Source organism: Hydrogenovibrio sp. 3SP14C1 (genome assembly GCF_029625905.1).
GTDB lineage: Bacteria > Pseudomonadota > Gammaproteobacteria > Thiomicrospirales > Thiomicrospiraceae > Hydrogenovibrio.
The window spans coordinates 1-57671 of record NZ_JARTLM010000013.1 but is presented as its reverse complement, the minus strand read 5'-3'; the positions used below and the strand labels follow the sequence as shown (position 1 = coordinate 57671).

The 57671-nt window shown below is 41.0% G+C and carries 56 protein-coding genes (1 of these 56 running past the window's edge); 11 read left to right on the top strand and 45 right to left on the bottom strand.

All coding sequences use genetic code 11. The annotated features are described in order from the left end of the window. The 12 genes from ybgF to P8629_RS10865 all read right to left on the bottom strand — a co-directional run. Positions 1-66 carry the 5' end (the start) of a tol-pal system protein YbgF gene (gene ybgF, locus P8629_RS10920; protein ID WP_278166166.1) on the bottom strand. Its footprint begins 711 nt before the window's first position, so 66 of the gene's 777 nt are visible here — the first part of the coding sequence; the start codon lies at positions 64-66; its stop codon lies off the left edge, out of view. Between the two features lie 19 nt (positions 67-85). Further along, a complete protein-coding gene (gene pal, locus P8629_RS10915; protein WP_278166165.1) occupies positions 86-703 on the bottom strand; it encodes a peptidoglycan-associated lipoprotein Pal in 618 nt (205 codons plus the stop codon). Positions 704-765: 62 nt separating this feature from the next. Beyond that, positions 766-2064 (bottom strand): Tol-Pal system beta propeller repeat protein TolB, encoded by a 1299-nt coding sequence (gene tolB / locus P8629_RS10910; protein WP_278166164.1) that lies wholly within the window; start codon positions 2062-2064, stop codon positions 766-768. Between the two features lie 33 nt (positions 2065-2097). Further along, entirely contained in the window at positions 2098-3123 is a 1026-nt protein-coding gene (tolA, locus tag P8629_RS10905; protein ID WP_278166163.1) for a cell envelope integrity protein TolA, read from the bottom strand. Between the two features lies 1 nt (position 3124). After that, positions 3125-3580, bottom strand: coding sequence for an ExbD/TolR family protein (locus P8629_RS10900; RefSeq protein WP_278166162.1), 456 nt, complete (start codon positions 3578-3580; stop codon positions 3125-3127). Positions 3581-3590: 10 nt separating this feature from the next. Then, positions 3591-4280 (bottom strand): protein TolQ, encoded by a 690-nt coding sequence (gene tolQ / locus P8629_RS10895; RefSeq protein ID WP_278166161.1) that lies wholly within the window; start codon positions 4278-4280, stop codon positions 3591-3593. Continuing rightward, the gene (gene ruvB / locus P8629_RS10890; RefSeq protein WP_278166160.1) at positions 4273-5295 is read right to left on the bottom strand and encodes a Holliday junction branch migration DNA helicase RuvB; all 1023 of its coding nucleotides are present in this window, start codon (positions 5293-5295) and stop codon (positions 4273-4275) included. The genes tolQ and ruvB overlap by 8 nt, the downstream gene beginning before the upstream one ends. A gap of 219 nt (positions 5296-5514) precedes the next feature. Further along, positions 5515-6117 (bottom strand): Holliday junction branch migration protein RuvA, encoded by a 603-nt coding sequence (ruvA, locus tag P8629_RS10885; RefSeq protein ID WP_278166159.1) that lies wholly within the window; start codon positions 6115-6117, stop codon positions 5515-5517. Positions 6118-6126: 9 nt separating this feature from the next. Next, a complete protein-coding gene (gene ruvC, locus P8629_RS10880) occupies positions 6127-6645 on the bottom strand; it encodes a crossover junction endodeoxyribonuclease RuvC (protein WP_278166158.1) in 519 nt (172 codons plus the stop codon). Positions 6646-6774: 129 nt separating this feature from the next. Next, a complete protein-coding gene (gene nadA, locus P8629_RS10875) occupies positions 6775-7851 on the bottom strand; it encodes a quinolinate synthase NadA (protein ID WP_278166157.1) in 1077 nt (358 codons plus the stop codon). Positions 7852-7881: 30 nt separating this feature from the next. Further along, a complete protein-coding gene (aspS, locus tag P8629_RS10870) occupies positions 7882-9669 on the bottom strand; it encodes an aspartate--tRNA ligase (protein WP_278166170.1) in 1788 nt (595 codons plus the stop codon). 92 nt (positions 9670-9761) lie between these two features. Then, complete coding sequence (locus P8629_RS10865) at positions 9762-10451, bottom strand: DUF502 domain-containing protein (protein ID WP_278166156.1); 690 nt, start codon at positions 10449-10451, stop codon at positions 9762-9764. A 241-nt stretch (positions 10452-10692) separates the two neighbouring features. On the opposite strand from P8629_RS10865, the gene P8629_RS10860 reads away from it, so the two are divergent. After that, complete coding sequence (locus tag P8629_RS10860) at positions 10693-11538, top strand: SDR family NAD(P)-dependent oxidoreductase (protein WP_278166155.1); 846 nt, start codon at positions 10693-10695, stop codon at positions 11536-11538. Continuing rightward, complete coding sequence (locus P8629_RS10855; protein WP_278166154.1) at positions 11525-13759, top strand: patatin-like phospholipase family protein; 2235 nt, start codon at positions 11525-11527, stop codon at positions 13757-13759. The genes P8629_RS10860 and P8629_RS10855 overlap by 14 nt, the downstream gene beginning before the upstream one ends. An 11-nt stretch (positions 13760-13770) precedes the next feature. Here P8629_RS10855 and P8629_RS10850 read toward each other — a convergent pair whose 3' ends face one another. The 9 genes from P8629_RS10850 to carA form a co-directional block, all read right to left on the bottom strand. Beyond that, positions 13771-14103 (bottom strand): thioredoxin family protein, encoded by a 333-nt coding sequence (locus P8629_RS10850; RefSeq protein WP_278166153.1) that lies wholly within the window; start codon positions 14101-14103, stop codon positions 13771-13773. A gap of 58 nt (positions 14104-14161) precedes the next feature. Then, positions 14162-15058 (bottom strand): ROK family protein, encoded by an 897-nt coding sequence (locus P8629_RS10845; RefSeq protein WP_278166152.1) that lies wholly within the window; start codon positions 15056-15058, stop codon positions 14162-14164. A 1-nt stretch (position 15059) separates the two neighbouring features. Continuing rightward, complete coding sequence (locus tag P8629_RS10840) at positions 15060-15716, bottom strand: class I SAM-dependent methyltransferase (RefSeq protein ID WP_278166151.1); 657 nt, start codon at positions 15714-15716, stop codon at positions 15060-15062. A gap of 26 nt (positions 15717-15742) precedes the next feature. Then, positions 15743-16555, bottom strand: a complete 813-nt coding sequence (locus tag P8629_RS10835; RefSeq protein WP_442908699.1) for a ferritin-like domain-containing protein — start codon at positions 16553-16555, stop codon at positions 15743-15745. Between the two features lie 87 nt (positions 16556-16642). Continuing rightward, on the bottom strand, positions 16643-17005 hold the full coding sequence (locus P8629_RS10830) for a hypothetical protein (protein WP_278166150.1): 363 nt from the start codon (positions 17003-17005) through the stop codon (positions 16643-16645). A 129-nt stretch (positions 17006-17134) separates the two neighbouring features. Further along, the gene (locus P8629_RS10825) at positions 17135-17575 is read right to left on the bottom strand and encodes a DUF4149 domain-containing protein (protein ID WP_278166149.1); all 441 of its coding nucleotides are present in this window, start codon (positions 17573-17575) and stop codon (positions 17135-17137) included. Between the two features lie 39 nt (positions 17576-17614). Further along, on the bottom strand, positions 17615-18091 hold the full coding sequence (gene greA / locus P8629_RS10820) for a transcription elongation factor GreA (protein ID WP_278166148.1): 477 nt from the start codon (positions 18089-18091) through the stop codon (positions 17615-17617). A gap of 84 nt (positions 18092-18175) precedes the next feature. Continuing rightward, positions 18176-21388, bottom strand: a complete 3213-nt coding sequence (carB, locus tag P8629_RS10815) for a carbamoyl-phosphate synthase large subunit (protein WP_278166147.1) — start codon at positions 21386-21388, stop codon at positions 18176-18178. 17 nt (positions 21389-21405) lie between these two features. Continuing rightward, a complete protein-coding gene (gene carA / locus P8629_RS10810) occupies positions 21406-22542 on the bottom strand; it encodes a glutamine-hydrolyzing carbamoyl-phosphate synthase small subunit (RefSeq protein ID WP_278166146.1) in 1137 nt (378 codons plus the stop codon). 379 nt (positions 22543-22921) lie between these two features. Here carA and P8629_RS10805 point away from each other — a divergent pair, with 379 nt between their 5' ends. Beyond that, positions 22922-23146 (top strand): DUF2798 domain-containing protein, encoded by a 225-nt coding sequence (locus tag P8629_RS10805; protein ID WP_336618926.1) that lies wholly within the window; start codon positions 22922-22924, stop codon positions 23144-23146. A 6-nt stretch (positions 23147-23152) separates the two neighbouring features. On the opposite strand, the gene P8629_RS10800 is transcribed toward P8629_RS10805, so the two are convergent. The 9 genes from P8629_RS10800 to hrcA form a co-directional block, all read right to left on the bottom strand. After that, positions 23153-24370 (bottom strand): multidrug effflux MFS transporter, encoded by a 1218-nt coding sequence (locus P8629_RS10800; protein ID WP_278166145.1) that lies wholly within the window; start codon positions 24368-24370, stop codon positions 23153-23155. A 153-nt stretch (positions 24371-24523) separates the two neighbouring features. Next, positions 24524-24949 carry an alternative ribosome rescue aminoacyl-tRNA hydrolase ArfB gene (gene arfB / locus P8629_RS10795; RefSeq protein ID WP_278166144.1) on the bottom strand — a complete coding sequence of 142 codons (426 nt, stop codon included), beginning with the start codon at positions 24947-24949 and terminating at the stop codon, positions 24524-24526. A gap of 23 nt (positions 24950-24972) precedes the next feature. Further along, positions 24973-25488, bottom strand: coding sequence for a DsrE family protein (locus P8629_RS10790; RefSeq protein WP_278166143.1), 516 nt, complete (start codon positions 25486-25488; stop codon positions 24973-24975). Positions 25489-25594: 106 nt separating this feature from the next. Beyond that, the gene (locus tag P8629_RS10785) at positions 25595-25750 is read right to left on the bottom strand and encodes a DUF2986 domain-containing protein (RefSeq protein ID WP_278166142.1); all 156 of its coding nucleotides are present in this window, start codon (positions 25748-25750) and stop codon (positions 25595-25597) included. A 148-nt stretch (positions 25751-25898) separates the two neighbouring features. After that, positions 25899-26699: a 4-hydroxy-tetrahydrodipicolinate reductase gene (dapB, locus tag P8629_RS10780; RefSeq protein ID WP_278166141.1), complete on the bottom strand. Its 801-nt coding sequence runs from the start codon at positions 26697-26699 to the stop codon at positions 25899-25901. A gap of 13 nt (positions 26700-26712) precedes the next feature. Further along, positions 26713-27876, bottom strand: coding sequence for a molecular chaperone DnaJ (gene dnaJ / locus P8629_RS10775; protein WP_278166140.1), 1164 nt, complete (start codon positions 27874-27876; stop codon positions 26713-26715). A gap of 237 nt (positions 27877-28113) precedes the next feature. Beyond that, entirely contained in the window at positions 28114-30030 is a 1917-nt protein-coding gene (dnaK, locus tag P8629_RS10770) for a molecular chaperone DnaK (RefSeq protein ID WP_278166139.1), read from the bottom strand. A gap of 140 nt (positions 30031-30170) precedes the next feature. Continuing rightward, positions 30171-30731: a nucleotide exchange factor GrpE gene (grpE, locus tag P8629_RS10765; protein ID WP_278166138.1), complete on the bottom strand. Its 561-nt coding sequence runs from the start codon at positions 30729-30731 to the stop codon at positions 30171-30173. Positions 30732-30872: 141 nt separating this feature from the next. Next, positions 30873-31901: a heat-inducible transcriptional repressor HrcA gene (hrcA, locus tag P8629_RS10760; protein ID WP_278166137.1), complete on the bottom strand. Its 1029-nt coding sequence runs from the start codon at positions 31899-31901 to the stop codon at positions 30873-30875. Positions 31902-32090: 189 nt separating this feature from the next. On the opposite strand from hrcA, the gene P8629_RS10755 reads away from it, so the two are divergent. Together P8629_RS10755 and recN are read left to right on the top strand one after the other, a co-directional pair. Beyond that, the gene (locus tag P8629_RS10755) at positions 32091-32966 is read left to right on the top strand and encodes an NAD(+) kinase (RefSeq protein WP_278166136.1); all 876 of its coding nucleotides are present in this window, start codon (positions 32091-32093) and stop codon (positions 32964-32966) included. A gap of 41 nt (positions 32967-33007) precedes the next feature. Further along, the gene (gene recN, locus P8629_RS10750) at positions 33008-34675 is read left to right on the top strand and encodes a DNA repair protein RecN (protein WP_278166135.1); all 1668 of its coding nucleotides are present in this window, start codon (positions 33008-33010) and stop codon (positions 34673-34675) included. Between the two features lie 14 nt (positions 34676-34689). On the opposite strand, the gene P8629_RS10745 is transcribed toward recN, so the two are convergent. The 3 genes from P8629_RS10745 to P8629_RS10735 form a co-directional block, all read right to left on the bottom strand. Continuing rightward, positions 34690-36399, bottom strand: a complete 1710-nt coding sequence (locus P8629_RS10745) for a hypothetical protein (protein ID WP_278166134.1) — start codon at positions 36397-36399, stop codon at positions 34690-34692. A gap of 117 nt (positions 36400-36516) precedes the next feature. Then, positions 36517-38409, bottom strand: coding sequence for an alkaline phosphatase PhoX (locus P8629_RS10740; protein ID WP_278166133.1), 1893 nt, complete (start codon positions 38407-38409; stop codon positions 36517-36519). A 180-nt stretch (positions 38410-38589) separates the two neighbouring features. After that, positions 38590-39186 carry a tRNA-uridine aminocarboxypropyltransferase gene (locus P8629_RS10735; protein WP_278166132.1) on the bottom strand — a complete coding sequence of 199 codons (597 nt, stop codon included), beginning with the start codon at positions 39184-39186 and terminating at the stop codon, positions 38590-38592. Between the two features lie 43 nt (positions 39187-39229). Here P8629_RS10735 and P8629_RS10730 point away from each other — a divergent pair, with 43 nt between their 5' ends. Then, positions 39230-39694, top strand: coding sequence for a GNAT family N-acetyltransferase (locus P8629_RS10730; protein WP_278166131.1), 465 nt, complete (start codon positions 39230-39232; stop codon positions 39692-39694). Here P8629_RS10730 and P8629_RS10725 read toward each other — a convergent pair. The 3 genes from P8629_RS10725 to P8629_RS10715 all read right to left on the bottom strand — a co-directional run bounded on the left by P8629_RS10725 (position 39681) and on the right by P8629_RS10715 (position 43359). After that, the gene (locus tag P8629_RS10725) at positions 39681-40682 is read right to left on the bottom strand and encodes a diguanylate cyclase (protein ID WP_278166130.1); all 1002 of its coding nucleotides are present in this window, start codon (positions 40680-40682) and stop codon (positions 39681-39683) included. The genes P8629_RS10730 and P8629_RS10725 overlap by 14 nt on opposite strands. Further along, on the bottom strand, positions 40679-41872 hold the full coding sequence (locus P8629_RS10720) for an EAL and HDOD domain-containing protein (protein WP_278166129.1): 1194 nt from the start codon (positions 41870-41872) through the stop codon (positions 40679-40681). The genes P8629_RS10725 and P8629_RS10720 overlap by 4 nt, the downstream gene beginning before the upstream one ends. Positions 41873-42006: 134 nt before the next feature. After that, entirely contained in the window at positions 42007-43359 is a 1353-nt protein-coding gene (locus P8629_RS10715; RefSeq protein ID WP_278166128.1) for a Y-family DNA polymerase, read from the bottom strand. Positions 43360-43456: 97 nt separating this feature from the next. On the opposite strand from P8629_RS10715, the gene P8629_RS10710 reads away from it, so the two are divergent. After that, the gene (locus P8629_RS10710) at positions 43457-44077 is read left to right on the top strand and encodes a LexA family protein (protein WP_278166127.1); all 621 of its coding nucleotides are present in this window, start codon (positions 43457-43459) and stop codon (positions 44075-44077) included. Between the two features lie 51 nt (positions 44078-44128). Here P8629_RS10710 and P8629_RS10705 read toward each other — a convergent pair whose 3' ends face one another. Both P8629_RS10705 and P8629_RS10700 read right to left on the bottom strand, forming a co-directional pair. After that, complete coding sequence (locus P8629_RS10705) at positions 44129-44368, bottom strand: (2Fe-2S)-binding protein (RefSeq protein ID WP_278166126.1); 240 nt, start codon at positions 44366-44368, stop codon at positions 44129-44131. Positions 44369-44395: 27 nt separating this feature from the next. Then, on the bottom strand, positions 44396-45238 hold the full coding sequence (locus tag P8629_RS10700; RefSeq protein ID WP_278166125.1) for an MYG1 family protein: 843 nt from the start codon (positions 45236-45238) through the stop codon (positions 44396-44398). A gap of 180 nt (positions 45239-45418) precedes the next feature. On the opposite strand from P8629_RS10700, the gene P8629_RS10695 reads away from it, so the two are divergent. Next, positions 45419-46339, top strand: a complete 921-nt coding sequence (locus P8629_RS10695; RefSeq protein ID WP_278166124.1) for a histone deacetylase family protein — start codon at positions 45419-45421, stop codon at positions 46337-46339. Between the two features lie 431 nt (positions 46340-46770). Here P8629_RS10695 and P8629_RS10690 read toward each other — a convergent pair whose 3' ends face one another. From P8629_RS10690 to P8629_RS10670, 5 genes are all read right to left on the bottom strand, one after another. After that, on the bottom strand, positions 46771-48123 hold the full coding sequence (locus P8629_RS10690) for a HEPN domain-containing protein (RefSeq protein WP_278166123.1): 1353 nt from the start codon (positions 48121-48123) through the stop codon (positions 46771-46773). A gap of 60 nt (positions 48124-48183) precedes the next feature. Next, on the bottom strand, positions 48184-48999 hold the full coding sequence (locus P8629_RS10685; protein WP_278166122.1) for a S1 family peptidase: 816 nt from the start codon (positions 48997-48999) through the stop codon (positions 48184-48186). Positions 49000-49030: 31 nt separating this feature from the next. After that, a complete protein-coding gene (locus tag P8629_RS10680) occupies positions 49031-49918 on the bottom strand; it encodes a hypothetical protein (protein ID WP_278166121.1) in 888 nt (295 codons plus the stop codon). A gap of 307 nt (positions 49919-50225) precedes the next feature. After that, positions 50226-51083 carry a nucleotidyl transferase AbiEii/AbiGii toxin family protein gene (locus P8629_RS10675; RefSeq protein ID WP_278166120.1) on the bottom strand — a complete coding sequence of 286 codons (858 nt, stop codon included), beginning with the start codon at positions 51081-51083 and terminating at the stop codon, positions 50226-50228. Continuing rightward, on the bottom strand, positions 51064-52083 hold the full coding sequence (locus P8629_RS10670; protein ID WP_278166119.1) for a type IV toxin-antitoxin system AbiEi family antitoxin: 1020 nt from the start codon (positions 52081-52083) through the stop codon (positions 51064-51066). Before P8629_RS10670 ends, P8629_RS10675 begins: the two co-directional genes overlap by 20 nt. A gap of 434 nt (positions 52084-52517) precedes the next feature. On the opposite strand from P8629_RS10670, the gene P8629_RS10665 reads away from it, so the two are divergent. Next, positions 52518-53576 (top strand): lipase family protein, encoded by a 1059-nt coding sequence (locus P8629_RS10665; RefSeq protein ID WP_278166118.1) that lies wholly within the window; start codon positions 52518-52520, stop codon positions 53574-53576. A 159-nt stretch (positions 53577-53735) separates the two neighbouring features. Continuing rightward, the gene (locus tag P8629_RS10660; RefSeq protein ID WP_278166117.1) at positions 53736-54686 is read left to right on the top strand and encodes a ComEC/Rec2 family competence protein; all 951 of its coding nucleotides are present in this window, start codon (positions 53736-53738) and stop codon (positions 54684-54686) included. 115 nt (positions 54687-54801) lie between these two features. Here the strand turns inward: P8629_RS10660 and P8629_RS10655 are convergent, their stop codons facing one another. Continuing rightward, on the bottom strand, positions 54802-55254 hold the full coding sequence (locus tag P8629_RS10655; protein WP_278166116.1) for a hypothetical protein: 453 nt from the start codon (positions 55252-55254) through the stop codon (positions 54802-54804). Positions 55255-55342: 88 nt separating this feature from the next. Here P8629_RS10655 and P8629_RS10650 point away from each other — a divergent pair, with 88 nt between their 5' ends. Then, on the top strand, positions 55343-56410 hold the full coding sequence (locus P8629_RS10650) for a ComEC/Rec2 family competence protein (protein ID WP_278166115.1): 1068 nt from the start codon (positions 55343-55345) through the stop codon (positions 56408-56410). Between the two features lie 406 nt (positions 56411-56816). On the opposite strand, the gene P8629_RS10645 is transcribed toward P8629_RS10650, so the two are convergent. Further along, positions 56817-57455 (bottom strand): hypothetical protein, encoded by a 639-nt coding sequence (locus tag P8629_RS10645; RefSeq protein ID WP_278166114.1) that lies wholly within the window; start codon positions 57453-57455, stop codon positions 56817-56819. Between the last annotated feature and the right edge of the window lie 216 nt (positions 57456-57671).

Here is a 57671-nt window from a genome sequence, read left to right as displayed (position 1 = left end):
ATTCGCCAACGGCACAACACCACTCAAGATTCCTGCTGTAATGACTAAAGAAAGCGTCTTTTTCATTTTAAATTCCGTTTTACCTTTATTGAGCCTTAATTTCGACACGACGATTTTTAGCCCAAGCTTCTTCATTATGCTCTTCCATCAAAGGAAGCTCTTCCCCTAATGAAATCACTTCAATGCGGTCTTTACTCACGCCATAAAGCATAAAGGCTTCGGCTACAGCTTTAGCGCGTCGCTCGCCCAATGCAAGATTGTATTCTGGCGTGCCTCTTTCATCTGTATGCCCTACCAGTTGAATTTTTTCCGACGGATTATCGACCAAAATCGTCGCATAATGTTTGACAATCTCCATTGAGGAATCGTCAACAATATATTGATCATAGCCAAAATAAATCACAGGCTCAAATGTTTGTCCCATCGAAGGCACTTCTTGGGACCTAGCATTTAGATCTTGGCTTGCCAATTCTTCACTACTGACATCAGAACCTGTTGCCCCTGTTCCCAGTACTTCGACCTCATTCACCTCACCAGAATTAGCTTTTTCTAACTCTAGGCGAGCTTTTTCAGCATAATCCACTTCTTCTTGAGAGACCGGCTCCACATTCATATCCGCTTCTTCCCCTTTTTTCGGGGCACCGGTACAAGCAGCCAATGAAGAAACAACGCCCAGAACAACTAACAACTTTAATTTATTCATTCTAAAACTCCTTAAGCTTAATCTTTTGTAGACCTGATTCCGCTATCTTTATAAAAAAATCATTAACGAGGTAGATAAGGCCCCCAAGAAGGAGAACGAACCTCCCCTTCTTGAACACTTAAAATTTGTGTGACATTGCTATTCACCGATACAACCGCTAATTTACCTTGCCCGCCTTGATTCATCGCATATAAAATCATTTCACCATTCGGTGAGAAGGTTGGCGACTCATCTAAATAAGTTTTAGTTAAGACATTAAATTCTTCATTGTATAAGTCCAATATCGCAATATGGAATCCATTATTTGCATGCACCATCGCGACATAACGCCCATCTGGAGAGACTGCAGGGTTTGCATTATAGCGACCGACATAAGAAATACGACGCATCTCTCCCGTATCTAAGAATACTTGGAAAATTTGCGGTTGGCCACGACGATCCGAGTTGAAAAATAAAGAATGACCATTTGGTGCCCAAACGGCTTCCGTTTCAATCGCCCAATTACGTGTCATTCGACGGAGTTTCCGGGTTTTCATATCCATCACATAAACATCCGCTGAACCATCTTTCGAAAGCGTCAAAGCGAGCTTTTTACCATCTGGTGACCAAGCAGGCGCACCATTAATGCCTTTAAACTTAGCAATAATTTGTCGACTCTTGCCATCTAGACTCTGCAAGACAACCTGTGAACGACCATTTTCAAACGAAACATATGCTAAATGCTGACCATCAGGTGACCAGCTGGGGGACATAATCGGCAAGCTGGATCTTAAGATGGGTTGGGAATTATAACCATCCGAATCTGCCACTTCCAAGCTATATTGTTTTTTCCCTTTAACGGCGTTAACCGTCACATAAGCCATTCTCGTATTGAAAGCCCCTCGAATGCCGGTTAATTCTTCATATATTAAATCACTCATTTTATGCGCAACCTGACGCAACAAAGACTTGGATATGCCCGTCCAGCGTTTACCAATAACCTGCTCTTTACGTAACAGATCAATAAAACGCATCTCAATTTGATAAGTGCCGTTTGGGTCTTCTACAACACGCCCCATCAGTAAATTATCAACACCCAATTGCTTCCACTGATGAAAATCAATGTCATCTAATGTTTTAGGGCGTGAGGGCAATTTGGATTCATCAACTGCTTTGAATTTACCACTACGCAATAAATCGTTCCCGACGATGCTGGCCATGCTTTGCGGTGGGTACAACTGCTTCCCTTCCCATTCGAAAGGCACCAGTGCAATTGGTACTGCATTATCTGAACTTTGATCAATTTGAATGGTTAAGTCCGCATAAGCTGACGTGCTCCAAATAAAAACAAAACCGACTATCGTATGAATAATTTTTTTCATTTAACCTACTTCTAACGCAATAGTTTTAAGGGATTAAGGATTAAAGATAAATTTAATATGACGCTCAAACAATTCTTTAATCGGCGGTTCAGGAAGCGGCTCTGCGCGATACACTGCTTTTTCCGCATCCTTTTTGAATTGTTCATTAGCGAATTTATTACATTTTTCAACGTTAACACTACTGATCATGCCTTTTGGCGTTTGTGTAATTGAGAGCACACATTCCGCTTTATCTGACACTTTTGCAGCCGTGCGCCAGTTATCTTTCACACTGGCCGCAATAGAAGAAATATAAGTTTCACGCAAGCTCAACATTTCTTTTTGCTTGGCTGCTTGTCGCTTTCTGGCCTCTTCTTCTTCCAGCTGTCTTTGCAGAGCTGATTCTTGCTGTAGCTGCTCTTGACGTAGTTTGGCTTGTAATGCTTCAGCCTCTAAACGTTTTTTCTCAGCATTATGCTGTTTGATTTGTTCTTCAAGCGCTTTTTTCTTCGCTTCTTCTTGCTGGCGTTTTTGCTGCGCTTCTGCAACTAATTTCTTCGCTTCTTGACGCTTTTTCTCCGCTAATAAAGCTTCTTTTTTAGCTTGCTCTGCACTTCGTTTAGCTGCTTGAGCACGCTTTTGTTCTGCCAATACTTTTTGACGCTCAATTTCAGCCAAACGCTTAGCTTCCTTCGCTTTACGTTGTTCTGCCAGTGTCTTTCGACGCTCTGCTTCTGCTTTCTTTTGCTCTTCTCGTTGCTCTTGCTTTAACTCAGCCAAACGACGTTTTTCAGCTTCTGATTGGCGTTTTAGCTTTTTTTGAGCCTCCAATTTATCCGCTTCTTCTTGTTTAATTTTTGCGAGTTGTTGCTTAACCAACGACGAATCAACGGCAAATGTTTTCATCGACTGCATTTGCTTAATCGGCATTTTTTCCGATTCAGATGCCTCTCCATTGAGCTTTATTTTTAAAATATCTTCTTCTTGAAAAGAGCTATAAACCAACCCTATTGCAATTAAGATATGTAACGCGATGGCCAATGCCATCGAAACAGGATGACGCGTAATGAATGCAAACATGTTATTTCTCTTCTGGCTCCGTCATTAATGAAACCTGACTGACACCATTTGCTTTAAGTAACACAAATAAATGAACCACCTTTCCATAAGGGGTCTGGCGATCGCCTTGAATATAAAAAGGTTGATTAGGCTTAAGCTGAGCACGCGCAACGACTTCTGCCACCAACTGTGATAAATCTTTTTGCCCCAATACAATATCAGGGTTTTCGGATGTTTTATAAAACCCTTCTGCGGTAACTGAAATCACAAAAGGCTTGATTGGCTTCACTGCCTTAGTTTTCTGTTTGTCATGAATACGAGGCGTTTGTGGCAAATCAACTGTGACTGCCTGCTGAACAATCGGGGCGGTAATCATAAAAATAATCAGCAAGATTAAAGTTACGTCGATATAAGGCACAACGTTTATTTCAGCCATTAAACGTTTTTTATGCTGCGATCTAAAAGAACTCTGCATCATTGGATACCCTTTACTCTTGTGTCTTTTTTTCGATCGTATGAGACTGACGTTGAACAATCGTCAAAAAGCCTTCTGCAAAGTTTTCATACTGACCAATTACTTTGTCGGCATTCACAGTCAAACGGTTATACGCAATAACCGCTGGAATCGCCGCAAACAGACCCATTGCAGTTGCAATTAAGGCTTCCGAAATCCCTGGCGCAACAGAGGCTAGGGTTGCATTTTGAATGTCTCCCAGTGAAGAGAAAGCATGCATGACCCCCCAAACTGTTCCGAATAGCCCAATATAAGGTGCGGAAGAACCGACTGTCGCCAATAACGGCGTTTGATTCTCTAAACGATCGACCTGTTTAGAAAATGCAACGCGCATCGCTCGCTGTGTGCCGTTAATCAAATCGACTGAATCCGTTACACCTTGGCTTTTCAAGCTCATAAACTCCTTAAAGCCCGATTCAAAAATCAGTGCATTACCCGAATTTTCAAATTCACGAGTCACTTCGTTATACAGCCCCGTTAATTCAGGGGTATTCCAAAATAACTCATCAAATGCCTTGGCTTCTTGTTTTGCTTTACGCAATTGATAAGATTTTGCAAACGTAATTGCCCACGCCATAATTGACATTAATAATAAAATAATCATCACCCCTTGGACAACAGGGCTAGCATCTAAAATTAATTCCATTAACGAATGATCATTCATCTTCTAAATTCCTTTCTGGCATGGTTAAACCGAGGTGTCGATAGGCGGTTTGCGTAACGACTCTTCCTCGTGGTGTACGGATTAAAAAGCCCTGTTGAACAAGAAAGGGTTCAATCACATCTTCGATTGTGCCTCGCTCCTCGCCCAACGCGGCTGAAATACTATCAATTCCAACCGGACGGCTTTCAAATTTTTGAATTAATAATTCTAATAAGCGACGATCCATCTTATCAAGTCCTAAAGGATCAACTTCAAGTAGATTTAGTGCTAAGTCAGCAATCTCAGCGGTGATAACACCATTTCCTTTCACTTGTGCATAATCTCGAACACGCCTTAAAAGACGATTGGCGATTCTTGGTGTGCCACGAGAACGCCTAGCAATCTCAAACGCACCATCAGGCTCGGCAGCCAATCCTAGAATATGAGCAGAACGAGTCACAATTTGCGCTAACTCTTCAATCGAATAGAACTCTAACCGCTGCACAATTCCGAAACGATCTCTTAAAGGAGACGTTAGAAGTCCGGCACGGGTGGTGGCGCCCACTAACGTAAAAGGAGGAATATCAATCTTGACAGACTGTGCCGCAGGCCCTTCACCAATGATAATATCGATTTGAAAGTCTTCCATGGCGGGATACAGTACTTCTTCGACAATAGGACTTAAACGGTGGATTTCATCAACAAACAGGACATCATGAGGTTCTAAACGCGTCAGGATCGCCGCTAAATCGCCTGGCTTTTCGATCACAGGACCAGAGGTTTGTCGAAGAGTGACCCCCATTTCTTGGGCAATGATATTAGATAAAGTGGTTTTACCTAGCCCGGGCGGGCCATACAACAGGACATGATCCAAATGCTCTTGACGCATTTTAGCCGCATTAATCGAGAGCTGAAGCTGTTCACGAACGGCCTCTTGACCAATATAGTCGGTAATTATTTGAGGACGTACAGTCGGCTGAACATACATATCTTCTTCTAGCGACTGTCCACCGACAATACGATCTGTTTCTATCATCTCAACCCACTAAGTTTAAGCTCTTGCGAGCCTGACTGAATAAAAAATAACGAATTCAATTATAATCTTTCTAACCCATTTTTTGAGCCGAATTTCGTTCTCGCTTCCATGAAAGCATTTTCCTCAGGGGTTGATGTTTTTTTGGCTTTTATTCTACAAGTTCATCTCGACAACATCATTGAAAAACATTGAAGTCACTCGTTTTTAGCGCGACTTTCTTTAAAGCTTAACTGACTGCAAAGCTTTTTTAATTGTCTCTTCCAAACTTAAACCTGACTCAACGGCTTGTACCATTTTTTCTGCTTGAGCAGGTTTATAACCAAGAGAAATCAACGCTTCAACCGCCGAAGCAGCTTGACTGGCAGACGTAGAATCCCCCATGGGTTTGGACAGAGATGCAGTACTGGCAGAGTTTTCCCACCCCTTCAAACGATCACGCATCTCAATCACCAAGCGCTCTGCAGTTTTTTTACCGACACCGGGGATTTTGGTCAATGCAGGCGCATCTCCTGCCTCCACCAAACCGACAAAATCATTGACAGACATGGCAGATAAAATGCCTATCGCCATTTTAGCGCCAATACCATTCACTTTAATCAGTTCTTTAAATAAACTTCTTTCAAGCTCCGAAGCGAACCCAAATAACAACATCGCATCTTCACGCACATGCATATGCGTTAATAGCATCACTTCATCGCCCACCTCACCAATAGCATAAAATGTCGACATAGGCGCTTCGACTTCATAGCCAACACCATTCACATTAATCAAAATCTGCGGCGGCAGCTTCGCATGTAATTTGCCTAATAAAAACCCAATCATTTCTTTTCCTTAAAACTTAGTGCCTTTTGAAATTTTCTCTGGATCAATACCAAGCGTCATATAACGATCATGACACAGTGCGCCTGCTAAAGCATCCGCCGCATCTTCTTGGGGGCTTTCAGTTAACTTCAATAACTTCTGAACCATAAATTGAACTTGATCTTTCGTCGCGTGCCCTTGTCCTACAATCGTGCTTTTAATTTGCGTGGGCGTGTATTCCATAATCGGAATTTCTTTAATTGCAGCAGCGCACAAGATTACACCTCTGGCTTGCCCTAATTTAATGGCAGAATTCGGGTTTTTATAAACAAACACCTTTTCAATTGCCATAACACTTGGCTGGTACTGATCAATAATCTGACAAACCGACTCAAAAATGGTTTTTAATCTTTGCGCGCCGGTCAGCTTTTCAACTCGAATCACACCACTGGAAACGTAATTAGGATGATATCGACCGGATTCAATAATGCCGAAACCGGTTTTACGTGAACCTGGGTCAATGCCTAAAATTCTTTGAAGTTTTGCCACAAGGTTTCCTAATAGAGTCAAAAAAAACAACCACCAAATAAGCGATATTAATCATATCATCTCTTGAGTTTGACTGTCTTTAAACACAAAAAACCACCAGGCCTGGTGGTTTTTAGATCAACTAATGCTTTACTGATTGGTTTTAACCAACCCTTTTTCTCGCGAGAACGTCAACATGCGTTCAACCGACTGTAAGGCTTTTAAGCGAATAGACTCTTCAATCAAAATTTCACCGGTTTCTTTTTCCAAACAATCCGCTAAATTCTGCAAGCCATTCATCGCCATCCAAGGACAGTGCGCACAACTGATGCAACTGCCTGCTTTCCCGCCGGTTGGGGCAACAATCAACTGCTTTTCAGGGGCCAATTGTTGCATTTTATAGAAAATGCCATAATCGGTCGCCACAATAAACTTCTGATCAGGTAAATTCTGAACCGCTTCAATCATCACACGGGTTGATCCAACAACATCCGCCAGATCAACTACTTCCGCCGGAGATTCAGGGTGGACAATAATCTTTGCGTCAGGGTGTTCTTTGGCCAATTCCATTAATCCGTAGGTCTGAAATTCATCATGCACAATACAATGGCCTTGCCAACGAATCATTTCCACCCCGGTCTCTTTTTCAATCCAGTGACCCAGATGACGATCAGGTGCCCAGATAATTTTTTCACCCTGCTCTTTTAAATGCGTGACGATTTCCAAAGCATTACCGGATGTCACTACCCAATCAGCCAGCGCTTTGACTTCCACACTGGTATTGGCATACACCACCACTTTATGGTCTGGGTACTGCGCACAAAACTCGGCAAATTCTTTTGGCGGGCAACTTTCGTCCAATGAACAAGTTGCATTTAAATCCGGCATTAAAACCGTCTTTTCAGGGCTGAGCATTTTGGCTGTTTCACCCATAAAGCGAACCCCACAGACCACTAACATGTCTGCATCAGATTGCGCACCGAAATTCGCCATCTCGAGCGAGTCAGCAACTTTTCCACCGGTTTCCTCTGCCAATGCCTGCAAATCATCACTGACATAATAATGCGCAATGATTTGCGCATTTTTTTCTTTTAACAGGCGTTTAATTTTAGCAGTTAATGTCGCTTTCTCATCATCATCCAGACTCATGGCCGGCTGAGTTGATTGTGCGAGTTGATCAATTCGCCCTAAAAGCTCTAGAGGAACCGTTTTAGCTAAAGAAGACATATATAAACTAGAACCTTTAAATTAAAGCGATTAGTGCGCGTCTTTTGCCACAAGAGACTTACGGAAACGCAACTCAAGATCCGCTAACTGCGTATTATCAACATTACCAGGTGCATCGGTCAGCATACAAGCGGCAGACTGTGTTTTCGGGAATGCAATAACATCACGAATCGAATCACGATTCGCCATTAACATAATTAAACGGTCTAAACCAAATGCCATCCCAGCGTGCGGCGGACAACCATACTTCAACGCATTCAATAAGAAGCCGAATTTTTCTTGTGCTTCTTCATCTGTAATCCCCAGCATTTTTAAAACCGCGGCTTGCATATTGGTGTCATGGATACGAACCGATCCACCCCCTACTTCAATCCCGTTAATGACTAAGTCATAAGCACGTGAAAGCATTTGATGCGGTTCATCATGGTTTAAAATTTCTTCGGTTGTGGCTTTAGGCTGTGTAAACGGATGGTGAATCGCGGTCATTTTGGCTGTTTTTTCATCCATTTCGAACATCGGGAAGTCAACAACCCAGACAGGCGCCCATTCTTTTTCGATCATATCGAGATCTTCCCCGATCTTACAGCGCAAAGCCCCTAATGCTTCGTTGACAATCTTCGCTTTATCCGCCCCGAAGAAAACAATATCACCATCTTCAGCACCAACGCGCTGCATGATTTCCATCGCCTGATCCGGGAAGAACTTCACAATTGGAGACTGCAAACCGTCTAAACCGGCAGACAAATCATTGACTTTAATATAAGCCAAGCCTTTCGCACCGTAAATGCCGACATACTTGGTATAGTCATCAATTTCTTTACGTGACAACTTACCACCTTGAGGAACACGTAAAGCCGCTACACGCCCCATTGGGTCTTTTGCAGGCCCTGCAAACACCTTAAAATCAATATCTTGCAGCAAGTCAGCAACATCAACTAATTCTAAAGGAATACGTAAATCTGGACGATCAATACCATACTTTTCAATCGCTTCCGCGTAGGTCATACGTGGAAAGTCATATTCAAAGTTAACATCAACGCCTTCTCTGAAGATTGTCTTAGTCAACCCTTCCATCATATCCATCACTTCTTCTTCGGTCATGAAAGAAGTTTCGATATCCAGCTGGGTAAATTCTGGCTGACGATCAGCTCGCAAATCTTCATCGCGGAAACAGCGAGTGATTTGATAATAACGATCAAATCCTGACATCATCAATAATTGTTTGAATAACTGCGGAGACTGCGGCAAAGCAAAAAATTTATTTGGATGGGTACGGCTCGGCACCAAATAGTCTCGCGCACCTTCAGGCGTTGATTTTGTCAGGATAGGGGTTTCCATATCCATAAAACCATTATCATCCAAGTAACGACGCATTGAACGTGTCACTCGATAACGTGTTCGCATCGCCGACTGCATTTCATCACGGCGCAAATCCAAATAACGATAGGTCAGTCTGACTTCTTCTGAAATATGTTTATCATCTAACTGGAAAGGAATCGGTTCAGACGTGCTCAATACTTCCAAGCTTTCAGCCACAATTTCAATCTTACCGGTGTTCATTTTTGGATTAATCGTTTCCGGTGTTCTAGCACAGACCTTACCTTCCACTTTCAACACGTATTCCGAACGTACACGCTCAGCAATTGCAAACATCTCGGCATTATCAGGATTTACCACTACTTGAACCAACCCTTCACGATCACGTAAATCAATAAAGATAACGCCACCATGGTCTCGGCGTCGATGAACCCACCCTGAAACGGTGACTTGCTGGTTTTCTAAAATCTCGGTTACTTGTCCACAGTAGTGTGTACGCATCATGTGTTTATTACCTTTCTTGCTGAACGTCGGGAGCTCCCGAACAATTTCAATTCTTAATGGTTAATCTTTAAAATAAAAATTTTGTTATTTCAATCTTTAGCTTTATGCGAGCCAAAGAAATCATGCTCTGTTGGACTTTTAGGGGGCTCAATATGACCAACAGCAGCCTCAGAACCAGACCAATACGGCACGACTACGCCACCTGAAATGACCATTTTCAAGGCATCATCCACACTCATATCAAGCTCTATGATTTCCGTATTAGAGGCCATGATAAAAAAACCCGATGTCGGGTTGGGCGTTGTCGGCACAAACAAGTTTACGACTTCAGCCATATTGGTTTTAATCTGGGCTTCACCTTGCGTCTTACTGGTCTGAAAAGCTAATGTCCATAAACCGGCTCGAGGATATTGCAATAAATAAGCTTTTTGAAACGTTTGCGACCCATCTCCAAAAATCGCTTCTGAAATCTGTTTTACCGCCATGTAAATAGAGCGCACCAATGGGATTCGAGAAAGCAGCTTTTCCCAAATGCCATATAAATAGCGACCAAAGAAATTAGCGACCAACATTCCGGTGACAAAAATCAGCACAAACGACAAAATAATGCCAAACCCGGGAATGTGTCGACCCAATAATTCATCCGGCCTCAGGTGCTCTGGCAACAGCAATAAACTTTGATCAAACAAATTGACCAAAAAAATCAGCGCCGCAATGGTGATCCCTAAAGGCAACCAGACCAATAACCCGGCAATCAAATAACGTTTTATGAATGACATTTTTTCGCTTCTCGGCAACGCAAATTAATAAATTAAAACAAGCCTATTATTATATAAGAATTTGGCAAAAGTTTGGCTGAAATCCAAGCATTCTTATTGAATTAGCTCTTTTTTGTCCGTTAAACCGTGCATTTTACAAACGATTATGCCTAACCATCTAATTTTATCGTTTTAGGCTACCAAGTTTGATGACTTTGCTCTAAGATAAATGCATTCTTTTTTAACCCATAACTGAGATTGCATGCAAGACACATCAACCATTTTAATCACAGGCTGTTCCAGTGGAATCGGCTATCACACCGCAAAAACATTATTCCAAAAAGGCTATCAGGTCATCGCAACCTGTCGACAAGAAAAAGATGTGGCAAGACTCAATCATGAAGGCATTACTTGCGTACAAATGGATTTGGCAGATTCTGCCTCCATTCAGTCAGCCGTCCAAATCATCTTAACCAGACACCCTGTCATTGATGTCTTATTCAACAATGCCGCATTCGGCTTACCTGGCGCGGTGGAAGATTTAAGCCGCGATGCGTTGCGTTTTCAATTTGAAACCAATGTGTTTGGCACGCAAGAACTCACCAATCTTATTATCCCCATCATGCGCACCCAAAATCATGGAAAAATAGTCTACAACAGTTCAATTTTAGGGTTTGCCGCCATGCAATATCGTGGCGCCTACAATGCAAGTAAATTTGCCATTGAAGGCCTTGCAGACACACTCAGACTCGAACTCAAGGCAGATAACATACAAGTCAGCTTAATTGAACCGGGGCCAATCAGCTCTAACTTTAGAGCAAATGCCTATACGCAATTTAAGCGCTGGATCCAACCAGATCAAAGCGCTCACCAAAAGAATTACCAAGCAATGATTGATCGACTTGAAACAGTCGGCCCTTCCGCCCCCTTCACCCTTGGACCCGAAGCGGTGACACAAAAACTTGAACACATCATTAACAGCCAACGCCCGGCCATTCGTTATCGGGTAACCGTACCGACCATCGCCTTTGCATGGTTAAAACGATTTTTACCAAGCCGTTGGCTAGACTTTCTTCTTATTAAGGCAGGTGGTGATGGCAAACGCTAACTCTTTTTCGATAAAGTGGGTTATTTATCTTTTCATCATCATCAGCAATTCAGCCAACGCCAATCAACCGCCATCAGATTCATCACGCCCTAAGATAGGACTCGTACTTCCTGGTGGTGGCGCTCATGGCTTAGCGCACATCGGCGTTTTAAAGCAATTAGAAAGACTTAACATCCCAATTGATTATATTTCCGGCTCTAGCATGGGGGCAGTCATTGGAGGACTTTACGCCACAGGTCTCAGTGCCAGCCAAATAGAAAGTTTTGTTATCCACGTAAATTGGGATCAAACTTTTACCGATAGCAGTACAAGGCATTTTTTCTCTTTCCGCCAAAAATCAAAACAACTCAATTATTTTGCACAAGGTGAACTTGGTTATGGAAATGGACGTTTTAAATTACCGAATGGGTTGATACAAGGTCAGCAACAAGCAACCATTCTTAAAGGTATGACTCTCGCCAGCAGCACGATTAAAGACTTTGACAAACTTCCCATTCCCTTTCGAGCTGTTGCAACCGATGTGAAAACAGGTGAAGAAGTTGTCTTAAAATCTGGTAACTTATCACAAGCGCTTAGAGCTAGCATGGCCGTTCCTGGAATATTTGCCCCCGTCTTAATCGATGGACGCTATCTGGTTGATGGTGGCGTCACGAATAACACTCCGATTAATGTCGTTCGCGAAATGGGCGCAGATATTGTCATCGTGTCAGATATACATACACCCAATGACCCAAAAATGGAAATGGACTCTTATGTTAATATTGGCGGTCAAATCCTATCAGGGATGATAAATGCCAATAGCTTAAGGCAGTTAAAAACACTAAAATCTAAAGATATCTTAATCCGGCCTACTATCCCGAATTCTATTAGCCCAACCAGCTTTAACGATGCTAAAGAAATCATTCAAACAGGTTCACAAGCTTGCTTAGACCAACAGGCACCACTGAAAAACCTGAGTCATTCTTCTTACACCTCCGCCACACCCCCCAAAACACTCCCAATAATTGACGCCATTGAATTTCATAATGAAACACACATTTCAAACGACGTGATTCGCCACATGGTACACCAAGAAGTTGGTACGCCTATTGATCGGACACAGTTAGAAACGGACATCACCAGACTATATGGATTAGGTTTTTTTGAGCTGGTCACCTATAACATTGAAAAAATTGACCAAAAGAATGTACTGATTATTCATACTGCCCCGCCTTCTTGGGGGCCACATTTTTTTAAATTAAAATTTAATTTAGCGTCGAATCTCGATGACTCTAATCTTTTCAATATAGGCGTGCGTCACACGTATATTCCTGCGAATAACCTTGGTGGCGAATGGCAAAATGAAATTGGGGTAGGTCAAACTCAGTTACTTAAAACATCGTTTTACCAGCCGTTGTCTTTTAGCCAAAAGACCTATATTGAACCTTCATTTCAACTTAAAAAGCAAAACTATACGTTAGGAACAGAGTCCAATCTTTCTGCGGTGCAACTTGAACAACAAACAATGACGCCCAAATTAGAGTTAGGCTACAATCTTTCACCAACCTGGCGAGCTGCAATTTCTTATGAAAATGAGTTAGGGGATATCATTTTAGGTCGGTATACCAGCTCACAAATAAAAGAACACTACAATGATCACATCTTTAGCTTCAGGGTTCAACATGACAACCTAGACCAAGTCACTTTTCCACGACGCGGAACCTTGCTAAACATGTCTTATCACAATACATTTGACCGTCTAGATCAACAAGCCAGTAAAGTGATCGAATATAAAGGGTTACTATCAAGTTATTTTTCCTACCAACGTCATACGTTTAATGTACACCTTGAGGCTACCGACATCGAAGCCAAGAATAGCGATGACATTCATCGTTTCTACACTTTAGGCGGTTTTCAAAGACTCTCAGGTTATTCAGAAGATGAATTAATTGGTAACCAACTGCTCTTTGCTAAGGTCAAATATTTATATCGACTCTCAGCAAGCACTAATCCATTGGATTTTCCTTACTACCTCGGAGCAACACTAGAAGCAGGAAATCTGTACGATAAATATAATCTTACGACTGGAACCTCATCTGATATCAGTTGGGACAACACCAAACAAGCAGGCAGTATTTTTATAGGGATGAACACCGTTATGGGCCCCCTTTACTTTGCCTATGGCTACCACAATAGTCAAAGACAGTCACTCTATCTATATTTTGGCCATGCGTTGAATTAAATAACGATACATCAGCCTTCAAACAACAACTGATAAGGTCGCTCAATTTCTTGCATTACTTTTTGCAGGCTAAAACTTCTCACCTCTTCGATGAAACGCTGTCCGGTAAAAAACACTTGTAATGTCGGCAGCGTAAACACGCCTTGTTGCGCGCACACATCTGTCTTTTCATGGCAATCCACATAGACCATTTTAATGTTTGGATATTGTGCTTCGACCAATTCAATCAATTTAGGTTTAATAGAATGACAAACATTACACTCTCGACCACCAAACAATACCAACAATGCATCTTCATCTCGTTTTAAACCTTCTAACGTTTCCAGCGAAGTAATATCTTGCATATCTTTCCTTTGTATAAACTGTCAAAAACAGCCAGGCCTGGCTATTTTAAGAAACCGATTAATCTGTTTTGCTCAACCAGGCAGCACCGCGAACGCCACTGGAATCACTCCATTTCGGAGGAACAAGGCGCGTTTGCACTTGATCACTAAACACCCATTGTCCCCAAAGCTCTGGCACACGTTGGTATAAAAACTCAATATTAGACAACCCGCCTCCAAGCACAATGACATCAGGGTCAATAATATTAATGATACTTGCTAAGCCTTTAGCGAGCCAAGTCGCATAAATCTCAAGCATTTCTTTCGCGGCGGTATTGCCTTGCTTGGCAAAAGCGGCAATTTCTCTTGCGGTCAATATTTCACCTGTTACCATTTCATAATGTTTTGACAATCCAGGTCCGGATAAAAACGTTTCAAGACACCCGCTTAAACCACAATAACATTCATGCTCAATGTCTTGCGAAGTACGCCAAGGCAAAGAGTTATGTCCCCACTCTCCTGCGATGGCATTCAATCCGTTTACAATATGCCCATCGACAATCAAACCGCCACCGCAACCGGTCCCTACAATCACGCCAAAAACAACCTCTTCACCAGCAGCCGTGCCATCTGAAGCTTCGGATAACGCCAGGCAATTTGCGTCATTCGCCAAACGAACTGTCATATTCAATTGCGCCGCCAAATCACCCTGTAAATCCTGTCCAATCAAACAGGTTGAATTGGCATTTTTGATCTTTCCTGTCTTTTTTGAAATTGCACCAGGAATACCGACCCCAATATGACGAAAAGGACCATACAGACTTTCTGCATCTCGAACCAGGGAAACAATGGCTGCAACCGTTTTTTCATAATGACCTTGCGGAGTGTCTATACGCTCACGAAACATCACTTGGTTGTTAACACCCAAAACCACAATTTCGATTTTAGTGCCACCTAAATCAATACCGACTTTCATATCACTTTTCCATCCTGGTTAAACAAACCGTAAAGTCATTGGGAAGGTAATCTTGTCTGACCAACACATTGTTTGCAAATCCCTTACAAAAAGACGCTATCTCACTCGAATCAAAACTTTGTAAATCAGGTCGTGAATGACTCCATTCATGGCTTGCATCCAGTAAATTAAATACCACACCCTGCCGGCAAAGCGCATACATTTTTTGAATCATTGCCTGAGCATATTCCCCTTCCTGACCCGGAGAATCTACCACTTCATTCATTGCTCCTGAACACACAACCCAATCAAAGGAGGCTTGTGGCCACTCAAAATCAAACAGCTCCCCTTGTAACAAATGAATATCACCATGTTTGAATTGTCCTGCTCGAACCATATCAGGAGAAACATCAATACCGGTATAATTCACCTGAAGCCCCGCTTTTTTTAGATAATCACAAAGATCACCGAACCCACAACCAACATCCAGTATACTAATGACATGATCTGCTTCTACAGACTGGCTATTCAAACGAATAAAATCAATAAGAATGTCAAAACGCTTTTCCTGAACTGATTGATCTCGCCAAAATAGAGCAGTCGCTTCATAACCTCTTTCTTGAATAGAGTATTGATGGCGTTTAATAATCCGCTGACGATGCTTATCACTGAGTTTCATAAAAAAATCTTTTAAAAGTCATTTTATTAGGCTGTTTCCAAGCTCTTTAACCAATTAATTTCTTCTTCACTAAACCCCGCATCCTGACGGGCTTCAAAATTAAAAGGCCCTCTCAAATCACCATGGAAATAATTTTTAATAACATCGGTGAACGTGTCAAAGGGATTTAATTGACGCTGCTCGCATAAATAGCGAAACCATCTTGTTCCCACTTCTACATGACCAATCTCATCACGTAGCAGTATCTTGAGAACTTCAACGCCCCGCTTGTCACCTATCGCTCGTAGCTTGTGGATCATGCTGGGTGTCACATCCAACCCTCTTGCTTCTAATGTACGAGGCACTAACGCCATTCTAACCAGTGGATCATGATCGGTTTCATACGTCGTCACCCAAAGTCCATTATGTGCCGGAAAATCGCCATACTCAAACCCTAGATGATACAAGTGTTCTCGCACCATCTGAAAGTGATATGCTTCCTCTCCAGCCACACCAAGCCAATCTCGATAATACTCTCTAGGCATAGCTTGAAAACGATAAATGGCATCTAAGGCAAGATTCACCGCATTAAACTCAATATGTAAAATCGAGTGCATTAAAGCACCATGCCCTTCTTTTGATCCCAAGCGTCTACGAGGCAGATCTTTAGGCGGTACTAAATCGGGTTTCAGAGGTCGCCCTGCTTCAGGAACCTTATGAATGGTTTTCGTCGGTTCAAAACTAAAGGCATCTTCAGTCCAATATTGTTGCAACAATTGTAACTGCCGAACCTTTTGGTCTAAATCTGTTTCCATCAAACAGTCATACACTTGTTCAAATAAATTATAGCTCACGGTCATCTCTTAATTTTTGAAGGAAAGATTTTTAACAGTCAGAAACAAAAAAACCGGCTCTAGGCCGGTTTTTTCAGTCCTTCACAAGAGGGCTTACTTATTGAAGTAGTAAGCTGCTTGTAGGTAAGGGGTACCACGATATTGCTTAGCGTCAATTGAATCAAACAATTTAGCCCACTTAGCACGATCGTCAGCCGTCATGACAGAAGAAGGATTACGAGCAACTGTTTTGTCGCCATACTTAGCTTCGATCTTGCTCAGCTCACCAAAACACTCAACTAGAGTTGTTTTTTGCTCATAAGCGCGGGCTGCTTCAGACCCTTTTGTATTTGCTAGCTTGATAATGTTATCGCCGTCTGCAACACACTGGTCATATTTAGACTCTGCTGCTTGAGCATTTAAAGAAAACACAGCAACAGCTGCTGCGAAAAGTGCTTTTAGTGTCAATTGTTTCATTCAATCACTCCAAATATTAGGACTTAATTATTTAACGAATCTATTTTCGACGTTTTCGGCTTAAATTGCAACAGAAATTCGCTGCTTTACACTAGAAAATAATTAATCACGCATAAGCTGAGCTTATACTCAAACCCCTTTGTCAAAGGACGCTGAATAAGTTCTTTGGTAAACGACGAGCCACCAAAACAAGACAAAGCCTAACGTTAGCATAAAAATAATTTGGGAAACTGCATGCCACCCCGAAAAATTCATTGATAAAACGGTTGCATCCGCTCCCAAAATCTTCAATTTCGTCATTAAAGGAAACACATAAAAACCATTCCCCAAAACCAGTCCCAAGGACGCTAGCAACGAACTATGTTTTTTAAATCCAAATTGTTTTTTTATAAACAAGATTCCCAAAATAGCGATAAGGATCAATACATCAGCTAGATAAAGGCCTGATAGTAATTGCTCCATAATACTCCCCGCTTTGGTTGACGCTAGCTGTTTAAAAAGCACACTGGCGACAATATACCCAATGGTTATATTAATGGATAAAAATGTGACGACCAGAGCCTGTATCATGAAACCTCTTCTTTCTATCGTTTTATTGTAAAGAAACGGTCAAACGTATTGAATCTCGACAATTTCGTATTCAATATTACCACTTGGTGCTTTAACCGTAATTTCCTCACCCTCTTCTTTAGCAATCAAAGCTCGGGCAATAGGTGAATTAACGGATATCTTATTATGTTTAATATCGGCTTCTTCTTCACCCACAATCTTGTAGGTTACTTCTTCTTCTGTTTCTACGTTCAGAATAGTGACACTTGAACCAAAAACCACTTTTCCATTTGGATTCAATTTAGTCACATCAATAATCTGCACACTACCCAGTAGAGATTCGATTTGTTTGATTCGTGCTTCCATCAAACCTTGCTGTTCTCTTGCAGCATGATATTCGGCATTTTCTTTTAAATCACCATGCTCTCTCGCTTCTGCGATTGCATTTGAAACAGCTGGTCGTTCAACTTTCTTTAAGTGTTGTAATTCTTCTTGAAGCGCATCTGCGCCTTCTTTTGTCATAGGATGTCTTTGCATTTTATATTCCTCACAACGTTTCTTTAAAACAAAAAACGCCAAGACATTCTGTCTCGGCGCTCTCTGTCGAACAGTAATTTTTGACTAAACTACTTGGAGTTTCGTTACTTTTTGATTATCCAAATAATCCATCGATGCGACCATTGCCAAGGCACCAGCCATTGTTGTCGTGTAACATGTTTTATGCATCAATGCTTCACGGCGAATACTAGATGAATCCTTAATACTAACAGAACCATCAGAGGTATTCACAATCAAATCTACTTCTTCGTTTACGATTGAATCTACAATATTTGGACGCCCTTCTGTGACTTTATTCACAATTTCACATTCAATACCGGCTTCTTCCAATGATTTTGCGGTGCCACGCGTTGCTAGAATTGTAAACCCTTTCTTGATAAGCTTTTTAGCAAGGTCAATCACTTTAACGCGGTCTGCTTGTCGAACACTTAAGAATGCCTTACCAGATGTTGGAAGAATCGTTCCACTTGCAAGCTGAGCTTTTTGATAAGCCTCTGCAAAAGTTTCACCAACCCCCATTACTTCGCCCGTAGACTTCATTTCTGGCCCTAAAATAGGGTCAACACCTAAGAACTTAATAAATGGAAAGACCGCTTCTTTGACAGAGAAGTAAGTTGGACGAACTTCTTTGGTAAAGTTCTGGGTAGCCAATTTTTGACCCACCATACAACGTGCAGCAATTTTTGCAAGAGGACTTCCAATCGCTTTTGATACAAATGGTACTGTTCTTGAAGCACGTGGATTGACCTCCAACACATAAATATCTTCACCTTTTACAGCAAACTGAGTGTTCATCAACCCGACCACATTCAAAGCCAGAGCCATTTTTTCAACCTGACTACGAATTTCATCTTGAATATGCATTGGAATGCTATAAGGCGGTAAAGAACATGCTGAATCACCAGAGTGAATCCCTGCTTGCTCAATATGCTCCATCACACCACCAATAACGACTTGCTCACCATCGCAAACCGCATCAACATCCAACTCAACTGCATCATCCAAGAAACGATCCAGTAATACTGGCGAGTCATTTGAAACTTTTACCGCCTCTGTCATATAACGCGTCAAATCACTGTCGTTATAGACGATTTCCATCGCTCGACCACCTAATACATAAGAAGGTCGAACCACTAACGGGTATCCAATTTCATTGGCTAATGCCAAAGCTTGATCTTCACTGCGTGCTGTTCTGTTTGGTGGCTGTTTCAATTCCAGACCATGCAATAACTGCTGGAAACGTTCTCTATCTTCTGCCAAGTCAATCGACTCAGGAGAGGTTCCTATAATCGGTACCCCTGCTGCTTCCAAATCTTCGGCCAATTTTAATGGTGTCTGCCCACCATACTGGACAATCACCCCTTTAGGCTTTTCAACTTCGACAATTTCAAGCACATCTTCCAATGTCAGCGGCTCAAAATACAAACGATCAGACGTATCGTAATCTGTTGAAACCGTTTCAGGGTTACAGTTCACCATAATGGTTTCATAACCATCTTCACGCATCGCCATCGCGGCATGAACACAACAATAATCGAACTCAATCCCTTGTCCTATGCGGTTAGGACCGCCACCCAGCACCATGATTTTTTCACGGCCTGATGGATTGGCTTCGCACTCTTCTTCATAAGTCGAGTACATATAGGCCGTTGACGTTTCAAATTCTGCCGCACACGTATCAACACGCTTATAAACCGGACGAACATTTAAAGTATGACGGAACTTGCGAATAAACGCTGCATCCGTAGAAAGTAAATCAGCCAAACGGTTATCAGAAAACCCTTTGCGCTTCAGGTTACGAAGCATTGCTTCATCCAACGCATCTAAACCACGTTGCTTGATATCATCTTCCATATCAATCAACTGCTTAATTTGCGACAAGAACCAAGGATCAATTTTTGAAACTTCAAAGACGGTTTCTAAACTCCAACCTGCACGGAAAGCATCACCGACATACCACAAACGATCTGGACCGGGTGCACGAAGTTCCTGGCGAAGAATACCTTTAACGTCTTTTTCATCCATCGTTGCCAAAGGAATAATTTCATCAAAACCATTTTTGCCAGTTTCAAGACCACGCATGGCTTTCTGAATTGATTCTTGGAAGTTACGACCCATTGCCATCACTTCACCCACCGATTTCATTTGTGTTGACAAACGTTTATCGGCTTGTGGGAATTTTTCAAATGTGAAACGAGGAATCTTTGTCACAACGTAATCAATAGACGGTTCAAATGAAGCAGGTGTTGCCCCATCGGTAATATCGTTACTCAACTCATCTAGCGTATATCCAACCGCCAATTTGGCTGCAACTTTTGCAATTGGGAACCCGGTTGCTTTTGAAGCCAACGCGGAAGAACGGGAAACACGAGGATTCATCTCGATGATGATCATACGACCCGATTCTGGGTTGATTGAGAACTGAACGTTAGACCCACCGGTTTCAACGCCAATTTCACGCAAAACTGCCAATGAGGCATTTCGCATAATTTGATATTCTTTATCTGTTAACGTTTGAGCCGGTGCAACCGTGATTGAGTCACCTGTATGAACCCCCATCGGATCCAGGTTTTCAATTGAACAAATGATGATGGCATTATCATTCTTATCACGAACCACCTCCATCTCATACTCTTTCCAACCCAGAATGGACTCTTCAATCAAGAGTTCTTTCGTTGGTGAAAGATCCAAACCAAATTTACAGATTTGTTCAAACTCGGTTTTATTGTAGGCAATACCGCCACCAGAACCACCCAATGTAAAAGAAGGACGAATAATCGTTGGAAACCCAACTCTTTCCTGAATCTGCCAAGCTTCTTCCAAATTATGAGCAACATCAGAAACCGGCATATCCAAACCGATTTTCGTCATCGCTTGACGGAAACGATCACGATTCTCTGCCTTATCAATCGCATCAGCATTCGCACCGATCAATTCAACATTAAATTCTTTTAACACACCGTGGTTGTCTAAATCCAACGCGCAGTTTAAAGCCGTTTGCCCGCCCATTGTTGGTAAAATCGCATCTGGACGCTCTTTCGCGATAATATTACGAACGGTTTTCCATTCAATCGGCTCGATATAAGTGGCATCCGCCATTTCCGGGTCCGTCATAATGGTGGCTGGGTTTGAGTTCACCAAGATAACGCGATAACCTTCTTCTCTCAGGGCTTTACAAGCCTGAACACCCGAGTAATCAAATTCGCAGGCCTGTCCAATAATGATAGGACCGGCACCAATAATCAGAATACTTTCTAAATCACTTCTTTTTGGCATCTTTATCTTCCTATCACTTATGCTTGTTTGTATTTTTTAATATTTTCAATAAATTGGTCGAACAATGGCGCCACATCATGAGGGCCCGGACTCGCTTCTGGGTGACCTTGGAAACTAAATGCCGATTTGTCTTTACGCTGAATACCTTGCGATGTCCCATCAAACAAAGAGCTATGCGTAGCTTCTAAGCAATCAGGCAAAGAATCTGCATCCACCGCAAAACCATGATTCTGTGCAGTAATCATCACTTTTTTAGTTTTCAGGTCTTGAACCGGATGGTTACCACCGTGATGACCAAACTTCATTTTGAGGGTTTTTGCGCCTGAAGCGAGCGCCAGCAACTGATGTCCTAAACAAATACCAAACACTGGAATATCGGTATTCAAAACTTCTTGAATGGCTTGAATTGCATAATCACATGGCTCCGGATCGCCTGGACCATTTGACAGGAAAATACCATCTGGTTTCATTGCCAATACGTCAGCCGCCGGCGTCTTAGCTGGAACAACGGTCAGTTTACAACCACGATCTGCCAGCATACGTAAAATATTGCGCTTGATTCCATAATCAAATGCAACCACGTGATATTCAGACTTATCAGAACAATCGACATGCCCGTTCTCGAGCGACCAAGTACCTTCCGTCCAAACATAGGTTTCAGAGGTTGTGACTTCTTTCGCCAAGTCCATTCCTTTCAGACCCGCAAAGGTTTTGGCTTTAGCGATGGCAGCATCGGCATCAATATTCTCACCCGCGACAATCACGCCTGACTGAGCACCTTTATCACGAAGGATACGGGTTAATTTACGCGTATCGATATCTGAAATCGCCACCACGCCCTGTTCTTTCAAATAATCCGGCAATGACTTTTCGGCACGAAAATTACTCATCAGTGGTGGGCAATCTCGAACGATTAACCCCTGCGCCATAATGGAAGGAGATTCTTCGTCTTCTTCGTTCACACCAACATTCCCAATATGAGGATAAGTCAAAGTAACAATTTGTTTGTAATAAGAAGGATCTGTCAGAATTTCTTGGTAACCGGTTAAAGAAGTATTAAAAACCACTTCCCCTACGGTTTCACCTTCTGCTCCCAGAGAAATACCCCAAAAAAGGGTCCCGTCTTCTAAAGCTAATAAAGCTGTGTGTGTCATTGATTTTTTCCGCCCAACAGAAATGCAAAACTTTTTGAGGAGCACATATAAAAAAACGGAGCCAATTCCCTCGCAGGAACTCACTCCGTTTTTTTAGAAATTAGTGATTTTCACTAGCATTCCAGTACCGACCCCAATAAGCTAAAGTCATAAAAATAATATGACGTGAATTGTACTTTATTCAAGGATTTCTGTCTATATCTAAAAGTGAATCAGATGAGAATTATTGCAAATTAAATCACACACTGACACTCAAAATTTTGTAAGACTTGGTTTGTTTTTTTGCACAACCTTATGCAGGGTGCTTATACGATGACTCATCTTGTCTAAATAGGTTTAAATCTATTACAATAGTTTCCTTTTACTCGAGTTCCAAATCATGCTTTCGCAACAATATCACCGTCTAGTGTCTGCTTTTATTATGTCTATTTTAATGGTTTTTATCATGACTGCGGTCATCACCGCCGTTAACACAGGAATAGAGGGAGATTTCCTGAACCGCTGGTGGGAAGCCATGATTGTCGCTTGGCCGATAGCATTCATCATCATTTTACTAATCAGCAAGCATGTTCAAAAAACCGCTGCGAAAATCTGCTGTAAATAACAGACCTTACGATTCTGAAGTGTGTCCTTCTTTGAGACGCACTTTTGCTAAATTGACTAACACCAGCCAACTCACCAATGACAGCAATAAGATAAACTCAACCACTCTTTCTAAACTGCCATTATGCAGCCCACCCATCGTTAACCCCATCATACCGCCAAAGGCAAAAATACTGGTCCCCATCAAAGCATTTGCGGTTCCTGAAAACTCCGGAAAATAATCCATATAGCAAGACTGAACATTGGGTGTAATTGCGCCCAGCAACCCTAAAATAAAAAACTGAAAAATCAAAACGACATAAACAGACTCTGTTGCCAGCACAATATATCCCCATAAAGAAAGAGATAGAATGACTTGAGTCAACAATGAATAAAACACAATTTGTCGTGGCTCAAACCGTTTTAACAACCCTAGGTTCATCCGATTGAAAAACATGACACCAAGCACGACAATACCAAAATAAAATGGAAAAGAAGCTGAATCAATTGCAAACTTTTCCATATAAATAAAAGGCGACTCTGTGATATACACAAATAAAACACTGCTCGCAAACCCTTGCGCAATCAAGAACCCCAATCCACGCCAGTGCGTCAGGACTTGTCGATAATTCAAGGCAAACTGATACCAAGGTTGAGACTTCATCTGTTGCTGGCGTTCAATCGAGACTGTTTCAGGCAACCCTTTCTCAACAAGAAAAGACAACAACACAGCATAAAAAGCAAGGAACGCAAACACCTGGTGCCAACCACTGATATTGACAATCATCGCGCCAACGCCCGGCGCAAGCAAAGGCGCAATCAACATCACCAATGCGATCATCGAAAAAACTCTAGCACTTTCTTTACCTGAATAAAGATCCCGCACAATGGCCGCTGAAACCACAGTAGCAAAACCGCCCCCCACTGCTTGCAACACTCGCATCACATAGAGTTGCTCAATTTGCATGGAAAACATGATCAACAAGGAACTGACAAAAAAGATAAGCAATCCAGTTAAGGCGATACGCTTCCGCCCAAAACGATCTGACAAAGGCCCACCAATTAACTGGCCCAGGGCAAAGCCTATTAAAAACAACGGCACGGTCAAACTGACATGATTGACTGTTGATGATAAAGCGGTTGCCATTTCGGGAATTGCAGGCAAATAGGTATCGACCGCGAATGGGGTCAATGCAACGAGAAGACCAAGACGCGGGGCCAATTGTCGGGCGGACAAGGTTTGCATAATAGAAGGCTCTCTCCATCGAAAAGAACACCGTTAAACGGTCAAAAAGAATTAAAATGTTACAATATAGTAACACACAATAATTAACTTAATAATCGTTTAATCATCAAATACAGCCAGGCCTGGCTGTTTATTTAAAGAAAAAAAGGCATGCTAATCAAGCTGCACCTTTTGTCGTAATGCTTTGGTTCGACCTTTTTTCGTTTTACTTTCCAGGCGACGACGCTGAGAGCCTTTAGTGGGTTTAGTCGCTACGCGCCTTTTCTTCACCACAGCGACGGATTTAATCAACATTCGCAAACGTTCTAAAGCACTTTCCCGATTTGCTTCCTGCGTTCGAAATTGTTGTGACTTAATCACCACTACACCCTGCTTGGTAATACGAGAATCTTGTAACGCAAGCAATCGTTGTTTGTAAAAGTCAGGCAAAGAAGACGCCGCAATATCAAAACGTAAATGAATCGCCGAAGCGACCTTATTCACATTTTGTCCGCCAGCGCCTTGCGAACGAATCGCCGTAAGCTCAATTTCGTTACCTGGAATAGAAACCGTATTGGAAATAACTAACAAGTCGAGCATGTCCTATCATAAAATTAAATTGGTTAGAAAAACTTAATGTAAGCATAACCTTGCTGCTGCAGGTCAATCATTCGGGTATAAGCATCAAACACGAGTTTCACACCGGGCAAAACGTCCTCTGCCGTCCAGCCATACCCTTTCATTGTCACATGGCATATTTCAACACTGACACCAAGACCCAACAGGTCCTGAACGACTTTTTTGTTCGCATTCACATCAAAAGGGTTACCAGTAAACTTTTGATAAGGCTTATCTTTTAACAACCAGTAGGCTGCGGCACCATGTACTACAACACTAATATGCAGCTGCTTATTTGAAACACCTTGCTTTTGATAGGCCTGTAACAAGCCTCTGACGTAATATAACCCTTTTCCAATACCCGCCTGGATGTTGTTTTGGTTAATATCGTAAACAACTTTAATATCTTGTTTATTTTTAACCGTCAAAATATCCGGATTGGCAGAGTACGAAAGACTTGAGAACAATAATGCACTGAGTAAAAAAGCAATTTTTTGAGCGTATCGAAGTGAATTCACCATAGATCTTCTCCTTGACAAGATAGATGCCAGACGACACCCTTCCTAAAATATATTACTTTTTTTACTCCCGAAAAAAATGAATAAACCTTTAATTTAAATCAAACTCCTAATCTTCAGAAGTGTTTTTTTGCTCAGCTTCCAATGCCATGGCTTCCCTTTCTGCTTTCGGGATATAACGTTCTTTCTTTTTAGGGCTTTTTTTCGCACTGGCATTTTTCAGGCGTTTAGCGATTTTCTGCGAAATTTTTTTCTTGCGGTTCATGTCAGGTCAACTCTTATGAATTAATAATGGCGTAATGCTATTTTACTATATCAATGTTTTTTATGGATAAATTGATCTGCCCCGTCCTAAAATAAAAAAGGCGTTCACATCAGGAACGCCTTTTATACAGAACTTATTTGAAAATCGACTAACGCAGATTCAATACGTCCTGCATATCATACAATCCTGTTTGCTTATCGGCCAACCAGTTACAAGAACGCGCCGCGCCTTTAGCAAAAGTCATTCGACTTGATGCTTTATGCGTAATCTCTACACGCTCACCTTCTGTCGCGAATAAAACAGTATGGTCACCAACAATATCTCCAGCGCGCACGGTCGCAAAGCCAATCGTATTCGGGTCGCGCTCACCGGTTATGCCTTCGCGGCCATAAACAGCGCATTCTTTTAAGTCACGACCTAAAGTTTCCGCAACCACTTCTCCCATACGTAATGCTGTACCGGAAGGCGCATCCACTTTATGGCGGTGATGCCCTTCGATCACTTCAATATCATAGCCTTCATTCAAAACTTCTGCCGCTTGCTTAAGAAGCTTTAATGCCAGATTCACCCCGACACTGAAGTTGGCCGCAAAGACAATCGCAATGCGCTGCGCCGCCTCTTTAATAACTTTTAAACCGTCTTCATCAAATCCAGTAGTTCCGATGACTATTTTCTTATCATGCGCCAAGCAGACTTTAATATTATGAAGCGTGGTATCCGGTGTCGTAAAATCGATTAATACATCAAAGTCGTCTGCCACCAACTCAATTTGATCAACAATTTTCACACCTAAAGTACCAACGCCAGCAAGCTCGCCAGCGTCAGCACCAACAAGAGAGGAACCGGGGCGTTCAATGGCTGCGGATAATTTTAATCCGTCAGTCTGGTTGACCGCGTCAATTAAATTTTTTCCCATACGACCCGATGCACCAATAACGGCTACTCTCATATTCCTCTCCTAATTAATTCCAAGGCCCATCTTTTTTGTCTTTGCCTTCATCTTCGTCATCGCCTTTAAAGAAAGCTTTGACAGAATCAAAAAAACTATGTGTTTTCGGGCTGTGCTGCTTATGATGCTTGCCTTGTAAACTTTCGTCAAATGCTTTTAACAGTTCTTTCTGTTCAGAAGTCAACTTCACAGGGGTTTCGATATGCACTTCAACAATCATATCGCCTATATGCGATGAACGCACCGACTTCACACCTTTGCCGCCTAATTTAAAGCGCTGCCCCGATTGAGTACCCGCTGGAATTTTTAGATTCGCCTTGCCACTTAAGGTCGGCACATCCATCGAGCCGCCCAGTGTTGCCGTCGCAAAAGAAAGCGGTAAATCACAGAACAAAGTTGTGCCATCTCGTTGAAAGATTTCATGCTCTTTCACACGAATACGGACATATAAATCACCGTGTGGAGCACCTGGTTCACCGGCTTCCCCTTCACCTTGTAAACGAATACGATCCCCGTTATCTACCCCAGCCGGAATTTTAACGGAAAGGGTTTTGCTGCTGTGCTTATACCCTTCTCCACGACACGTTTTACATGGCGTTTTAATAAGCTTCCCGGTACCATGACAGTTTGGACAAGATCGAGAAACAGCAAAGAAGCCTTGCTGAACGCGCACTTGACCAATCCCATTACAGGTCGGGCAGGTTTCAACATCAGACCCAGCTTCAGCGCCAGAACCATCACAACTCTCACAGAGTTCTTTGGTTGGAATACGAACATCGACAGTGGTACCACTAAAAGCATCTTCTAAAGAGATTTCCAATTCATACTGCAAATCGTTCCCAGGTTGCGGACCACGAGGCCCTCCCCCAAATCCACCGCCGAAAATATCACCAAAGATATCACCAAAATCTGCGAAGCCACCACCGCCGAAGCCGCCATGACCAGCACTGCCATCCACGCCCGCATGTCCAAACTGGTCATACGCTTGACGTTTTTGCGCATCAGATAACACTTCATAAGCTTCAGAGGCTTCTTTGAATTTATCTTCCGCTTCCTCATTATCTGGGTTTCGATCAGGATGGTAGCGCATCGCCAATTTGCGATAGGCTTTTTTGATTTCCCCTTCTGACGCAGTGGCAGAAACTTCTAGAATTTCGTAATAATCTCTTTTGCTCATAACGGTTTATTTTCTTTTGATCTTTTTAAAAATTAATATTCAAAACAACACTGTTTACTTTTATTTAGCTTAAAAACAACCAGGCCTGGTCATTTTTCAAACACAAAGCCAAAAGACACAGCACTCTTTTGAATCGTAATTAATTCATTAATGAAACATATAAAAACGGGCAATCCCGAAGAATTGCCCGAATTATACCGATTTTGACAATCAATACTCTTTTAACCCGTAAAAGAATTATTTTTTGTCATCGTTCACTTCTTCAAACTCAGCGTCAACGACGTCGTCGTCTGCATTGTTTTCAGAACCTTGCTGCTCAGCACCCGCATCTGCACCTGGCTGTGCATAAGCTTTTTCAGCCAGTTTCTGACTTGCTGTTGCCAAAGCTTGAGTCTTCTCTTCGATGACTGCTTTGTCATCGCCTTTAATAGCTTCTTCAAGGTCCGCAATCGCTTTTTCAATTGCTTCTTTTTCAGAGGCATCAACCCCTTCACCTTGCTCATCTAAAAGCTTCTTGGTGCCGTGAACCATTGCATCCGCTTGGTTACGCGCTTCAACCAATTCTTTTAGTTTCGCATCTTCAGCGGCATGGGCCTCTGCATCCTTAACCATCGCTTCTACTTCTTCTTCAGATAGACCTGATGACGCTTGGATAGTGATGTGTTGCTCTTTGTTCGTCGCTTTATCTTTTGCAGAAACGTTCAAGATACCATTGGCATCAATATCAAACGTCACTTCGATTTGCGGCGTACCACGTTGCGCTGGTGGAATCTCATCTAGGTTGAATTGTCCTAAAGACTTGTTCCCTGATGACATCTCACGCTCACCTTGAAGTACGTGAATGGTTACCGCTGACTGGTTGTCTTCAGCAGTCGAGAAGGTTTGTGATTTACGCGTTGGAATCGTTGTGTTTTTCTCGATCAACTTCGTCATCACGCCACCCATTGTCTCAATCCCTAGAGATAAAGGCGTTACGTCTAAAAGAAGAACGTCGTTCACATCACCTGATAAGACACCCCCTTGAATTGCAGCACCCATTGCCACCGCTTCATCCGGGTTAACATCTTTACGAGGCTCTTTACCGAAGAACTCTTTAACTGCCGCTTGAACCATTGGAACACGCGTTGAACCACCCACCAAGATAACATCATCAATTTCAGAAGCTGATAAACCAGCATCTTTAAGTGCTGTTTTACAAGGATCGATAGAACGCTGAACCAGCCCTTCAATTAGCGACTCGAACTTCGCACGGGTAATCTTCATATTTAAATGCTTAGGCCCCGTAGCATCAGCCGTTACGTATGGCAAGTTAATGTCTGTTTGCTCACGTGAAGAAAGCTCAATTTTAGCTTTTTCAGCGGCTTCACGAACACGTTGAAGAGCCAATTTATCCAGTTTCAAGTCAACATTTTGATCTTTCTTAAACTCGGTTGCGATGTAGTCAACGATCACATTATCGAAGTCTTCACCCCCTAAGAAAGTGTCACCATTGGTTGATAAAACTTCAACTTGCTTTTCACCATCTAGATCAGCAACTTCGATGATTGAGATATCGAATGTCCCACCACCTAAGTCGTAAACCGCGATTTTGCTATCCGTTTTGACTTTATCCATCCCATAAGCCAATGCCGCAGCAGTTGGCTCATTGATAATACGCTTAACTTCTAGACCCGCGATTTTACCGGCATCTTTCGTTGCTTGACGCTGAGAATCGTTAAAGTAAGCCGGTACTGTGATAACCGCTTCCGTCACTTCATGACCTAAATAATCTTCTGCTGTCTTTTTCATTTTCATCAAAGTACGAGCAGACACTTCTTGTGGAGATAATTTCTTATCACCCACTTGTACCCATGCATCGCCATTATCTGCTGCGATAATTTTGTAAGACACCATGTCTTTATCTTTTTCAACCACGGCATCATCTGCACGACGACCAATCAAACGCTTGATAGCGAACAATGTATTTTCAGGGTTTGTCACTGCTTGACGTTTTGCAGAATCCCCAACCAATACTTCACCATCGTCAGCATAAGCAACGATAGAAGGCGTTGTACGTGCACCTTCTGCGTTAGGAATTACTTTTGTTTCTTTTCCTTCCATGACTGCGACACAAGAGTTTGTTGTCCCTAAGTCAATCCCGATAATTCTTCCCATAATCTTCTCCAAATTTCATCGCCATCAGGGGCGAGATATTTTTAACTTTAATTAAAACTTTTAACGTTACGTTGTATATAAGGCAGTTGATTTATTATTCAAGGCTTACATACAATTTTTTTCGCATTTTTTTAAGATTTTTACTCAGCCACCACAACACGTGCTGGACGAACCAAGCGGTCATTTAACACATACCCTTTCTGGAAAACTTCGATCACCATTTGAGAATCATGTTCTGGCGACGGAATCATCGTCATCGCTTCGTGTAATTGTGGGTCAAATTTCTCACCAGCTGGATTAACACGCTCAACATTGAACTTCTGCATGACATCTAGGCATTGCTTGAATGTCATATCCAGACCTTCACGGATACTTTCAATTGTCGCATCTTCTTTTGAAGAAGCATCCAATCCCATTTCCATTGAATCCAAAACCGGTAGCAATTCATTGACAAATTTTTCCAAAGCGAACTTATGAGCGCTTTCGACATCTAATCGCGTGCGGCGTTTTAAATTTTCCATATCCGCCAGCGTGCGCAACGCTAATTCTTTTTGAGATTCCGCTTCTTTCTTTGCTTCATCTAACATGGCTTCAAGATCGTGTTCAACCGCATCCTCTGCTTGATGCGTTTCTTCTGACACATCACCTTCAGCTGTTGCATTATGTTGTTCTTCATTAAGTTCTGTCTTGTTATCAGACATAAAAAATCTCCAAAATATGATATTTTTAATTCACAAGGTTTATAAGGACGCATTTTGTGGATTCAAGCCAAAAAAGAAAAAATTTTAGGGAATTTTTTAAACCCGACAATACGAGATTAAAAAACAGCCAGGCCTGGCTGTTTATTTTCGCAATAGAGAGCTTAAGATTCGAGCCGTCATATCGACTTTTGGAACGATTCTGTCATACGGCATTCGACTCGGACCGACCACACCTAACACCCCCATCACTTCGCCTTCTCGTTCATAAGGCGTGGTGATGACGCTACAGTTTTGATAAGTTTCATTACCGCATTCATTACCAATAAAGACTTGAACACCACTGGCCTGCATACTTTTATTGAGTAGGCTTAACATATCTGAGTGTTCTTCAAAAGAATGGAATAAAGCTTTAAGCTTTTCAGCATCTGCCAATTCATCGTAATTTAACAAATTGGTTTTCCCTGACACAAAATAAGGCGCGCTTTTCTGCATTTTCTGCTCGATCACTTGATCAGTTGCTTCAACAATCGACAGCATCAGCGCATCCATGGTTTTGCGTAACTCGTCCAAACGATCTACCAGCAATCTTTTTACTTCAGATAAATGACGCCCGGCAAAATTTTCATTTAAAAAATTCGCCGCTTGAATCAAGTGGGATGGGGAGACTTCTTCTTCAAATTCAATAATTCGGTTCTGCACATCCTGGTCATTCAAAACCAAAACCACCAAGACACGTTTATTATTGAGCTTAACGAAATCAATATGACGTAAAGTTTCTTGATCTTGATTTGGCAACATCACCAAACTCGCCATGCCCGTCAATCCCGATAAGATATTCGATGCCGAGCCCAATAACTCTTCTTGCGTTTGTGCTTGAGTAAAGCCTTGGTGAATTTCTTGTGTTAAAGAAGAATTTAAAGGTTGAACTGTCAAAATAGAATCGACAAACACTCGGAACCCATGATCGGTTGGTATACGCCCGGCTGAGGTGTGGGGAGAATGGATTAACCCCATTTTCTCCAAATCCGACATCACGTTTCGAACGGTCGCAGAACTCACCGATACATCCGGCAATTTCGCTAATACGGATGACCCGACAGGCTTTCCATCATTTAGGTATAATGCCATCAAGTGTTTAAAAAGTAATTGCGAACGATCATTTAAATTCATAAATAGACTTATTTTTGATTACTGCGTTACGGTTCATGACACGCCTAAATAATCTGAATTAAATAGTATTTCTCAGTTGACTATTTGGCGTGAAGTTATCAGTATTATGGGAACAATTTTTTAATTTTCAAGCAGACTTAAACAAATCCTGTTTAAAACACGATTTGCAAGACATTAAGGACTCGGTCAATGTTTAATAAAATCGGTATTTTTGGTAAATACAGCGGCATTCAATCATGGGATTTGATTGATAAACTGATTTTATATTTTCAAAAGAAAAAGAAAACCGTCATTTTAGATCAACGCTCTTGTGCTGACTTTCCGATAGAGCGCTACGGCATAGCGCGTTTAGAACGTGATGAACTCATGAAAGAGATTGATTTTGCCGTCGTGGTTGGTGGCGACGGAACTTTTCTGGACGTCGCCCGCTATATTGTGGATTACAACATCCCGATTCTTGGCGTCAACTTAGGCCGTTTAGGGTTTTTAACCGATGTTTCCCCTGACACCATGATGGTTACGCTGGACGAAGTGCTGGCAGACGATTACACCTGTGAAGAAAGAACCCTGCTGCACGTCCTGATCAAAAAAGATGGCGAAACCTTATTTGATGAAGTCGCTTTCAATGATGTGGTGTTACACAAAAACGACTCACCGCGCATGATTGAATTCGAAACCTTTGTGGACAACCGTTTTCTGAACAGTCAGCGTTCCGACGGCTTGATTATCGCCACCCCCACCGGATCAACCGCTTATTCTTTATCCGCTGGCGGGCCGATTGTTGATCCCGGTTTGAATGCAATGACACTCGTGTCCATCAACCCACACACCATGAGTAACCGCCCGGTCGTGGTGTCCGGTGACAGCGAAATTTTAATTCGACCGCATGACAATTGTAATGGCACTGCCTCAATTATCTGTGATGGACAGCTGACCTTTCAAATTGAAGCCAAACATGAAACCTATGTGACACGTCATCCCAACTTCATTAAAATGGTTCATCCTAAAAATCATGATCACTATGAACTATTACGCGCAAAACTGAACTGGGGACAAAAACTTTAGTGTAAAGTGCCTTCCCTTGGCTAACGAATTTTGAGAAACCTATGCTACAAGAACTGTCGATTCAAAATCTTGCTCTTATCGAAAAACTTCAACTCAATTTTGACACGGGGTTTACGACGTTAACCGGGGAAACCGGTGCCGGAAAATCTATCTTGCTCGATGCTTTAGGATTGGCATTGGGCGAAAGAGCCGACAGTAGCTTAGTCCGTCACGGCACCCCGAAAGCCGATATTACCGCAGATTTTGACATTACGCATTTGCCACAAGTACAGCTCTGGTTAGCTGAAAATGAACTGGATGAAGACATTGAATGCTTATTGCGCCGAACGCTAACCCCCGAAGGGCGTTCAAAAGCCTACATTAATGGCTTGCCCGCGTCTGTTTCACAGTTAAAAGCGCTCAGCAGTCTCTTGATTGATATTCATGGTCAACACGAACATCAATCTCTGATGCACGCCAACAAACAACTTGAACTGGTGGATGCCTATGCTCAGCATGAAACGTTACTAAACAATACCGCTCAAACCTACCAGGCCTGGCAAACACTCAACCAAGAATACCAAGCCTTACTCAACGACCAGACAGATCGTCAAAGCAAGATTGAACTGCTCAGCTTTCAACAACAAGAGTTCGACAAAGTTCAACCACAAGCTGACGAGTTTGAAACCTTATCAGAAGAGCAAAACAGCTTGTCGCATGCCAATGAAATCAAACAAGCGGTGTTTACTGCCTATGACATCATTGAAGGCGAAAGTGGCGTCACTGAAAAACTGAGCTATGCGATTTCAGAACTGGAAAAAGTCAGTGAATTTTCACCGCAACTGTCCGACGCTTTACAACAACTGAACACCATTCAGATTGAATGCCAAGAAGTCGCAGATGATATCCAGTCACAAAACAACCAAGTCGAACTAGACCCGGAACGTTTACAAACCGTTGATGAGCGTTTATCAGAGCTCTTTGGGTTAGCTAAAAAATATCAGCTTGATCCAGAAGAACTCGTCAACAAACACCAAGAGATCCAGTCTAGCTTAAGCGCCATAATGCAATCAGGTGAATCGCTTGAACAGCTCAAACACAATATTGACCAGGCCTGGTCAGAATTTAATCAAGCGGCTGAAGCTTTAACGACTTCTCGTCAGAAAGCTGCAATAAAACTCGGTCAAACCGTCACCGAAACCATGCAAACACTCGGCATGGAAAATGGCCAGTTTGCCATTGAAATGCTTCCAAGTGAAAAAGCGTCTCGCTTGGGATTAGACAGCACCCAGTTTAAAGTGACGGCTAACATAGGTCAGCCATTACAACCGCTGGCTAAAGTGGCTTCTGGCGGGGAACTTTCCCGAATCAGTTTAGCGATTCAGGTCGCCAGTGCCGAGGTCGCCAGTTTACCGTCTATGATCTTTGATGAAGTAGATGTTGGTATTGGCGGCGGCATCGCGGAAGTGGTCGGCCAAAAAATGCAACAACTAGGGCGTCACCGCCAAATCTTCTCGATCACCCACCTTGCGCAAGTCGCAGCTTATGGCGATCAACAACTGAATATCAGTAAGCAAACCAATAATGACCAAACCACCACTCAGGTGATCGCACTCAAAACAGAAGAACGCGTTCAAGAGTTGGCCCGTATGCTCGGTGGAATGAAAATCACCGAACAAACCTTGAAACATGCGAAAGAGATGCTACAGACGGCACAATCTAACCGCTAGCCCCTTTTCAACCTTCAATGCGGTTTGATAATCGGAGCTTCCACCCCAGTTGTCTCTCCATCCGGGATAACGTCCCAAACGGTGTCATTTAAAGGGAGCACATGTGGCTCCCGTCCATAAATATAACTTTGCTCTTCCACTATCACCTTGTAAGCTTTGTTTAGCATTAACGCCCTTTCTATGGAAGGCTCTAATAAATGCGCTATATTATGGTGAAGCTTTTCTACCTCAGCTGGTTTCAAAATTCCTTGGGAATTAAAGAATTTACCCTTTACTTCCTCATTATTTCGGAACTCATTTCCAGAATGGTTTTCAAGAAGATATTGCGTATATTCCCAACGACCATCTTCCCATTGTGGTTCTTTTAGGCCTGAAAGTCCTTTTTGGGACCAGTGAAACCAACCCGCTTGAAAATTAGAACTCTCTAACTTTCGGGCAAAGGCAAAGCTACTGTCTGTTGTCACGCCCAACCCGGAATGACACCCTATGCAAGTTATGCTTTCTTCATAGCTTTGTGGACGCAATCGCCCTGTTTCATCTTCAATAAAGCCTTGATAAACCCACCCTAAACCATTGATAACACCCGTTTCAGAATTTCCCGTGATGCTTCTTAGTCTGTCTGGAAACTGATCGCCTTCAATTACTTCTCCCATTGCCGCGCTGTTCAATTGAGAATAATTATTCCAGCTTTGCTTATAACTGTAACGAAGCTCTTTAACCCTTGGCGCTAATTCAATTTTTTGATCGGAATTCACATTTAAATACCGTACCGTATGCAGAAACTCCGTGCCTTCAGGATACAAACCTGCGGCAAGGTGAATGCGGCCTTTTTTCTGCAGCTGCTTCCCCTTCCCAACATAAGACATATATTCGCCTTTGGTGGGCGCCCATCGGTAAACCACTTGCTTTGCCATATCCAAAACGCCATTTCGGTTCAAGTCCACTTGGTAGACAGATTCATCTGTTATTGGAATTGCGATATTTTTTCGCATAATCATAGCTTCAACAATGGCTAAATTCAAACGATAAACAATACGAGAATAAAGGCCCGCTTCCGTTTGGCGCAGACTTTCAGGTAATCGAATCAAAACATCATCAGCACTGCCATTGGTTGGCCAAAATGTTCCTAAAAATGGACTGTAGGCAAACGCTCTCCACCCACTGTCATGCCCTTCTGGTGTCACATCAAACCCTTCCGAATCAAAATTAAAAAAACAATCCGGCACATAACCATCCCAGCGTTTGTTTTGATTTACATCCCACTCTGCAGGGACTTTTTTCTCTAGAAAAGCTAAACGAATATGACCCTCAGCATCAAAATAATTCGAGGATCGGACATACTTCAACATATCCTCATCCGAAATTGCTTTAACAGCCGTTGAGCGATCTTTAAAAAGATTGCGCCAACGATTAATACGGCTGTAGGTTCTAAAGTCATAAGCCATTTGAAAAGCAGAATCATCAATATAATTAGGTTCTTTCCCAACCGTATGGCAACTAAAGCAAGGATTATGGACTTGCCCTCTCTTGCTTTGCGTTTTGGTATAACACTGAGCTGGAATATAAGCGGCTTTATTATTGTGTATTTGATTGGTTAATAAATCGATGGCCACGACCTCTGCCTGCCCAGAACTCAAGACGGACTGGCTCCCCTTTTGTGTGTTATCACAGCCCGCCAGTGCAAGCAACATCATGGCAATTAAAAAACTCGTCAAAATTTTCATTACTTCTTTTCCTTAACAAAAAGCAGCACACCAAATTTTAGTTTGGTCTGATGCTTTAAAAAAATAGGGATACAAATGTCTTTGCATCCCTAAATATAATGTTTAACCTACGGCAATTTATCTAATCGTCGTAAAATCGAAAGGCCCCATAACACCGGCTTGAGATTCTTTTTCTGCCGCCGTAGCACCCGCTTGTCCATCCATAGGATGCTGCGTTACTGCAGTCAAATAACCGAATCCATTGATGTTTTTATGCCAGAAAGGAGACGTTGTTTCGGCATCCAATGGGGTTGTTAAGATACGTGATAAAGACTTATCCTTGATGTTATAAGCCCAGATCATGTTGTTTTCATGCTTGCTCGTATCTTCACCGATCACCAAAATATCTGTACCTTCCAAGAAAGTTACATTATCAGGGTTGGAGATATTGTTAACATCACAGCTGTTTGCTGACAAAGCCGTTCCACTGTAATCCGTGGCAATACCCGCCACTTCACCAACCATATCGTAAGCAACATAATCAGAACCGATAGTACTGTTCTTAGTCACGTTTAACTCGTACACGCCACCACACTTGTTATAAGGAAGTTTAATGTCATTATTCCCACCCAAATCATAAGTGGTATTAGCCGCACCATTTTTTTCATTATTTTCCATACCGCGAGCCACTTCTGAGATCGCGACATAAAGCTTGTTATCACGTGCGTTGAACGTAATCCCTTCTTTCTTACGGAATTCGGAAGTAGCGCCTTTATAAGCGGCCATACGACGAGATTCCAAACGAGCCGCAATGGCTTCATCTGTCGCATCAACCGCTGTATCGCCGTTAACATCTTTAAGTTTTAAACACTCATTTCCGGCTGAAGTATTGATATTGATAAAGCCAGCTGTTGCACAAGACCCATCCCCTTGCGGCGCTTCTGTAGAAAAAATATCAGAGAACTTAGGTGCGTCGTTGGTTTGAACATTGCCATCTGGGTTTAGAATCGCTTTAATTGCTGCATCTGTTGAATGACCTAAACTGACCCAAGTTAAGGTAGCTCGCCCTAACCCATCGGCAGATACTTGGTTCCATTTCGCTGCATATAACGTCCCTGCAGAAAGATCTTCAGCGGTATCTGCAATAAACATAAACAAACTGCCGTTCGTGCCATCATCAGAGAGATAAACAGTTTTCTTATCCGGCATCACATAAGCCAGCTCATGCGCGAAACGCCCCATGGAATAATGCTTCGCATAATCAGCGTTTCCAGAAGCAGTGACTTTTACTTCAGGCGTCCAACCATAGTAATATGGACTCATTTTAGTGGCATCATTCCCCCAAAACTTAGCGACTTCATCATAATAAGTATTGGACGTTAAGCCTGTTACCGGGTCAGCATTCGCTTCAACCGAACGTGCATCAGGCTCATATTCTTCTGACCCCAAATGTGACTGCCAAGGTGTGATTTGCCCGGCACAATGAACATACCCACCGAAGTCGTCTTTTTGACTGATGAACTGAAGAGAGCCATCTTTTACAGATAAAGCACCTGTCTTACTGTTTTGCTTCAACTCATTCATATACATGGAACCAATCTGACATTCATATTGAGAGACCATATAAAGCTTATCGTTTTTTTGTAGAATCGAAATGTGGTCTAGTCCTGAACCAACTCCAGAGTTAGTCCCGTTACAGATATATGCCGAACCATCTGCAAAAGTAATCCCTTGATCCAGATAATCCTTAACCGCACCCCAGGTTTCGCCAGAAGAATCCAGTTCACCCGTTGCAAATAACTTTGTATAGCCAATGGTTTGTTTTTGACCGTTAACAACCACTTTTGAAGTGGTTTGAAGAGAGGTTTTAGTGGCGGTATCACTTGGAACAGGAATCGAAGCAAACATAACATCATTATTGTTCGACGTAAGATTGGTACCATCTTCACCTTGTAAATCGTTACAGCCAGTTAAAATAACCGATGACGCTATAACCGCTGAAATCGCTAGTGTCAATTGATTGAGTTTCATTTCTTTAGCCCTTAAATTAAAAAAATTTATACCTTGAATTGGTGGCTAAATTGTAGGGAAGAAAATAATGAAAAAAATGTCAGCTTTTTGTAACTTTAGAGACAGGAAAGTAACAGTTTCATAACAGTTTTATGTAATCTAAAAAACCAAAAAATGACAAGACAAATGGTCTGAATAAAGTTAACTTGGTTGAAACTGTTTTTGCTGACGAATCAATGCGGTCATGACTTGGTCTAAGTTATCACCAAAATCAAACTGAGGATCAAGTTCAATCAACAATTGTTTAATGGCTTCTAACGTAGAAAAGCTTTGAGCATTTTTTTGTTTTCGAATCGAATAAACAGACGGCTTGTTTGGATGAATCTGAATTCTGGGTAAGGCAGCTAACTCAGGATTCAAAAAAAGCATTTTTCTCGTTTTACGCCAGGTACCATCCAGTACTAAAACACGAACAGACTTTAACGGCAGGGTTCGTGCTACGTCAGAAGCACTCAATACGTCAGGCGCGTCGGTGCCTTCTTCGGGGGGATACAGTAAAAACGTTTGTTTGGCATCATCCAAATAAGGCGATAACTGTTCTCTGGAAAAACGTTCCCCCACCAAAATTTGAGAGCCTTGCAAACATCGGTGTGTTAAGAACGCTGTGCCTTTAACTTGATTCTGTTCCAAAGGATGCTGCAAGAAGATAATTTCAACGGACGGTTCAAACGCGGTCACAGCGTGACACAAGCAAAGCGATTTTAGGCGTAGACAATCCGGGCATTTTTCTCTGGGCATGGTTAAATGTCGCCTCATTCAATCAACACGTTATAATAGCAACATGATGCAGCCACCGCTAACCATTTCTTCAAGCGCACTCAAAACGCTTCATATTGAAAAAGCTAAAGAGACCACGTTTCTATTAGGGAATCACTTTCTTAAACAGCACAAACAAGTTCAAGCCGGAAAGAACGATTGGTTATATGTCGCACAAATAGATAAGCAGAAAATAGTCGGGGCTTTTCGGCTCGATGTTCAGCCAACGTATTTTTGGATTAGAAACTTATTTGTTGACCCTAACTACCGTCATCATGGTATTGGAACAAAACTGATTCAATACGCTCTTAATGAGACTGAACAGACGCCTTATTTTTGTTTTAATACGCCTTTATTAATGCCTTTTTATCAATCATTAGGGTTTGAATGTCTGTCACCAGATGAATTACCCGAAACATTAAGAACACGTTTATTAGGTTATCAAGAAAATGGTAAAAATTTAATCGCGATGCGCTTTAAAACATCGTAATTTTAAAACTGTTTTTGGAATGGTTTTTAATCGACAGTAAATTTTTATCGGCCTCTTTAAATAAGTCTGAATAATCCGAGAGGGTAATTGCGCCTCCCATGCTCACGCTCACGTCCAAAGAGTTCAGTCGATCATCATTAATAATAGATTCCTGAATACGCTTTGCCACCATTTCGGCATCTGCCAGACTGATCCCAAATAACAGAATCATAAATTCGTCACCCCCCCAGCGAGCAACTTTATCACTCGGTCGAACACAAGAGCTTAAATGATTAGCAATGGTCTTTAACACTTCGTCTCCTGCACTATGTCCCAGCGTATCATTCACTTTTTTAAAGTTATCTAAATCAACAATGAGTGCTCCTACTGCAAGCCCATCCATTCCTTGCGCACTCATCCTACTCAGTTCTTGATCGATTAAACGACGATTACCAACCTTGGTTAACGGGTCGAGTCGATTTTCTTGGTCTTTAACATCCACTTGCTTTCTAAGTGCTTTACGGTGTCGCTCCAATGTCAACTCATGTACGCCAGTAATAAATACCAACCCTAAACTGGCAAAATAAAAACGACTCGACAGCACAGTGTCTGTCATCCCCCATTTATCAAGCAGCCATACCAGTAAAACCAACAAGCATGCGAAAAAAACGCCCGACGCAGCGCCTAGAACTTGAATGGTCGCCACCAAAATGGGAAACACCCAAAAATATCCTGTGTGATTATGGCCGCCATATACCACTAAAAAAATCACAAACATTGTATTGACCACTAACATGGCGGCCTTGCCAAAAAAGGTTAACCCCTTCTTAAAAAGATAAATGCCAAACAGAAAAATCGCCAGCGCGAATACGCTTAATACTGAAAAAATAGGCCATTCTTGATTAAATGTGGCAACGGCAGCAAAAACTGCAACCGTTAAAAAATAGACTGGAATTAAAAAAATGAATCGATAATCTGTTTTAAAAAAGACCCCTTTAATACTCGTCACATAACCTCCTGAGTATCATTGCTTTCTTTTAAAGATTTGATATAAAGATACCGATACGCTTCTTCCAAATCATCCGAATCAGATCTTTCAAAGGATTTCACCATTTTCAGAAACCGGCCGTAATCACCCTCTTCTTTTAGAATACCTTGAATAATGGCGTCATTTAACGCCAATCCAACCAGCAATTCTTCCATTGATTTTTTAAGAATGACATCTAATAATGAGAACATTCCTGTTAAATAGTAAGATTCTGGATTGGATAATTTTTCATGCTGAGCACACAATCGCATGAAAATAGCACGCGTTCTCGCGATATTAAACACCTCAGGCACGACATCATCCGATAAGCTCAAAGAAATCATACTCGCCCATGACTGAACGCGTTTTAACCCAAACAAGACCAAAACTTGCCTTAATGTATCAAACTCCGGCATTTTGGGCGTGCGATGTTGTACGGCAAGTTTCACCAGCTTATGCATCAATCCGACATCCTTGGAAACAATCTTTTCCAACTGATCCAATGAAATATCCGGTTCTGAAAGATTTTGCAACAGTTCAAACAAATGAAGCTTAGAAACTGAAAGCTGTTGCCCGGTGACAATCTCAGGCCTAGCAAAATAATACCCTTGAAAATAATCACATCCTGCTTCCAGACAGATTTGATGGACTTCTTGCGTTTCAACTCTTTCGATTAAAATTTTGGTACGAGCGCTGGCCACGCCTCGAATCTTTTGAACCAACAAAGGAATTTTGTTGGGATTTACATTCTCAATATCCAGCTTGATAATATCTGCCAACCGGATAAAAGGGATAAACTCTTTTTTAAAAACAAAATCATCCAGCGCAATAGGAAAACCTTTTTGTTTTAAACGACGAATCCCCTCTAAGGTGGTTTCTGTTACAGGTACGGTTTCCAGCACTTCACACACAATACGATTGGAAGAAAAACAAGGGTCAACATCAGGCTCAAAAAACGACTCTGAAAAATTGATAAACGCTTTCGCACTGCCCACCAAATCACTTAACTCCAGCCCCATCATTGAGTTATGAATAACCGTCGCCGTCGCCTCATGGTCATCTTCAAACACTGCGGCATTGGGATGAAACCCATCTCTAAAAAGAAGTTCATATCCATAGACTTGATTTGATCGATCAAAAATTGGCTGTCGGCCAATAAAAAGCGTTTCCATTTAACAAACCTGATTCATGCTCTCGAACAAAAGTGGGTTAGAACGTTCTGAGATGGTTAATTATGCTTAGTTTTGATTCTATAACAAAAATAATAATTTAGGGAATAAAAAACCATAAAAATTCAATGTAATCATCATCGTACTGTTAACAGCTCATCCCAACGCGTAGTATACCGTTTTGACATTTTGGATCGTTTCATCTGCCAGGCCTGGTCATTTTTATGCCCTTCCGCGGCTAACTGAACCGTGCCTTTTCCCATGCGATGATTCAATGAATCCATCACCTGCATTAACCGATCTGACTTCTGGTTGGCAGAATATTGCGGATTCGGTGCAAAGCAGTCAATCTGCACCGCTCCTTTTTCCGTCACCCCGGACAACGTCACCCCGGCTTTCTGATAAGCGCAACCTGAACGCCAAATCGATCTTAGGGCACGCTTTGCGAGTTTAATCAGTAACACAGAACTGTCTGACGGATAAATCAAAGGCAAAGTCTGCGCATTCTGATAATAACGTTCCCGGTTTTGAAATGGGCTGGTTCGTATCGACACAGAGACAAACTGACACACTTTCTGTTGAGCGCGTAACTTTTCTGCTGCACGCACAATATAAGTCGAAACCGCCTGCTCCATTTCAAAATAATCCATTACTGGCTTTCCAAAAGAACGCGAGGAAATGATTTGTCGATCCGAGGTCGCAAGCTGCCCTAACGACAAACATGACTCCCCTCTTAACTCCCGAACGATACGTTCTGCCGTAATAGAATACCGCTTACGAATCAGCTTAAGATCACTCATCTTTAAATCATAGGCCGTGAGAACGCCCTGCGCTTCCAGTTTGGCAGATAAAGCTTTACCTATGCCCCAAACATCACGAATCGCAACTTTTTTGAGCAATCCATTCAAACTACTTTCCGATAACACCGTTAAATCGAGCACCTCTTGGTACGCGGTTTGTTTTTTAGCCAAATGGTTTGCCAGTTTTGCCAGGGTTCGAGACGAGCCGAATCCAACCGCCACTGGCAAGCCTAACGACTGCATCACCGTACGCTTCATCTCTTGACCATACGACGTAAAGTCCGATAACGACATGCCCGACAAATCCAGAAAACTTTCATCAATGGAATAGATCTCTTGCTGGATGGCAAAGCCCGATAAAATCGAATGCATTCGGCTACTCATATCCGCATACAACTCATAGTTAGAACTGAACACCACGGCATGAATCTGATCCAAATACCGTTTCACCTTAAAGTACGGTTGAAACATAATACTTTCCGGGCGCGCAGCATGATACCCACCAGGCCCGAATTGCGTTTTTTGCTGTTTCAAAAGCCTATCAATTTCTTTCGCCTTGGCATTGGCCGCCACCACACAGCCGTCATTATTCGACAATACCACCGCAGGCTTATTTTTAAGCGCAGGTTCAAACGCCATTTGGCAAGAGACATAAAAACTGTTGCCATCCACCAGTGCAAAAACCGCCATAATTTTTCATATCCCTAAAAGTTTTTTGAATTCTGTTACAAAAATTATAGTCTATCTTTTATAATTCCTGTAACAGAATTCAAAAAGAAACGTATTTATGACAGAAAAAAACATAACGGCCGGTGGTGCCAGAAAAGGTGCGGGGCGTAAGAAAGGGTCCGGAAAATTTGGCGAAGAAACCAAAGTGATCCGGGTTCCAGAATCGAAAGTAACCATTGTGAAACACTGGCTGTCTGAACAAGCAGAAGCCGAACAGCAACAAAAAGACTTGCAAGAAGCACAAGCGTTAGCCGGTGACAAACTACACATTCAACTGCCCGACTCCAGTGAAAAAGTGTTGATTCCCCTGCACAGCCATAAGGTAGTGGCGGGCTTTCCAAGCCCCGCCGACGATTATGTGGAAACCCGTTTGGATTTAAACGACAAACTCATTCAAAACAAACAAGCGACTTTCCTGTTGACCGTACAAGGAGACTCGATGAAAAAAGCGGGAATTCATGATGGGGATATTTTAGTGGTGGATAGAAGTTTAACCCCGCAAGACGGTAAGATCGTCATCGCGGCTTTGGATGGAGAACTCACAGTGAAAACGCTCTCCATTAAATCAACTGGCACTTGGCTGGTGCCCGAAAATGATAATTACCCGCCTATTCCCGTCAGAGAAGAATCGGACATCGTTATTTGGGGCGTGGTGACCGCCACCATCAAACAATTCTAACAACGCGCTCTTGATAAACATCCATTAAAAAACAGCCAGGCCTGGGCGTTTTTAAGAGTCTGAAGCAGCTGACTCGGGTACCAAGCATTCCAACAAGCGACAGACTTGTCGTTTACAACAACCATTGCCATCCGAGGCATACGTTTTGCGCTGAATCTCCTCAAGCGTAAAAGCGCCTTCGGCAATGGCATTAATAATCACCCTCTTCGGCACTTCATTACAAACGCATAAGTTATCATCCAAATCTTTTTTAAGGATCTCAGGCAATTTATCTAACGGGTTCTCTATCATAATAGATTTTAAATAATGCTTAAAATATCAATGACTTTTCGCCATTTCTAAAGCACTTTCAAAGCTTCTACATACCGACATAAAACCTGATTTATGACAAAAAACCGCATCGTCTAATCCGGTGACCTCTTTCAACTCATCTTCTCTTAAACCGCGGAATCGTTCTGGCAAATGATTTTCCTTACCATTACAAAACACACCATAGCCTTCATTGCCTTTCGGGTACACCACACGGGTAATTTCAGGATGAGATCGAATAAAGTCTTTAAAAGGTAAGTTTTCGGCCAACACCAAAATGCCTTCATCCACATTTTTAGCGCATGCTTCCAGCTCAACCACCACTTCCGCTTCTTTGATTGCCGCTTTAATGAAGTTATTCAAAATACCATTGGTGAACGCAATCGCGGCTTGAAACGCTGCCACTTGTTGTTCGACATCATCCGTCGAAGACGCATTCATCATCCCAACCAACATTGACACGGATGGACGCGGGTCTTCCGTAAACATACCATTGTCGACCGCATCAATATCGCTGATAATTTTTTTATCTACCCACTCCAAAGCAAACTGCGTTTCATATTTACCTTCCAAGCCTTTCGCTGCCAAAATCTTCGCACCAAAGTGTTCCCACACTAACCCCGCCGTGGCATAAGGTGTGCCATCTTCACGGGTACGGGTAAAGCTGTTTTGATGATGATCAAAGCGCAATCTTTCTGGGTCGTACTCACCTCCCACATCCAACACCATTTCGGCTTGGTCTATCACTTCCTGATCTCGTGATCGTACAATCTCCTTGTCTTCGATCATCAAGATCATCGCAATGGCAAAGACTTCATCCGCATGAAAACGGCCGGAATGGGTAACGAGCATAAGACTTCCTTATTTGGGTCAGCAAATTAATTTTAAAAAACTTAGTGTGCGTTATGTTAGCGCATTTCACCCTATTATGGGCACTAAAGCACTGAATAGAACTCGATTGTTTTCACTTTATTTATTGGTAAGATAGCCTTACAACCTATTAACTGAGTTCCTCAACGAAACGGCTGACACATGTTTTTATACTTAAGTTCACCGCATTGCCAACAACACAGTAACGGCTGGGGGCATCCAGAAAATGCACAGCGTGTTGTTCAAATAGGACAAGCCTTAAGCGAAGCGGACCTATTAAACAATGCGCTTCAAAAAACCATCCAACCGACCACAGAGGAAGATGTTTTACGGGTGCATTCCCCCACTTTCTGGGAAACCTTAAAAAAGCATCTCCCTGAAAGCGGTTTTGTAAAGATTGATGATGACACCTCTCTGAGTCCAGGCAGTTTAGAGTCGGCTTTGACAGCAAGTGGTGCCGTCTTAACCGCCGTGGATGCCATTATGAATCAAGAGGCAAACCAGGCTTTTTGTAATATTCGCCCACCGGGGCACCATGCAGAAAGAAACCGCCCGATGGGATTTTGCCTCATCAACCACATTGCCATCGGCGCGGCTTATGCGCTCGAAAAATATTCACTAGAACGCATCGCCATTGTCGATTTCGACGTGCATCACGGTAATGGCACAGAAGACTATGTTGCAAGAGAACATAGAGTCGCTTACGTTTCCAGCTTTGAAGAAAACATCTTCCCTTTCACCAACCCCGTTTCTGATTTAAACAATATGCTCAAACTCCCTCTAAAATCACACAGTGACGGACACGCCTTTTTAAAAGCATGGCATGATTCCGGGTTCGACTTTGTCAGACAATTCAAACCGCAACTCATTTTCATCTCAGCCGGATTTGATGCCCACAAACAAGACCCTCTCGCCAATCTCAACCTTACAGAGCAAGACTTCTACAATTGGACCCAACAACTCATGCAGCTCGCTCATGAAGTGTGTGAAGGAAAAGTGATTTCAGTATTAGAAGGCGGATATGACTTAAAAGCCCTAGCAGAATCCGCTACAGCCCATGTTAAAGCCTTGCAGGCCCTCTAAAAATAGCCAGGCCTGGACAGATTTGAGTGAATGAAATCACCCGCTACATCTATAGATTTCAGGCAATAAAAAAGCCAGACTTCATTCACTCGTAAGTGTTTGAAAAATCTGGCTTTAGAATGTGGTAGCGGGGGCTGGATTTGAACCAACGACCTTCGGGTTATGAGTCAATATTTATAACATTTTCAACAGCTTAACAACACTCTCAACAACCCGAATGCACGATACCACTACTTTATACAACTTAAAAAATTAACATCCTTTGAAACAATAAAGTTGTCTAAAAAATTAGTGTCGATTGAGACTTCGATGAACGGGAATGCCTTATTAAATTCTTCCCATGCCTTCTCCGTATCAATCATTTTTCTTCCCTGTGCCTAACGCCGCGCTCTGCGGAAAATTTGTCCGACAGCAGCGTTTTGTTAGCTCTATTAACCCAACTTGTGGTCATCTATTGCCTCCAAAAATTCACTTTTATTGGTGAATGATTGGCTTACACCAAGCAGCTTGATATAAAAAATCCATACATGCAGCAAGAATTCAGATAGACCTTCTAACTCACCTGATGTATGTCCATGATGTAAATACCTAGAACGCAGCCCATATACAGACTTCACAGCCTTAACTATAGACTTACGCTCAGGTAGCTCTTGTGACGTAAAAATTGCTAATCTTTCAGCTAAGTTCTGCTGAATTGGCTCATTTTCATTTTTAAGAAGAGTGCTTTCTAAGGCCGACAATATATAAACCAGCTTCTCTAGAGGCTCTGCTGTGAAAGCCGCTTTTGAATACAATGTGGAAGTGTTAAGGATTAAAGATTCGAACTCTGTAGGCTTCTCCTTAACAGCGATATCGGATAGAATCCCCAGTCCGCATTTAGCATATTCTTCGATATCATTTTCTGATATGTGCCAACTCCTCATAGAGGCTTGATCTAGTATTCCATGTGTGACACTAAAACTATTTGACTCAAAAATAGAAATCGTTGTTGATTGAGCCAAATTTTCTGTACCTTTAATTTTACATATACACTTTATATCAGGCATTAACATTGCACCTGAATAAATGCCAATAAAACTGGTAATTCTTTGAGCGGTCATGATTGCTAAGTCATTGGCAAAATTTGGCTCACACGCCATCCTAACTTCGACAGCTGCATACCCTTGATAGTCTTTACGGAATTTTTGGAAAAATGCATCAGCATTATTTTTTTGTTCTTCGTCGTCTATTGATGCACCCGTAGCAGCTATTTCATCAACTAATGATTTTGTAATATTGCATATTACAATCCCGCAAAATGAAAATGGCCGTTGAACAACCATATTGGCAATGGGGACATAAACAGTAACAGGTTTAACAGCATCCTTTGCCTCTTCAATTAGTGCAGACATGAATGGTTTTTCTTGAACATTTTTGATATATGAGTTTTTTAGCCATTTAAAAATGACCTCCTCAATAAACTCACGGCTAAGTCTGTCTCTAAACGCTGGCAATCTCTGTATCTTCTCAGCTAAATCTACTAATGATTTGTGAGATTCATTTTCTAAGCCATAGCGGACTCCTTTACTAATAAAGAATCTTGCAACTGTATTGCCACGATAGTCACTGGCCTTTTCTTGCAAATCACCAATAATATCTTTGTCTGTAATGGTTGCGCCTACATGTACCTCAGTTTCAAATTTTGAAACAGATTTTCCTTGATTCGGAATAGCTTCAATTTTTTTAATCAGAGAACATACTTTTGAATTAAAGTTTTCTTCTGCTGACGGATGTATTTCAAACATAATTAGTATTCACATTTATGAGAGCTAACGTCGGCTGAATCACTTTGTTCGGCTCTTTCATCAAAATATCCCTTCAAACGCGAGGAGCTGTTCTGCCTTTATAATAATGCCCAAATTGTTTGGGATTCCCGCAACAGCTACGGCCTTCTGCTGTGTCGGCACGAGCACCACCTTTACCTCGCCTTCAACTGTGTGTTGAGGTCCCGCATATAGCACGCCGAGGAGCTTAATCCTAGTTGACCCCATGAACGTGCCTTTGCGTGTTTGGTAACTTCCTACATCGAACAACATGACAGGGGACCCGCTGGAACCGGGAAAACATGCGGCATCTATCAAAAACTCCTTATTGCCGTTCCAATCGTACTTGTAATCCGTAGCAAGCACCCCTCTGCGAAATATCGGCAGGTTGTTCTTGCGATCCCATAGTCCGTTTGGATAGCCGACCATCGTGATGTTTTCGAGGCCAATCATGTCCTCGATTTCTGATTTAGAGAGAAGATATTCTTTGTCAATGGTTACAAAGAAAAACTTCTGATCTCTCTGTTCGGCCTCCCTTAAGAGTGTGGCAATTGGCATCGCACAAAGATCAATATCCGGATCAGGATGGGGGATCCACCGCTGTTCGAATGAGTCAAGCTCAAAAGCTTGACATGTGCCCACGGAAGGCCCGCCGGTAGCATCTTGCAATGTGAGGAGGAATCTACCCTTAGTTGCTCCGGACACTACATGTTTGTTTGTTATGATGACAGGTACATGTTGATCCCCGTTCTTGTCGAGGCTGTAGAAGAACCCGGTCCCTGTACCAATTCCGCCCCGCACGTCGCACTCAATGCGCACCGTGCTATGGCGAAGTTGTTCTACTGGGCTTAGTGCCATTACTCTCCCTCCTTTACGCCGAACGTCTAAATCAGTCGCGCATTTTTTGCGTCGACTGTATTTTCTTGTTCGGCTCTGGTATTACTACAGATATTTTGCTTGAATCCAGTTTGATTTTAATGCCCTCTTCACCACCAACCTTCACAAATGTAATCTTACCAATCCCATCGTATAGTACTTCTACATTACTGATAGAACATACTTTCTCATTACATGTTGCCATGTGTGCATCTTTGATGGACTCAGATCTTAAAATTTCATTAATAGCTAAGCCTGTGTCTTTTTCTACTAGCAAGATTACTTCTGGCTCATATATTCCCATTTTTGACATCGTATTTTTGATGGAACTATCTAAAACTTTGCCAAAAATTAATGGTGACATGACTATGAATAAAGTGAAAACAATATTGATACTAAAAGTCTCTCGTTCTCTAGGAACAACTTCCTCAGCAGGTATTGGCTGTATTAGCAAATACAAGTACCCCATAAAAAATACTGAGATATAAATATAGAAACCCTTCTCGATATCGACAGCCAATACCATTAGAAGTATTGCATTACAAACAATACCACCAACAATAACAGGAAACTTTGCACCAGCTTGATCAGGAACTCTCGGTAACGATACACTAACGATTTTACCTAGAATCCAATTTATAGGGACTCTAAATATTGTCAAAAGGCCAATTGCCGCGCCAAATAAGACCAAAGTTAATATTATGTAGTAAAAACCGAAGGTAATAATGACCCAAAGAAAGAATAGGCCGTCTCCCACAGTTAGTCCAACTGGATAGAAACCAACGCTATGACTATATACAACTACGATAATTGCACCTAAAACTATGCCGATAATTGATGCAAGCTTAAGTACCTGTCCTAGTGCTTCACAAATTTCAGCTATATTCTTAATTTTTTTCATGCACAAAATATCCTTTAATGTACTTCGCCTAACGAATAAATTAAGCCGCTGCGCGTTATCGTAGTCGGCTTGAGTGTTTGTTAGGCACGCTCAAAATCATTTTATAATATTAGGTGCAACTACATTTTGTTGTAATCCATGAAGCTCATCGGCTATTTCTGAAATACTATTTTTTAGTTGTACGAGCTCAGTAGTATTTAATCCCGGTGAGGATAACACTTGGATTTTTAGAAACTATTTTAATAATTTCAACAACTTAAAATAATTCTTATAAAAACCTGCAAGTGTCTAATAAATTAGGGGAGGTTCAGTTAGCACTCAATGCCTCTATGAAAACTTTAAACTCAGAACCATCATAATCGACTTCTTGCATATTGAAAGTCATTTCACGTAATAGTAAGTCCAATTTTTCAGGTTTCAAAAATAAGGCTTCCTGTAAGAAATCAAAGGTCTCCTTTTTAATCAACTTCGCAGCATCCCGCCCGAGTATTCTTGCAGAAGCTCTATCTAAATCCCAGTCTTGCAACTCCATATCTCCTTCATCGTACATCCGATCAAAAATAAAAGGAATCTTGCAATAGGAAATCATCAAATAGCGTATATCTTGAGCATCCTTTTCACGAATTAATGGCTCTCGTTCAAGCCACGAAATTAGTTTTAGGAATGACATTGCCGCAGGAGATGCCACTTGAATCATAAAACTTGAAGAGTCATCACCTATTTGAACCGTAAAAGCATGATCAAAAGCTTCATCAAACCCCAATACAGACATTTCAACCGATTCATCAGGGGGCCATTGTATATTACCTACATCATCTGCCAACTCTCCAAAAGGCATAACATCAATTTCCCATGTAGTGTCTCCGTCTATTTCTAGATAGAATCTATGAGCCATTTTTTCTGATTTTCTAAATCCTTTAGCAAGCAACCCTTCAGCTAAATTTTCAAATGCTGTCCAATTCCTTACCTGTACGGCGAAATCAATATCGCGCGTACCACGTTCCAACCTAGCATTAAAACCATGCACTAAAACCAAATCACGAGCCATAGCACCTACAACCAAAACCTCTAGCTGTAACGTACTTGCAACCGCCTGAACCTCTTGATAGATACTAGCCAAGCCTTTTGGCAATTTGCCACGTAAATCAACTAAGGTATTGCTCATATAACCTCTGTGCTGTTTCTAAATTGCGCGCATAATTTGAGTTAATTAAATCCGCATACACTAATAAAGCCGGCGCTAAAGCTCGGTTTTTCTGCGCAGCCCCCTCTTTCCAGAATGTCTCTACAAACTCGATTCGAATACTATCCTCATTCTCAGTTTTGAGCTTTTTCAAACGCGCAGTTTTAATCAATTCTCCCATCATTTCTTGAGGAATAAAAACTACACCATCTTTTGCTTGTAAATAATGTGTATAAGTTTCAGCAGCAATCTCACCACCCCAAAGCGCGTCAAATTGTGCAATATCGATTGTTTTCCACCAACCTGTCGATTCCGTTGTAAAAGATCCAAGAAAATGCTTTTGCTTAAGCTTTGGGTAATACTCAACCCAGTTTTGGGTTAACCGATCTTTGTCTACTAAACTTCTGTTATTACCCTCTTTTTGAACATAGCCCTGTTGAACTAAATCCCTCAAAATACACCCTACACTACCTAAAGCCACATCGGCCTGTTCAGCAATCTCACGATAAGTTTGTTGAATTAAATTGGGATTTTGCAATAAAGCAAAAATGACCTTTAAACCTGCATACTGGAAAGCGCGATTACTTTTTACAATCGTTTGTTCTTCAGTTAGCTTATTCCCTTTTATAAAAATATAGATTGCCCCTTTCTGAATAAAGGCATTGCCAGCTGTATCGATACAAAACACACCTTCATCTCGCAATTTATCCATTAAATTAGGGTTAATATAACGAGTTACTAGAACGACTGGCTTTTTATGAACTTCTCTTGTTAACTCATAAAGAACTGCATGTAAGTTTTGATTAGTAATAGAGGTCTTTACAAACAATCTAAAAGTCTCACCTTTCATAACTGCCATGGCATCAGTACCATTGAGCTGATAATGTATAGGAAGCTTTAACTCAACCCCCATGGTTGTCTGCTGCTGAAAAGACTCTATTGCTCTTTCCAGTAGTTTCATTTCATTAATAGATTTTTTCATAAGATCAAATACCCAAAAAACAATTCTTGTTCAAAATAATACCATGTTCATAAAAAATGAACAATACAAAAAAATGAACAATATTATAAGACCTGCTAATTACTATTAGATAAAGAGCATATCAAATAATCTGAATCACGATTTTTGACTTGATAGAACCCCTTGATGCTTAAATCATCAGCTCAGAGAGTTGTTAACTATAATTCAAAAGCACGTTTGGCCATTCTTTTAGAGTATTTTTAAAATAACCAATTATTGTAAATACATTTCTTGCCTAAAACAGCAGGATTGGCGACACTGTTAGTGTATTGATAGATCATCGCCCTTCTGGATACCATATTGAAAACAAGAAAATATTCTAAAACATAGATAACTAACATATAAAATATAGTATTGAAAATAATTAAAAATACGAAGTTTAACTAAGGAATAATATGTCAAATATCTTAGCCGACTCAATCAATGAAATTAATGAAATTGAAGATTTGCTTAGTAAGGAAATGCCAACCTACCGACAAGCGTATAGTGATAGAACAGCATGGATCATGTCCTGCATTTCAGAACTTTCATACATTAAATTTAATGAACTATTTCCTGGAAAAGCTAAAGAGTACTTTATTCAAAAATTATCCGATTTAATTGATGATGACAAAAAATCTTCCTTATTTAAATTAATTGAGTTAGTCGATTATGATCCTCAGAAAGAAAAACAAAAGCTAGAGGAAAATACGGCTTTTTTAGGAATGCATCTTGTTGAGACTTTTGATAATAATGGAACTCAAGCAATACTACTTGAAAATGACACCTCCCTTTTTTTAGGGTTTAGAGGAACTGAACCAACAAGTATTAAAGACATTAAATCAGATACTAAAGCAACTACTATTGCATGCGAGTCTGGTGGAAAAATTCACTCTGGGTTTAGTGAAGCATTCAACCAAATAGCTATAGAAGTTCAGCAGACATTAAATAAAGAACAGTTTTCTAAAAAACCTTTATTTATAACTGGGCATAGCTTAGGAGGCGCTTTAGCTACCATTGCAGCTAAGAAAATAACACATAACGGCGGTATAGCAGCTTGTTATACTTTTGGCTCTCCAAGAGCTGGAGATATTGATTGGTTTACTAATATCAAAACTCCAATTTATAGATTGGTAAATGCTGCAGACCCTGTAACTATGCTACCTCCCGGGAGCGAAACTATTGGCCTATTTGCATGGGGATCAAAGTTTATCCCATATTTTGGTAAATCAATAAGAGGTTGGTTATTATCAAAGTTTAACGGTTATTATCATGGTGGAAACATGAGATATCTGACCAACTGCACTAAGCAAGATTACAGTCAAACCAAACTGCTATACTCTGTCAGTTTCTTTTTTAGAATAAAAGCATTCATAGTCAAAAAAATGCCGTGGAAAAAAGTATTAGCTGATCACTCGATTAGCATTTACAGAAAGAAACTTAGGATTATTGCTTGTGCTAGACAAAACCTCTAAAGCTAGACCTTTGGTTAGTTTTTTAAAATTTATTAACGAGGGCAAGACTTGAGTTAATATTTTTTAGATTAATAGTTTTTTCCTATCATTATTACAATAATTTATCGGCAATTATTCTTAAGTCATACGACTAAACTTTCAACTAGATATAAGGCTTCAATGACAATAAAAAACAAACCAACTCGTTTTAGAGCTTATAAACTAGACAGTGCAGGATCATCATTTTCCTATTTTAATGGCTCTACATTTACTCTTATAGAGGCTCGTTACAATGAATCTAACAAAAAAAGCATTCAACAAGAGCTAGAGCTATGTAAAGTAGATACAATCCATAACTTGCACATAACGTCCTGGGATATAGATCATTGCTCACCAAAACAGCTTGAAAAGATACTTACAGATTTTAATCCAAACAAAATCGAATACCCTGGCTATACACCCCACACTGATTGTGGAAAAGAGAGTCTTAATATAATTCAAAAATATGAAACAAGAAGGAAGCAAAATAGTAAGGTTATCTGTGTAACACCTAAATATATATCAAGTTTGGATAATGCAACGAATTACGGATATCGAGATATACTACACCACCCTACATTCATTGATAACGAGGGACCTTCAAACAATAATTCGACTGTAAAGCATTTTAGATCTGGATCATTCAATGTGCTGAGCCTTGGAGATATTGAATGCACTAATATTGCTTCAGGTCTACGTAGACTACGGACAATTAATAAGGAAACCGATGTAATGATTCTTGCTCACCACGGCGCTAACAATGGATTCACTACATCAGCTTTTATTAAAAAAGTTCGACCTACAGTTGCAATTGCTAGTGCAGACTACGCAAATCAATTCAAGCATCCAAAACAAGAAATACGAGACCTCTTGCATAAACAAAACATAAAACTATTTACGACAAAAACAGGAGATATTGTTATCTTCTCTACTGGCAAGCATGACGGGAACTACACATTATTAAACCTAAAATCTGGTAGCACTGAAGTGTCAAGTAAACATCACTTTTACGCACGAAAATCGGACTTTCTTAAAAACAACAATGATACAATTAGAGCAAAAATTAAGCGGCGAAACCTTGGGCCAAAATAATAATTATCAACCACTTAATTAAAAGCTAGCCTATTGCGGGCAACTTAAAACATTTCTACTTTTCATTTGTTATGAACATCTATATTTAAATTTTTTGCACCTTGAACACTTAATTCTATTTTTCATCTTTTGATACATTTGATTTTTTTATGCCAAACGCAGCTTCTGCTATTGCTTCAAGTTTTTTTATAAAATTATCTACATTCAAACCAGCTACAAAGGATAACGCTAGAAAACCATAGTTACTTGGGTTGGAAACTTCTGTAGCTTCTAGCACTATCAATCCTGCCTTTAAAAAAATGTAACTTATAAAACCTGCCATTACGCTAACTATCGGTCTAATGTAGTACCAGACTTCCCAGTGTTCTGACCACTGATTTTTAACACAACGATTCAAGTATACCGCTCTTAAGCAATATAAAACCCCTCCAATCCCACCTGTTAAACCACAGTATAAAAGCAATTTATAAGGCATTAACCAACTTGGAAGAGCTTCTTTACCCAGAAATATGTAGCCATAGGTTATTAAAAACAAAAATAGTAATAAGTAAAAAATAATTTTCTTCATGAAATCACCTTAGCTATACTGGTAAAAAAGCTACATTGTAGTTTTAGGATAAATTCTAATTTAATTAATAAGCTTCAGGGAATTATATATGGTTGATTATTTTGAAATCGATTTTCTTCCAGTTGGTGAAAAAACTAGTGGCGATGCAATTGCAATTAGATATCAAAAAGATAGAAATATCTATATCCATGTGGTTGATGGCGGTTATCAAAAAAACGGCGAAGAACTTATAGAACACATTAACGAGTATTATGACAATCCAACCTTTATCGATCATGTTGTTGCAACTCATAATGATCAAGATCATACCTGTGGTTTAAAAGAAGTACTTAATACATATGAGGTAGGTTGTTTATGGATTCATCGGCCTTGGGAATATGCAGATGAACTCGTACATCGATTCAAACGTTTTAAAAATGTGGATAATTTAGCAAAAAGATTAAAAGATATATACTGTAATTTAGCCGCACTGGAAGAAATAGCGATTGAAAAAAACATCCCCATACAAGAGCCATTCCAGGGAGAATCTATTGGTCATTTTAAAGTAATGGCGCCATCAAAAGAGCTTTTTCTACAATTAGTGGAAGAATCAGAAAAAACACCAGCACTTGTAGATAAGACTGAATCAATATTTACTACTTTTATATCAGAAATAGTTAATTATGTTAAATCTTCCTGGGGCCAGGAAAACTTTTCTAACGAGAATACTAGTGCAGAAAATGAAATGAGTGTAGTCCAATATGCTTATTTAAATTCACAAAAAATACTGTTAACTGGTGACTCTGGTAGAAGAGGATTGACTGAAACTATTGGTTATTCTCCAATGGCTGGTTTGTCATTACCAGGCATACATAAACTTCAAGTGCCGCATCATGGTTCTAGAAGAAATTTATCTAGTGACCTGCTAGACCAGATAGTTGGTTCCAGACTTAAAACAGCGCCCGATGAAGATGATTACACATTCTCTGCAGTCATTAGCGCAGGAAAAGAGGATAAAAAGCATCCAAGAAATGTGGTGACTAGGGCAATGCATCACAGAGGTGGAAAACCATTATCTACTAAAGGAAATACATTGCGAGTATCAAAAAATGCTCCTAAAAGAGACAATTGGTCTTCTGCAACGCATCTAGAATACCCTGATGACCAAGAAGAATAGAGAAGCATTGTTTCCCAAAATCATTTTCGAAATCATTCCTGATATTCTAAGCATGATTAGAGAGATTCGTAGCATTCAAAACAATTCCGCAATATTTAATAGTATCGTTTTGCTATCATGGCATCTGAATCGCCACTAATTCAGTAGACACTTCTTAGCAATTCAAAATTGTCAAAAATGAAGTGTTAAATGAGGAGGAAACACTTCTCTGAAGTCTTAAAGCAAAGATAAAAAAGGAGAATCAAAATTCTCCTTAAAAATCAATTCTCTCACTTTTATTCCTATTTAAATCCATACAACACTACCTAAAACTACATGCCTTCGGACCATGAGTAAACATTTATAACAATATCAAAATATTTATTACAGTACTCACTGTTCAGAATCGCTTTATTCTTCTTAGTCTTTAACTATTAACGGGTATATCTTTATAGATCTTATACACACCATATAAGAAAACATAGCCAATAAGTGCCATCGCTAATTCACCAATTTTTATTGATTGCGGCTTCACCTGATTAATTTCCAGAATAATTTTGACGACATCAATAAATAAATATTGCCCAGAATACCAACTAATAGCCATAACGAAGAAAGTCAAAGCTAAAATGCTTCCAAAAATTATAGCTAATGTATACGATAACGTTGGAGCAGTTTCATTTGAATTAAATACCGAAAACATCAAAAACAATGCTGAAAATACTGCATACAGCCAAGAAATTTCAGAATAACCACCATTTGTACCAAATAAAACTGTAGATAAAACTGAAAATACTGGTAAAAAATACACAAATTTACTTTCAGCAACCATTATAGATAAATTCGCAAAGAATAAACTCATAAACAAAACAGAGTAATAGATAATCGCAACTCCAATAATGTCTAATAGCGCACTTACCTCATTGCCTAAATGGAAATCTACTAATGGTATCTGATAATTATGACTTACATTGATAATATAAAAATAACAAATAAATGGTAAAGCAAAGCTCAATTGAAAAAAATTACTTTTAGTTATTTCTTCAGGGATCAGTTCTTTTATCATTCACATCCTATGTTTTGTAAAAATCTTTAAATTAAAACTCAGTATATCCTATCTTAATGGATCATACATTCAACTCGTAAGTGCAACGTTCTTATTCCAAAACACCTCATTAGGTGTTTTGTATCCTAAACACTTTCTGGGACGGTTGTTGAGTTGTTCAACAACCGTATCTATTTCCAACTGAGAGACCTTATCAAAACTGGTTCGTTTCGGAAA

What these genes read in the sequence shown, in the direction of transcription:
- pal (WP_278166165.1), bottom strand. Translation starts at nt 703, where the DNA reads ATGAATAAATTAAAGTTGTTAGTTGTTCTGGGCGTTGTTTCTTCATTG.
- tolB (WP_278166164.1), bottom strand. Translation starts at nt 2,064, where the DNA reads ATGAAAAAAATTATTCATACGATAGTCGGTTTTGTTTTTATTTGGAGC.
- tolA (WP_278166163.1), bottom strand. Translation starts at nt 3,123, where the DNA reads ATGTTTGCATTCATTACGCGTCATCCTGTTTCGATGGCATTGGCCATC.
- P8629_RS10900 (WP_278166162.1), bottom strand. Translation starts at nt 3,580, where the DNA reads ATGATGCAGAGTTCTTTTAGATCGCAGCATAAAAAACGTTTAATGGCT.
- tolQ (WP_278166161.1), bottom strand. Translation starts at nt 4,280, where the DNA reads ATGAATGATCATTCGTTAATGGAATTAATTTTAGATGCTAGCCCTGTT.
- ruvB (WP_278166160.1), bottom strand. Translation starts at nt 5,295, where the DNA reads ATGATAGAAACAGATCGTATTGTCGGTGGACAGTCGCTAGAAGAAGAT.
- ruvA (WP_278166159.1), bottom strand. Translation starts at nt 6,117, where the DNA reads ATGATTGGGTTTTTATTAGGCAAATTACATGCGAAGCTGCCGCCGCAG.
- nadA (WP_278166157.1), bottom strand. Translation starts at nt 7,851, where the DNA reads ATGTCTTCTTTAGCTAAAACGGTTCCTCTAGAGCTTTTAGGGCGAATT.
- aspS (WP_278166170.1), bottom strand. Translation starts at nt 9,669, where the DNA reads ATGCGTACACACTACTGTGGACAAGTAACCGAGATTTTAGAAAACCAG.
- P8629_RS10865 (WP_278166156.1), bottom strand. Translation starts at nt 10,451, where the DNA reads ATGTCATTCATAAAACGTTATTTGATTGCCGGGTTATTGGTCTGGTTG.
- P8629_RS10860 (WP_278166155.1), top strand. Translation starts at nt 10,693, where the DNA reads ATGCAAGACACATCAACCATTTTAATCACAGGCTGTTCCAGTGGAATC.
- P8629_RS10855 (WP_278166154.1), top strand. Translation starts at nt 11,525, where the DNA reads ATGGCAAACGCTAACTCTTTTTCGATAAAGTGGGTTATTTATCTTTTC.
- P8629_RS10850 (WP_278166153.1), bottom strand. Translation starts at nt 14,103, where the DNA reads ATGCAAGATATTACTTCGCTGGAAACGTTAGAAGGTTTAAAACGAGAT.
- P8629_RS10845 (WP_278166152.1), bottom strand. Translation starts at nt 15,058, where the DNA reads ATGAAAGTCGGTATTGATTTAGGTGGCACTAAAATCGAAATTGTGGTT.
- P8629_RS10840 (WP_278166151.1), bottom strand. Translation starts at nt 15,716, where the DNA reads ATGAAACTCAGTGATAAGCATCGTCAGCGGATTATTAAACGCCATCAA.
- P8629_RS10835 (WP_442908699.1), bottom strand. Translation starts at nt 16,555, where the DNA reads ATGACCGTGAGCTATAATTTATTTGAACAAGTGTATGACTGTTTGATG.
- P8629_RS10830 (WP_278166150.1), bottom strand. Translation starts at nt 17,005, where the DNA reads ATGAAACAATTGACACTAAAAGCACTTTTCGCAGCAGCTGTTGCTGTG.
- P8629_RS10825 (WP_278166149.1), bottom strand. Translation starts at nt 17,575, where the DNA reads ATGATACAGGCTCTGGTCGTCACATTTTTATCCATTAATATAACCATT.
- greA (WP_278166148.1), bottom strand. Translation starts at nt 18,091, where the DNA reads ATGCAAAGACATCCTATGACAAAAGAAGGCGCAGATGCGCTTCAAGAA.
- carB (WP_278166147.1), bottom strand. Translation starts at nt 21,388, where the DNA reads ATGCCAAAAAGAAGTGATTTAGAAAGTATTCTGATTATTGGTGCCGGT.
- carA (WP_278166146.1), bottom strand. Translation starts at nt 22,542, where the DNA reads ATGACACACACAGCTTTATTAGCTTTAGAAGACGGGACCCTTTTTTGG.
- P8629_RS10805 (WP_336618926.1), top strand. Translation starts at nt 22,922, where the DNA reads ATGCTTTCGCAACAATATCACCGTCTAGTGTCTGCTTTTATTATGTCT.
- P8629_RS10800 (WP_278166145.1), bottom strand. Translation starts at nt 24,370, where the DNA reads ATGCAAACCTTGTCCGCCCGACAATTGGCCCCGCGTCTTGGTCTTCTC.
- arfB (WP_278166144.1), bottom strand. Translation starts at nt 24,949, where the DNA reads ATGCTCGACTTGTTAGTTATTTCCAATACGGTTTCTATTCCAGGTAAC.
- P8629_RS10790 (WP_278166143.1), bottom strand. Translation starts at nt 25,488, where the DNA reads ATGGTGAATTCACTTCGATACGCTCAAAAAATTGCTTTTTTACTCAGT.
- P8629_RS10785 (WP_278166142.1), bottom strand. Translation starts at nt 25,750, where the DNA reads ATGAACCGCAAGAAAAAAATTTCGCAGAAAATCGCTAAACGCCTGAAA.
- dapB (WP_278166141.1), bottom strand. Translation starts at nt 26,699, where the DNA reads ATGAGAGTAGCCGTTATTGGTGCATCGGGTCGTATGGGAAAAAATTTA.
- dnaJ (WP_278166140.1), bottom strand. Translation starts at nt 27,876, where the DNA reads ATGAGCAAAAGAGATTATTACGAAATTCTAGAAGTTTCTGCCACTGCG.
- dnaK (WP_278166139.1), bottom strand. Translation starts at nt 30,030, where the DNA reads ATGGGAAGAATTATCGGGATTGACTTAGGGACAACAAACTCTTGTGTC.
- grpE (WP_278166138.1), bottom strand. Translation starts at nt 30,731, where the DNA reads ATGTCTGATAACAAGACAGAACTTAATGAAGAACAACATAATGCAACA.
- hrcA (WP_278166137.1), bottom strand. Translation starts at nt 31,901, where the DNA reads ATGAATTTAAATGATCGTTCGCAATTACTTTTTAAACACTTGATGGCA.
- P8629_RS10755 (WP_278166136.1), top strand. Translation starts at nt 32,091, where the DNA reads ATGTTTAATAAAATCGGTATTTTTGGTAAATACAGCGGCATTCAATCA.
- recN (WP_278166135.1), top strand. Translation starts at nt 33,008, where the DNA reads ATGCTACAAGAACTGTCGATTCAAAATCTTGCTCTTATCGAAAAACTT.
- P8629_RS10745 (WP_278166134.1), bottom strand. Translation starts at nt 36,399, where the DNA reads ATGAAAATTTTGACGAGTTTTTTAATTGCCATGATGTTGCTTGCACTG.
- P8629_RS10740 (WP_278166133.1), bottom strand. Translation starts at nt 38,409, where the DNA reads ATGAAACTCAATCAATTGACACTAGCGATTTCAGCGGTTATAGCGTCA.
- P8629_RS10735 (WP_278166132.1), bottom strand. Translation starts at nt 39,186, where the DNA reads ATGCCCAGAGAAAAATGCCCGGATTGTCTACGCCTAAAATCGCTTTGC.
- P8629_RS10730 (WP_278166131.1), top strand. Translation starts at nt 39,230, where the DNA reads ATGATGCAGCCACCGCTAACCATTTCTTCAAGCGCACTCAAAACGCTT.
- P8629_RS10720 (WP_278166129.1), bottom strand. Translation starts at nt 41,872, where the DNA reads ATGGAAACGCTTTTTATTGGCCGACAGCCAATTTTTGATCGATCAAAT.
- P8629_RS10715 (WP_278166128.1), bottom strand. Translation starts at nt 43,359, where the DNA reads ATGGCGGTTTTTGCACTGGTGGATGGCAACAGTTTTTATGTCTCTTGC.
- P8629_RS10710 (WP_278166127.1), top strand. Translation starts at nt 43,457, where the DNA reads ATGACAGAAAAAAACATAACGGCCGGTGGTGCCAGAAAAGGTGCGGGG.
- P8629_RS10705 (WP_278166126.1), bottom strand. Translation starts at nt 44,368, where the DNA reads ATGATAGAGAACCCGTTAGATAAATTGCCTGAGATCCTTAAAAAAGAT.
- P8629_RS10700 (WP_278166125.1), bottom strand. Translation starts at nt 45,238, where the DNA reads ATGCTCGTTACCCATTCCGGCCGTTTTCATGCGGATGAAGTCTTTGCC.
- P8629_RS10695 (WP_278166124.1), top strand. Translation starts at nt 45,419, where the DNA reads ATGTTTTTATACTTAAGTTCACCGCATTGCCAACAACACAGTAACGGC.
- P8629_RS10690 (WP_278166123.1), bottom strand. Translation starts at nt 48,123, where the DNA reads ATGTTTGAAATACATCCGTCAGCAGAAGAAAACTTTAATTCAAAAGTA.
- P8629_RS10685 (WP_278166122.1), bottom strand. Translation starts at nt 48,999, where the DNA reads ATGGCACTAAGCCCAGTAGAACAACTTCGCCATAGCACGGTGCGCATT.
- P8629_RS10680 (WP_278166121.1), bottom strand. Translation starts at nt 49,918, where the DNA reads ATGAAAAAAATTAAGAATATAGCTGAAATTTGTGAAGCACTAGGACAG.
- P8629_RS10675 (WP_278166120.1), bottom strand. Translation starts at nt 51,083, where the DNA reads ATGAGCAATACCTTAGTTGATTTACGTGGCAAATTGCCAAAAGGCTTG.
- P8629_RS10670 (WP_278166119.1), bottom strand. Translation starts at nt 52,083, where the DNA reads ATGAAAAAATCTATTAATGAAATGAAACTACTGGAAAGAGCAATAGAG.
- P8629_RS10665 (WP_278166118.1), top strand. Translation starts at nt 52,518, where the DNA reads ATGTCAAATATCTTAGCCGACTCAATCAATGAAATTAATGAAATTGAA.
- P8629_RS10660 (WP_278166117.1), top strand. Translation starts at nt 53,736, where the DNA reads ATGACAATAAAAAACAAACCAACTCGTTTTAGAGCTTATAAACTAGAC.
- P8629_RS10655 (WP_278166116.1), bottom strand. Translation starts at nt 55,254, where the DNA reads ATGAAGAAAATTATTTTTTACTTATTACTATTTTTGTTTTTAATAACC.
- P8629_RS10650 (WP_278166115.1), top strand. Translation starts at nt 55,343, where the DNA reads ATGGTTGATTATTTTGAAATCGATTTTCTTCCAGTTGGTGAAAAAACT.
- P8629_RS10645 (WP_278166114.1), bottom strand. Translation starts at nt 57,455, where the DNA reads ATGATAAAAGAACTGATCCCTGAAGAAATAACTAAAAGTAATTTTTTT.